Raw genomic sequence first — 57,671 nt, 5'->3', positions numbered from 1 at the left:
TGACGAACGTAAAAGCGGTTTGACGATCGAGCCAACCGGTTTGACGACGCGGGTCGCGCGGACGCGGCGGCGGGGCGGCGGTGGGGTCCTCGGCGCGGGACCGACCCCGCGCGCGCCCTACGCTTGCCCGATGGCCCACCTGCTCGGCGGCGAAGCGCTGCACCTGTCCTTCCCGACCAAGAACGTCTTCGACTCGGTGACCGTGGGCCTCAACGAGGGCGACCGGGTGGGGATCGTCGGCCGCAACGGCGACGGCAAGTCCTCCCTGCTCGCGCTGCTGGCCGGCCGGCTGACCCCCGACTCCGGGCGCGTGACCGTCCGCGGCGGCGTGCGGATCGGCGTGCTCGACCAGACCGACACCCTCGACCCCGCGCTCACCGTCGGGGCCTCGGTCGTCGGCGACCGCGCCGAGCACGAGTGGGCCGGCGACCCGAAGGTCCGGGACGTCGTCTCCGGCCTGGTCGGCGACCTGCCGTGGGACAAGCTCGTCGGCGACCTGTCGGGCGGGCAGCGCCGCCGGGTCGCGCTCGCCGCGCTGCTGGCCGGCGACGACGACGTGCTCATGCTCGACGAGCCGACCAACCACCTCGACGTCGAGGCGGTCACCTGGCTCGCCCGGCACCTGAACCGCCGCTGGTCGTCCAACGCCGGCGGCCTGCTGGTCGTCACCCACGACCGCTGGTTCCTCGACGAGGTGTGCACCGCGACCTGGGAGGTGCACGACGGGATCGTCGAGCCGTTCGAGGGCGGGTACGCGGCGTACGTGCTGCAGCGCGTCGAGCGGGACCGGATGGCCGCGGCGACGGAGGCGAAGCGGCAGAACCTCATGCGCAAGGAGCTCGCCTGGCTGCGCCGCGGCGCCCCGGCCCGCACCTCGAAGCCGAAGTTCCGCATCGAGGCGGCGAACCAGCTGATCGAGGACGTGCCGCCGCCGCGCAACTCCGTCGAGCTGTCCCAGATGGCCACCGCGCGGCTCGGCAAGGACGTCGTCGACCTCGAGGACGTGTCGGTGTCCTACGGCGACCACCAGGTGCTGCGTGACGTGACCTGGCGGATCGCGCCGGGCGAGCGCACCGGCGTGCTCGGCGTGAACGGCGCCGGCAAGTCGACGCTGCTCGGCCTCGTGACGGGCGCCGTCGCGCCGACGACCGGGCGGGTCAAGCGCGGCAAGACGATCCGCGTCGCGACGCTGACCCAGGAGCTGGCCGAGCTCGCCGACATCGCCGAGACCCGGGTCAACGACGTCATCGCCCGCTATCGCACCTCCTACGTCGCCGGCGGCAAGGAGATGACCCCGGGGCAGCTGCTGGAGCGGCTCGGGTTCACCGCGGTCCAGCTGCAGACGCCGGTCAAGGACCTGTCCGGCGGGCAGCGGCGCCGGCTGCAGCTGCTGCTGATCCTGCTCGACGAGCCGAACGTCCTCGTGCTGGACGAGCCGTCGAACGACCTGGACACCGACATGCTCGCGGCGATGGAGGACCTGCTCGACACCTGGCCGGGCACCCTGCTGGTCGTGTCGCACGACCGGTACCTGCTGGAGCGGGTCACCGACCAGCAGTACGCGGTGCTCGACGGCCACTTCCGGCACGTGCCGGGCGGCGTCGACGAGTACCTGCGCCTGCTGGAGCGGTCGCGCTCGGGGGCCGGCGCGGTCGCGACCGGGGCGCCCACCGAGGCGTCGGGCGCCGTGGGCGGCGAGGTCGCGCCGTCGGGGCTGGACGGGGCGGAGCTGCGGGCCGCCAAGAAGGAGCTCGGCGCGCTCGACCGGCGGATCTCCAAGCTGACCGGCCAGATCGAGGCGCTGGAGAAGAAGATGGCGGAGCACGACCCCGCCGACTACGTCGGGCTGACGGCGCTCGGGAAGGACAAGGCGGCGCTCGAGGCCGAGATCGGCGAGGTCGAGGAGAAGTGGATGGCGCTGGCGGAGGCCGTGGAGGGCTGACCGCCGGGCACGGGCGGTCGCAGCACCGCGGTGACGCCAGGGATCGCGCCGTGAGCGGGTGCCGAGTCCTCCACAAGCACGGGGAGGCGTGTCGTCCCCAGGACGGCCGCACGGGCACGGAGCGCGGACGCGCGGGCCGTCCTAGCGTCGGCCGCATGACGGGGACCGGCTGGCTCGGCGCGCTGTCGCTCCTGGGCCCGGTGGCCACGGGGGCGGCGGCGATGGTGGCGCTCGTCGTGGGGATCGCGACCGTGCGGCAGCGCGACCGGGCGGACCGGCGGGAGCAGTGGTGGCGGCGGGCGGAGTGGGCGCTGGGTCTGACGCTGTCCACGCACCGCGCGCACGTGACCCGCGGGCTCGCGGTCCTGGACCACCTGGCCCGCAGCGACCTCGCGACCCGGGACGAGCGCCGGCTGCTGCGGGCACTCACCGAAGCGGGGTTGAGCAGGGCCGTCGAGCCACCGCAGGATGGTGACGTGCCCGGGGGCCGCGACGACGAGGAAGAGGTGTCCGGTGGACCGGTTCGAGCAGGAGATCGAAGAGCAGCGGCTCCGCCGGGCGGCGGTGCTCCGCGACCCCGAGGTGCAGCGGGCCGCGGCCCGGCTCCGGGTGACCCTGGACGAGAGCCTCGGTGACGAGACCCCCCAGTGGATCCGCGACCTCGCGGAGCAGCCGCTCCTGCCTGACGGACGCTGACGCGCGCGTCACCCGATCGGGGGTACGGTCCCGCCCACCCCCGAGACGGAAGGACGCCCGTGCCCGAGCCCACCGCACCGGCCGCCACCGACGCCGCACCGCACGCCCCCGAGGACCACCTCCAGCGCGGCCTCAGCAATCGGCACATCCAGCTCATCGCGATCGGCGGCGCCATCGGCACCGGCCTGTTCCTGGGCTCCGGCCGCACGATCTCGCTGGCGGGCCCGTCCGTCCTGCTGGTCTACGCGGTCATCGGCTTCATGCTGTTCTTCGTCATGCGCGCCATGGGCGAGATGCTGCTGTCGAACCTGGAGTACAAGTCGTTCCGGGACATGGCGGCGGACGTCCTGGGGCCGTGGGCCGGCTTCCTCACCGGGTGGACGTACTGGTTCTGCTGGATCGTCACCGGCATCGCCGACGTCGTCGCGGTGTCCGGGTACGTGGCGTTCTGGGCGCCCGACCTGCCGCGCTGGCTGCCCGCGCTGGCCCTGGTCGTGCTGCTGCTCGCGCTCAACCTGGTGGCGGTGCGGCTGTTCGGCGAGCTGGAGTTCTGGTTCGCGATCGTCAAGATCGTCGCCATCGTCGGGCTGATCGCGGTCGGCGTCGTGCTGATCTCGATCGGCTTCCGGGGCGCCGACGGCGTCACCGCGTCGCTGAGCCACCTGTACAGCGACGGCGGGTTCTTCCCGCACGGGTTCACCGGGTTCCTCGCGGGGTTCCAGATCGCGATCTTCGCGTTCGTCGGGATCGAGCTGGTGGGCACCACCGCCGCCGAGACCCGCGACCCCGCCCGCACGCTCCCGCGCGCGATCAACGCGATCCCCGTGCGCGTGCTGCTGTTCTACCTGGGCGCGCTCGTGGTGATCATGGCGGTGACCCCGTGGCGGAGCATCGACCCGGGCGAGAGCCCGTTCGTGGCGATGTTCGCCCTCGCCGGGCTGCCGGCTGCGGCGGGCGTCATCAACCTCGTGGTGCTGACCTCGGCCGCGTCGTCGGCGAACAGCGGGATCTTCTCGACGTCCCGGATGCTCTACGGCCTCGCGGAGGACAGGGAGGCGCCGCGTGCGTTCGGCCGGCTGTCGGCCCGGCACGTCCCGGCGCGCGGGCTCGCGTTCTCCTGCGCCTGCCTGCTGCCGGGCGTGGTGCTGCTGTACGCCGGGCGGTCGGTGATCGAGGCGTTCACGCTCGTGACGACGGTCGCGACGCTGCTGTTCATCGTCGTGTGGACCGTCATCCTCGTCTCGTACCTGGTGTACCGGCGCCGGTCGCCCGAGCTGCACGCCGCGTCGGCGTTCCGGATGCCCGGCGGCCGGGTCATGTGCTGGGTCGTGCTGGCGTTCTTCGCGGCGATGGTGGTCGTCCTGGCGCTGGACCCCGACACCCGGGCGGCGCTGCTCGTGATGCCGGTGTGGTTCGGGGTGCTCGCGGTGGCGTGGGTCGTGCTGCGCCGCCGGGGCGTCGTCGGGCCGGCTGCCCTCCCCGCGCGGTCGGCCGGCGCCCTCGCGGACGACGCCGGCGACGACACGGGCGACGACACCGACGACGACGCGGCCGGTGAGACCGGTCGCGAGCCCGCCCGCGCGGCTCACTAGGATCGACGCCATGTCCCGCATCCTCAGCGCTGTCGCCTGGCCCTACGCCAACGGCCCGCGCCACATCGGCCACGTCGCCGGCTTCGGCGTCCCCTCCGACGTGTTCAGCCGCTACATGCGCATGGCGGGGCACGACGTCCTCATGGTGTCCGGCACCGACGAGCACGGGACCCCGATCCTCGTGCAGGCCGAGCAGGAGGGTGTCAGCCCGCAGGAGCTCGCCGACCGGTACAACCGCGTCATCGTCGAGGACCTCACCCAGCTCGGCCTGTCGTACGACCTGTTCACCCGCACCACGACCCGCAACCACTACGCGGTGGTGCAGGAGATGTTCCGCACGGTGCACAAGAACGGGTACATGGTCGAGCAGACGACCATGAACGCGATCAGCCCGTCGACCGGCCGCACGCTGCCGGACCGGTACATCGAGGGCACCTGCCCGATCTGCGGCTACGACGGCGCGCGCGGCGACCAGTGCGACAACTGCGGCAACCAGCTCGACGCGATCGACCTGAAGAACCCGCGGAGCCGCATCAACGGCGAGACCCCGAAGTTCGTCGAGTCGAACCACTTCTTCCTGGACCTGCCGGCGTTCGTCGACGCGCTCGGCGACTGGCTGCGCACCCGCACCGAGTGGCGCCCGAACGTCCTCAAGTTCTCGCTGAACCTGCTGGACGACGTGCGCCCCCGCGCCATGTCGCGCGACATCGACTGGGGCATCCCGATCCCGCTCGAGGGCTGGGAGGACAACCCGTCCAAGCGGCTCTACGTGTGGTTCGACGCCGTGATCGGCTACCTGTCCGCGTCGATCGAGTGGGCCCGCCGGTCGGGCGACCCGGAGGCCTGGCGGCAGTTCTGGACGGACCCCGAGTCGCTGTCCTACTACTTCATGGGCAAGGACAACATCACCTTCCACTCGCAGATCTGGCCGGCCGAGCTGCTCGGCTACGCCGGGGGCGGGTCGAAGGGCGGCGAGCCGGGCGTCTACGGGAAGCTCAACCTGCCGACCGAGGTCGTGTCGTCGGAGTTCCTCACGATGGAGGGCAAGCAGTTCTCCTCCTCGCGCGGCGTGGTCATCTACGTCCGCGACATGCTGAGCCGGTACCAGCCCGACGCGCTGCGGTACTACATCTCGACCGCGGGCCCGGAGAGCCAGGACGCCGACTTCACCTGGGCCGACTTCAAGCGCCGCACCAACGACGAGCTGGTCGCGGGCTGGGGCAACCTGGTCAACCGCACGGCGAGCATGATCCACAGAGGAGTCGGCGCGATCCCGGAGCCCGGCCCGCGCACGACCGTCGACGAGGACCTGCTCGCGACCACCACGACCGCGTTCGGCCGGGTCGGCGAGCTCATCGGCACGCACCGGCACCGCGCGGCGATCGGCGAGGCCATGCGGGTGGTCGGCGAGGCCAACCGGTACATCTCCGAGACCGAGCCGTGGAAGCTGAAGAACGACCCGGAGCGCCTGGGCACCGTGCTGCACACCGCGGCGCAGGCCGTGAGCGACTGCAACACCCTGCTGTCGCCGTTCCTGCCGCACTCGGCGCAGGCGGTGCACGAGGCCCTGGGCGGCACCGGCACGTTCTCCCCGCTCCCCCGGATCGACGAGGTCACCGACCTCGACGACGCGTCGCGGCACTACCCGGTCATCACCGGCGACTACCGGCTCGGCGAGACCCTGCCCGCGTGGCGGCCGCGCGCCGTCGTGCCGGGCACGCCCGTCGGCAAGCCGACGCCGGTGTTCACCAAGCTCGACGACGACGTCGTCGAGGCCGAGCTCGACCGGCTGCGCCAGGGCTGAGGTGGCGCGCAGCCGCAACCGGCCCACCGGCTGGGCCCCGTCGCCGGAGCCGCTGCCCGTCGCCGTCGTCGACGACCACACCCACCTCGAGTCGGTGCTGGGCGTCGTGGCGGCGGCGGGCGCGGACGCGGGCGACGAGCCGGCGCCGGCCACGCTGGACGACCACCTGGACCGGGCCGCCGCGGTCGGCGTGCCGCGGATGGTGCAGGTCGGCTGCGACCTGGACGCCGTCGCGTGGACCGACGCGGTGCTGCGCGTCGACGCCGACCCCGCCGCGGACCCGGCGACCGCCCCGGCGCCGCTGCGCCCCGGCCGGCGCGCGCTGCTCGGCGCCGTCGCGATCCACCCCAACGAGGCCGTGCTGCACGCCGGCGTGCGCGAGATCGCACCCGACGGCCTGGAGCCGGACCCGCAGCCGCGGCACGACGCGTCCCTCGACGAGGCGCTCGCCCGGGTGGCCGCGGTCGCCCGTGCCAACGACCGGGTGCGGGCCATCGGCGAGACCGGGCTGGACTTCTTCCGTGCCGGGCCCCGCGGCCGGGAGGTGCAGCGGGAGGCGTTCCGCGCGCACGTCGCGCTCGCCAAGGAGCTCGGCCTCGCGCTGCAGATCCACGACCGCGACGCGCACGACGACGTCGTGGACGTGCTGCTCCGCGACGGCGCCCCGGAGCGGACGGTGTTCCACTGCTTCTCCGGCGGCCCGGCCCTCGCCGAGGTGTGCGCCCGCGAGGGGTGGTACGCGTCGGTCGCCGGTCCGGTGACGTACGGGGCGAACGACGACCTGCGCGCCGCGGTGCGCGCGCTGCCGCTCGATCTGCTGCTCGTGGAGACCGACGCGCCGTACCTCACCGCGCACCCGCTGCGCGGCCGCCCGAACGCCCCGTACCTGGTCCCGCACACCGTCCGGCGCCTGGCGGCCGAGCGCGGCCTCGACCTCGCCGACGCGTGCGCGGCGCTGGCGGCGACCGCGGAGCGCGTCTACGGCACCTGGTGACCCTCCCCGCGACCCCCGCCCGGAGGGGTGATCGCGCGGATCTCGGGTTCCCCTCACGGTCACGAATCGGTTACGGTCGGGAGGCTGTACCGGCGTGAGTCCCTCCCTCCCGCCGACCCGACCCGCTGGAGCCCCCGCGTGCCTGCGCCCGAGACCCCCGTCGTCCCCTCGTCGAGCAAGCCCCGCCGCACCGACCGCCGCTCGCGCGCGCTTCGGTACGGCGCCCAGGGCCTCGCGCTCGCGCTGGTGGCCGGCGCGACGACCGCGTTCGTCGGGCTGCACAAGACCGTGACGGTCGAGGTGGACGGCACCGCCGTCGAGGTCAGCGCGTTCGGCCGCACCGTGGGCCAGGTGCTCGCCGCCGGCGACATCGAGGTGGGCGACCGCGACCTCGTGGCCCCGGGCCTCGGCGAGCCCGTCGGCGACGGCGCGCAGATCGTCGTCCGGCACGGCCGGGAGATCGACGTCCAGGTCGACGGCCAGGACCGCACCGTCTGGACCACCGCGCTCACGGTCGGCGAGGCCGTCGAGGGGCTCGGCCTCCGCGACGACGAGACGCTGCTGTCCGCGTCCCGGTCGGCAGGCCTGGAGCGCGGCGACGTCCTGCGGGTCTCGACGCAGAAGACCATCCACCTGGCCGTCGACGGCCAGGTCATCGACGGGCTGACCAGCGGCGGGACCGTCCGGGACGCGCTGCGCGACATCGGCCTGGTGCTGAACGAGGGCGACCGGGTGTCCGTCCCCCTGGACGCGACCGCGACGGACGGCCTCGTGGTCATGGTGACCCGCGCGGCGACGTCCGGCGAGACCGTCACCGAGGCCGTGCCGTTCGAGGAGCAGGAGGTCGAGGACCCCACGCTCGCGAAGGGCACCCGCAAGGTCGCGACCGCCGGCCGCGCCGGCGTGCGCACCACCACCTACAGCACCGCGAGCGTCGGCGGCGCGGTGGTCGACCGCCAGGTCGTCGCGTCGACCGTCACCGTCGAGCCGGTGACCCAGGTGGTCAAGGTCGGCACGATGGAGGTCGCGACCGGGGTCGACATCACCGTCTCTCCCGGCAGCGCCCAGGAGATCGGCAAGCAGCTCGCCGCCGCGCGCGGGTGGGGCGACGACCAGTTCGCCTGCCTGCTGCAGCTCTGGAACAAGGAGAGCGGCTGGCGGGTGAACGCCGAGAACCGGTCCTCCGGCGCCTACGGCATCCCGCAGGCCCTGCCGGGCTCGAAGATGGCGACCGTCGCCGCCGACTGGCGCACCAACCCCGCGACGCAGATCACCTGGGGCCTGAACTACATCGGCGGCCGCTACTCCACCCCGTGCGGCGCGTGGTCGGCGTCGCAGGCCAAGGGCTGGTACTGAGCCCTCGCGCGGCCCTCTCCCGCCCGGCGGGTCCGTCGGTCCGGCACGCCCGCTGAGCGTCGGCTGAGCACCCGCTGAGCGTCGCGGCCGGCGTGGCGCCCACCTGCGTCGACGCGGCGACCACTTGGCACATGGTCACGAATGGGTTACGGTCGCGTGTCGCTCGTGACAGACCGGGGCCCTCCCCCCGCGAGCGCACCCGCGCAGCAGTGCGCGGGGCATGACCGCCGGATCGGGGATCCGGGACCGCCGGGTGCGACACCTCCCTCCAGGTGCCGCCGCCGCCGCGGGGCCGTCACGGCCCGGGGCACCGGCGGGCGACGCCCACGTGCGCCGCGCCCGCCCCTCGTGCCCGGGACCGCCGTCGTCTGGAACCACGTGACCTCCCTCTTCCGTCGCGCCCGCGCGCGCCTCGCCGCCACGCCCGCCGCCCTCCGCGCCCGCGTCGTCCACAACACGGACCCCGGGTCCGCCGGCACCGAGCCCGACGGCGACCGCCGGTCGCGCCGGGGTCGCGTGCGCCTCATCGGTGCCGCGACCGCCGTGGTCGTGCTCGCCACCGGCGGCGTCGCCGTCGCGGACGCCCACAAGACCGTGACCCTCGACGTCGACGGGGTCACCACGACCGTGTCGACGTTCTCCGGCAGCGTCGACGGCCTGCTGGCCGAGCAGAAGCTCGAGCTCGGCTCCCGCGACTCCGTCACCCCGTCGGGCGCGCTCCAGGACGGCGTCGACGTCGTCGTCCGGCACGCCCACCAGGTGACGATCAGCGCCGACGGCGCCGAGCAGACGGTCTGGACGACCGCGCTCACCGCCGACGAGGCGCTCACCATGCTCGCGACCCGCGGCGACGACGTCCGCCTGGTCGCGTCCCGCTCCGCCGCCGGCGGCCGCCCGGACCTGTCCCTCGACCTCACCCTCGACGGCGCCGCCGCGGTGCAGATCGACGGTGCGACGCACCCCGTCCCCGACGGCAGCACCACCGTGGCGGAGGCGCTCGACGCCCTCGGCGTGACGCTGCAGCCGCTCGACCGGGTCAGCGTGCAGCGCGCCGGCAGCACCGTGACCGTCGTCGTCAACCGCGTCGTGATCCAGGACGTCACCACCACGCACGAGGTGCCGTTCAACGCCGTCGAGCAGAACGACGCGTCGCTGTACGTCGGCGACTCGAAGGTCACCACGGCCGGCGTCGTCGGCGTCCGGACCGTCGTCGACCGCGTCACCACCGTCGACGGCCAGGAGACCGGCCGCGAGACGCTGTCCGACGCGGTGACCCAGGCGCCCGTCGACCAGGTGACCAACATCGGCACCAAGAAGAAGCCGGTCGCCACCACGCCGAAGGCGTCGTCCTCCGCTCCCTCCGCCGGCACCCCGGCGGTCGGCGGCGGCGACGCGGCCGGCCTCAACTGGGCCGCCCTGGCCGCGTGCGAGTCGGGCGGCAACCCGTCGATCGTCTCGGCGTCCGGCAAGTACCACGGGCTGTACCAGTTCTCGGTCGCCACGTGGAACGCCGTCGGCGGCTCCGGCCTGCCCTCGCAGGCCTCGGCCGACGAGCAGACCGCCCGCGCGCAGATGCTCTACAACCGCTCCGGCGCCGGCCAGTGGCCGGTCTGCGGGTCGCGCCTGTTCGGCTGACGCCGCACCCGCGGGCAGCCGGGTAGGCTCGCCCGCATGTCCTCCAGCACCGGCCCCGTCGCACCCGCGGCGGGGCCGTTGCTCGGTCCGGCCGAGATCCGCGCCCTCGCCGAGCGCGCCGGCATCCGCCCCACCAAGACGCTCGGGCAGAACTTCGTGCTCGACGGCGGCACCGTCCGCAAGATCGTCCGGCAGGCCGACGTCGTCGCCGGCGAACGGGTCGTCGAGGTCGGCCCGGGGCTCGGCTCGCTGACACTCGGGCTGCTCGAGGCGGGCGCGGACGTCGTGGCGGTCGAGATCGACCCGGTGCTCGCGGGGCTGCTGCCGGACACCGTGCGCCGGCACGTCCCGGGCGCGGTGGTCGACACCGTCGACCTGCCGGACGTGCCCGTGCGCGCCGCCGGCGGGCCCGACCCCGGTCCCCCGCCGCACCCCTCGCTCACCGTCGTCCGCGGCGACGCGCTCGACGTGCGCGCGCTGCCCGGGCGCGCGCCGACCGCGCTGGTCGCGAACCTCCCGTACAACGTGTCGGTGCCCGTGCTGCTCACGTTCCTCGAGCACTTCCCGACGCTCGAGCGGGTCCTCGTCATGGTGCAGGCCGAGGTCGCCGACCGCGTCGCCGCCCCGCCCGGGAGCCGCACCTACGGCGTCCCGTCGGTCAAGGCCGCCTGGTACGCCTCCGCCCGCCGCACCGCGACCGTCGGCCGGTCCGTGTTCTGGCCGGTGCCGAACGTCGACTCCGCCCTGGTCCGCCTCGACCGGCGCGAGCCCCCCGCCACCACGGCGACCCGCGAGCAGGTGTTCGCGGTCGTGGACGCGGCGTTCGCGCAGCGGCGGAAGATGCTCCGCTCCGCCCTGGCGGCCCTCGCCGGCGGCAGCGAGGCGGCCACCCGCGCCATCGAGGCCGCCGGGGTCGACCCGCAGGCTCGCGGCGAGGCGCTCGACGTCCTCGCGCTCGCCCGCGTCGCCGAGCAGCTGCACGCGCCCGCGGCGGGCTGACCTCGCCCGACGCCGTCGGCGGTCCGCGCCGCCGTCGCGCGACGGCCCGTCGCCGCCGGGACGCGCCGGACGCGCCCGGACCTGGCACAGTGGTCCCCGTGACCGACCTGCGCCTCGCCCCCCGCACCGGCCGTGAGGTCCGCGTCCGGGCGCCCGGCAAGGTCAACCTGTCGCTCCGCGTCGGCCCGCGCCGCCCCGACGGGTACCACCCGCTGGCGACCGTGTTCCAGGCCGTGTCGGTGTACGAGGACGTCGTGGCCTCCGCGTCGCCGGACCTGCGCGTCACGGTCTCCGGCCCCCAGGCCGACCTGGTCCCCACCGACGCGAGCAACCTCGCCCTCCGCGCCGCCCGCGCGCTCGCCGCCCGCACCGGCATCGACGAGGGCGTGCACCTGCACCTGCACAAGGGCGTCCCGGTCGCGGGGGGCATGGCAGGGGGCTCCGCCGACGCCGCCGCCGCGCTGCTCGCCTGCGACGCGTTCTGGGGCACGGCGCTGAGCCGCGAGGAGCTGCACGAGGTCGCGGCCGAGCTCGGCTCCGACGTGCCGTTCCTGCTGATGGGCCAGACCGCCGTCGGCTCCGGCCGCGGCGACCTGCTCACGGCCGCGCTGAGCCGCGGCGAGTACCACTGGGCGTTCGGCGTGCGCGACGAGGGACTGTCGACGCCCCGGGTCTACGAGGAGTTCGACCAGCTCGCCGCCGGCCGCGACGGGCTGGACTCCGACGGGGACGTCGCGCTGCTGCAGGCGCTCCGGGCCGGCGACGCCCCCGCGCTCGGCGCGCTCCTGCACAACGACCTGCAGGACGCGGCGGTCGAGCTCGCACCCGGCCTGGTCGAGACGCTGGCGGTCGCCGAGGACGCCGGCGCGCTCGGCGTGGTCGTCTCCGGCTCGGGGCCGACCGTGGCCGCGCTGGCCCGCAGCCGGCAGCACGCGCTGGTGATCGCCGCCGCGATGACCGCCGCGGGCGTGGCCGACTCCGTGCTCACCGCGTCGGGGCCGGTGCCGGGTGCGCGGCTCGTCGCGGGGTCGGACGTCCTCTAGGGCGCGGTGACCGAGCGCTCGCCGGCGGCCGGAGCGATCCGCCGCAGGTGCAGCAGCGGGTAGGGTCTGCCGTCATCGTCGAGGGCGGAGCGACCCACCTCGACGAAGCCGCGCCGCGCGTAGAAGGCCCGCGCCCCGGGGTTCTGCTCGTTGACGTCGAGCTCCACCACCGGCCGACCCGCCGTCGCGTGGCGCAGGAGCGCCGACCCGACCCCGCTGCCGTGCACGTCCGGGTCGACGAACAGCATCTCGACGCGAGCGCCGTCGCCGGCGACGGCGACGGCGACGAACCCGAGCACCCGACCCTGCCGCTCGGCGAGCGTCACCGTCAGGTCCGGGAGCCCGGCACGGACGACGGCCTCGTAGCGGCCGACGTCCTCCGGTGCGAGGAAGTCGTGCGTCGCGAGCACCGCCCGGCGCCACACGGCCACGAGCGCCGCCGCGTCGTCCGGCCCCGCCGTGCGCAGGGCGGGCTCGTCCGCGCACAGGGCCGGCTCGCCCGTGAGCAGGGTCGGCTCGTCCGGCCGGACGGCGGGCTCGTCCGCGCGCACGGCCGGCTCGTCCTCGCTCCTGCCCTGCCCGACCGCGCTCACGCCAGGTCCACGTAGACGTCCAGCCCGCCGACCTCGGCGAAGCCCAGCCGGGTGTACAGCCGCGCGGCGCCGTCCGTGTCCGGCTCGGTGTGGGCGACGCCCGCGCCGGCGTCGACCGCGCCCGCGAGCACCCACGAGCTGACGGCCGCCGCGACGCCGCGACGCCGGGCGGCGGGCACCACCCCGACGCCGCCCAGCCCCACGGCGGGACCCGCCTCGCCGTCCGAGCGCACGACGTAGGCCGTTCCCACGGGGGCCCCGTCCAGCTCGGCCAGCGCGACCGTCACCACCGGCGACCCCAGCAGCGGGTCCAGCCAGGCGCGCGACGCGGCCGGCTCCCCGCCGAACGCCGCGAGGTCGACCGCCAGCACCGCGTCCAGGTCCGCGGCGGTCGCGCGGCGGATCCCCAGCCCGGGCACCGGCGGCTGCGTCACCAGCGCACGGGCGTCGAGCAGCATGAGCCGCTTCCGGAACAGGTGGCGACCGTGCGGCCAGGTCACCCCGGCGGGGACCCGCACGCCCCACGGCACACCACGCCGCGCGTACCAGTCGCGGACCTCCCCGAGCTCCACCCGGTCCGGGTCCGTGACGTCGCCGTTGTTCCACCACGGGTGCGCGAGGCCGCTGGCCATCAGCCGGATCCCCGGCAGGTCCGCGACCGCGCCGCCACGGCCCGCGCGGATGCGCCCGTGCGTCTGCCAGGTCTCGGCATGGGCAGCACGCGCGAGCGCGTCCCGGTCGGGTGCACCGAGCGCCGCGTCGAGCACCAGCTCCGGCCGGGCCCACAGCAGCGAGCCACCCGCGCCCGGCACCACCCGCCGTACCGCGCCGGGTACGCGAGCCGTCAGCATTCGCGCGCGATCGGGCGAGTGCCCGCGGTCGTGCTCCCCGACCACCACCGTGGTCGGCACGGCGACGGCCGACAGGTCGACGTGCCAGGGCCGCATCGCCAGCAGCGTGTCCTGCACGTACGCCGCGCCCTGACCGGCGAAGCCCTCGACCAGCGCCGCCCGCCAGCGCGCGAGGAACGCGGGGCGCTCGTAGACGGCCCGGTCGACGGCCTCAGCGCCGTTCCGCACCATCGCCTCCATCTCGGCCGGACCGAGCCGCCCGAGGACGGCCCGAGCGGCCTCCGGATCTGCCCGCGCGAGGTCGGCGAGCTCGCGCGCGTGCGGCGGCAGGAGCGGCGCCACGTCCGGGTGCGCGACCTCGTCCGCAGGCGAGACCAGCACGAGCCGGGAGGCGGCGCCCGCGGCGGCGAGCGCGAGCCCGAACACCGACCCCTGGGAGTTCGTGACCACCGGCAGCGGCTCCGGATGCCCCACCGCCGCGGCGAAGGCGATGTGGTCCCGTGCCGTCGAAGCCGCCGTGCGGCCCGGGTCGGGTGTCGATCCCCCCATCCCGGCGCGGTCCACCGTGATCAGCCGCACGCCGCGCGGCTCGAGGAGGTCCTCGCCGAAGCCCATGGCGGAGCCCGTGGCCGCGCCGCCGACGAGCAGCACGGCCCTGCCGTCCGCGGGGCCTCGCGTGCGGCCCGTCAGCACGCGGCCGTTCGGCAGCGTGACGGAGTGCCGCTCGGCCGCGTCGGTCGACGTGGTGGTCATGGGGTCGGGCTCCTTCCGCCTCGTCGGACGCTAGCGGCGCCAGGTCCCGGTACGCCCGCTGATATCCGCGTCGCCTCGCGCCCGTCGCGCGCGCCGGCCCCGGGCGCTGGCGGGGGTCAGTACGGCGGGGGGTCGTCGTCCGAGGCGTGCGGTGCGGGTGGGCGCGGTGCGGGTGAGCGCGGGGCGGGCGGCCGCGGTGCGGGCGTGTGTGGGGCCGCTGCGCCCCGCGGCGCCCCGGACGTGGAGCTGTCCGACGGGACCCCGGACGGGGGTGTGTCGGGCGAGATCGCGGGCGCGGGTGGGTCGGGCGGGGTGTCGGGTGGGGGTGTGCGCAGGCGTCGGGGTCCGGTGAGGTGCTGGGTGGGGTGGTCGGTCCCGGGGCGGGTGCGGTAGGTGTGGCCGGTGGGGTCGGTCCAGTCGTGGGTGCCGGGCTCGGGTTGCTGCAGGGTGAACCGCGCGTGGTGCTTGGCGCGGTGGTGGCGGGGGCAGGTGGGGCCGAGGTTGGTGTGGCTGGTGGTGCCCGGGGGGTGGGGGTCGTCGGGCGCGGGTGCCCAGTCCTCGGTGTGGTCGAGGTCGCAGTGGTGGGCGGGCACGGGGCAGCCGGGGAAGGTGCAGGTGCGGTCGCGGTGCCGGACGTGGTCGGCGAGCGCGGCCGGTGGCCGGTAGGTGGTGCGTCCGACGTCCAGGACGGTGCCGGACAGGTCGTCGGTGACCAGCCGCCGCCAGACCCCGCCCTGGGCCAGGGCGCGGGCGGTGGTGGCGTCGATCGGGCCGAACCCGGCGAGGTCGGCGGGGCTGTCGTCCCGGCCGATCAGGGTCGACAGCGGCACGGTGACCAGGACGTGGGTGCGCGGGTCGCGCGTCCCGGCCCGGCCTACACCGGACGGGGTCGAGGTCGGAGCGTCGGCACCCGACGCCGCCTCGCTCGGCGGCGCCTCGGTGTCGCGTGGGCCGGGCAGGTAGCCCGGGGTGGCGGCGGGCGAGGCGCCGGCAGCGGCTAGGGCGGTCGCGGGGGTGCCGGTCAGGACGCAGTCGACGAGGGTGTCGGTGCGCAGCTGGTCCAGGGTGCGGGGGTCCCCGGCGGCGCGCGCGGAGCGGGCCGCACCGTGCAGGGCGGTGTCGATGCCGATCGCGTGCTCGGCGGGCAGCACGAGGTGCATCTCGGCCATCTGGTCCGGCAGCGCCCGCGGGTGGGTCACGCGCCGCGCGGCCCGGGCGGTGTCCCGGCGGTCCTGGGCGTGCTCGGGGTCGACCCGCAGCAGCGCCCGCTCCAGGTCCACCCTGACCTGGGCCACGGTCGAGTGCGGCGCCCTCGGCAGCACGTAGTCCTGCACCGGCCCGGACACCCACGCGACCTGGTCCCCCAGCCGGGCGGCGATCACCCGGGCCGCCGGCACGCTGATCCGCCCCTGCCGCAACGCGGCGCCGGTCTCGGCCAGGGCGCCGGCGAAGTCCGCGCCCTCGCGGATCAGCGCGGCGGTGTCCTGCGGCGACCGCTTGAGCCGCGCCGACAACGTCATCGCCGCGACCCGCTGCGAGGTCAGCCCCGAACCCCGGCCCCTCGGGGCGCGCGGGTCGAGCCGCGGGCCCATCCCCTGACGGCGCGCGAGCTCGACCGCCACCGCCGCCAGCCCCGCGTGCGCCCACCCCGACATCCGGGTGAACCCCGCGGCGACCTCGGCCAGGTCGAAGTCGTCCAACGACCGCGGGTCCAGCGCCCCCAGCAACCGGGCCAGCGGCACCCCCGTCGGGGTGCGGTCCAGGGCCTCGGTCAACCGCTCCGAACGCGGCAGACCCGGGTCCAGGAACTCCGCCACCACCGCGCGATCGGCGGCACCCGCCTCGGCGCCGGATGCGCCCGCCGCCGGGTCAGGGGCGCCCGCTGCCGGGTCAGGGGCGCCCGCTGCGAGGTCCCCGCGAGACGCAGACCCGCCCCCGGCGCAGGTGCACCCGCACCCGCACGCCAGCACCCCCGCACCCGGCGCAGGGCCGGGCTCGGGAGCGGGTTCGCGCAGGTCAGCGGGCATGTCACCACCCTAGGGACACCCCCTGACACACCCCAGCCCCGACGACCGCCAGCCTGGGGACCACGCACGCACCGCCGCTTGTGGAGGACTCGGCACCCGCTCGTACCGCGCCGGACGCCGCCCGACCCCGGCCCCGCGCCCGAGACGCGGTCAGTCCTCCCGCGACACCTCGCCCGACCCCTCGATGCGCTGCGTGACCTCGGGATCGCCGGCGTACGACACGGACCCGGAGCCCTCGATCGACACCGCCAGCCGCCGGGTCGCGTGCACCTCGACGTCGCCGGAGCCCTCGATCGACACGTCGACCTCGTCGGCGCGCAGCCGGTCCGCGTCGATGCCGCCCGAGCCCTCGATCCCGATGGCGAGCGACCCCGTGCGGCCGTCGAGCTCCACGTCGCCGGACCCGGCGACCCGCAGCGCGACCGACTCGGCGTCCAGCCCCGTCAGGTCGACCGAGCCGGAGCCCTCGACCGACAGCCGCAGCACCTCGCCGGTGACGTCGTCCGCGGTCACGTCGCCCGAGCCGGAGACCACCAGCTCGGCGACCTCGCCGACGACGAGCTCGTACGACACGTCGCCCCAGGAGCCCACGCCGAACGAGCCCCGGGAGTCGAGCACCAGGACGCCGTCCCGCACCTCGGACACCAGCCGGTCCTGGGTGCCCTCGCGCGCGGTGACCGTGAGGGACGGGGTGGTCCCGCGGCGGATCGTCAGGTCGCCCGAGGTCGCGAGCTGCACCGCGGTCACGTCCTCGATGTCGACGTCCCGGGTCACGACCGGGCCGCGCGGGGCACCGGCGCACGCGGCGAGGCCGAGCACCAGCGCCGCCCCCACGGCCGCCGCCGTCGTCGCCCGGGCCGCCGTCGTCCTGGTGCCTCGCATGGTCCGTCCCCTCGTGCCGCCGCGGCCGCGAGGAGGTCCCGCGCGCCGTCACGTCCGAGGCTCCCAGGTCGGGGCGCGGCGGCGGCATCCGGTACGCCCCTGAGCCGACCCTGAACGGACCCTGGGGACGCGTGGGGCTCGCGAGCGCAGGGCTCACCCCAGCCGGGTCAGCCCCTTGCGCAGCCCGCGCACCGCCTGGCCGATCCGCTGCTCGTTCTCGATCAGCGCGAACCGCACGTGCCCGTCGCCGCCCGGCCCGAACCCCACGCCCGGCGAGACCGCCACGTCGCAGTCCCGCACCAGCATCTCGGCGAACTCGATGGACCCCAGCTCCCGGTACGGCTCGGGGATCCGCGCCCAGGCGAACATCGTCCCCTTCGGCCGCAGGATGTCCCAGCCGATCCGGGACAGCCCGTCCACCAGCGCGTTCCGCCGGCTCTCGTAGACCGCGGAGAGCTCCGCCGGGTAGTCCGTCGCCTCGTTCAGGGTCACCGTCGCGGCGATCTGGATCGGCTGGAATGTCCCGTAGTCGAGGTACGACTTGAGCTTCGCCAGCGCGCCGACGACGTCCTTCCGGCCGACGAGGAACGCCACCCGCCAGCCGGCCATCGAGTACGACTTGGTCATCGAGTACAGCTCGACGGCGACCTCGGTCGCGCCGGTGCACTGCATGATCGACGGCGGGGTCCAGCCGTCGAAGCACATGTCGGCGTACGCCAGGTCGTGCACGAGCACGACGTCGCGCTCCCGCGCCCAGTCGACGAGCCGCTGCAGGTCGTGCAGCTCGACGGTGGTGGTCGTCGGGTTGTGCGGGAACGACAGCACGATGACGCGCGGCTTCGGCCACCCGAGGTCCCACGCCTCCATGACCCGGTCGACGTAGCCGGCCCCGTCGGTGCCGTCGCCGATCGGCACCTGCCGGGCGTCCGCCCCCGCGAAGTACGGGCCCCAGATGTGGATCGGGTACGACGGCGTCGGCACCAGCGCCGCGTCGCCGGGCTGGAGCAGCACCCACATGAGGTGGCTGAACCCCTCCTTCGCCCCGATCGTCGAGATGATCTCGGTGTCCGGGTCGAGGGTGACGCCGAACCGACGAAGGTAGTGGTCGGCGACCGCCTGGCGGAGCTTCGGGATGCCGCGCGACGCGGAGTACCGGTGGTTCCGGGTGTTGTGCGCCGCCTCGGCCAGCTTCTCGACGGCGACCTGCGGGCTGGGCAGGTCGGGGTTGCCGAAGCCGAGGTCGACCACGTCGCGGCCGGCGCGCCGCGCCTCGACCTTGAGCGTGTCGATGATCGTGAACACGTAGGGCGGCAGGCCCGGGATGCGACGGAACTCCATGGCCCGACGCTAGTGCGCCCGGCGGTGCGGGGGTACGCGCCGCGCGCGGCGAACCGGCATGATGCAGTGTCCGGCGGAGCGTCCGGCCGAGGAGGATCCCACCCATGACCAGCACCGCGGCGCCCGCGCCGACCCCGGTGACCGTGCGCGGCACGGTGATCGGCACCGGCCGGCCCAAGGTCGTCGTGCCCCTCACCGGCGGCACCGTCGACGAGCTGCTCGCCCAGGCCGTCGCCGTGGTCGCCGCCGGGCCCGACGTCGTCGAGTGGCGGGTGGACCACCTCGACGGCGGCCGCGCGACGCCGGAAGCGGCCGCGGCGGCCGGGAGCGCGCTGCGCGCGGTGCTCGGGGACCTGCCGCTGCTCGTCACGATCCGCACGGCGCACGAGGGCGGGCTCGCGGACGTCACCGACGAGGCCTACGCCGCGGCCTACCGGGCGGTGCTCGCGACCGGCGTGGTCGACCTGCTCGACGTCGAGGTGATGCGGGACCCGGGCACCGTGCGGGCGCTGGTCGACCTCGCGCACGCCGCCGGTGCCGTCGTCGTCGCGTCCAACCACGACTTCGACGCCACGCCCGCTCGGGAGGAGATCGTCCGCCGGCTGCTGCACATGGCCGAGCAGGGCGCCGACGTGCTCAAGATCGCCGTCATGCCGCGCGACCCCGGCGACGTGCTGACGCTGCTGGCCGCGACCTGGGAGACGGCGCAGCGCACCGACCGGCCGCTCATCACGATGTCGATGGCGGGCACGGGCGTGGCGTCGCGCGTCGCGGGCGGCGTGTTCGGCTCGGCGGCGACCTTCGGGACGGTCGGTCCGGCGTCGGCGCCGGGGCAGGTCGAGCTCGGGGCGCTGCGCGCGGCGCTCGGCGTGGTGCACGGAGGCTGACCGGCGGGAGCGTGAGAGCAGGCACGCGCCCCGCGTCAGCGTCCGGCGCGCGCCGCCAGCGCCGCGGCGTACAGGTCCCGCTTCGGGATGCCCGCGACCTGGGCGACCTCGGCCACGGCGTCCTTGAGCCGCTCCCCGCCGTCCGCCCGGGCGAGCACCTCCGCGACGAGGTCCGCCTCCGAGGCCACCTCGCGCGCGGGGGCGCCGGCCACGACGACCGCGATCTCGCCGCGCACCTCGCCCGCCGCGGCCCACGCCGCCAGCGCGCCCAGCCCGTCGCGGACGACCTCCTCGTAGGTCTTGGTCAGCTCCCGGCACACGGCCGCGGGCCGGTCCGCGCCGAACGCGGTCGCCATGTCCGCGAGCGTCGCCGCGAGCCGGTGCGGGGCCTCGAAGAACACCATCGTCCGCGGCTCGCGCTCCAGGGCGGTCAGCGCGCGGGCGCGCTCCCCCGGCTTGCGCGGCGGGAAGCCCTCGAAGCAGAACCGGTCGGTCGGCAGCCCGGACAGCGCGAGCGCGGTCAGCACGGCGCTCGGCCCGGGCGCGGCCGTCACGGTCAGCCCCGCCTCGACCGCGGCGGCCACCACGCGGAACCCCGGGTCGGACACCGCGGGCATGCCGGCGTCCGTCACCACGACGACCGTCCCGCCGCCGCGCACGACGTCGAGCAGCTCCGGCGTCGTCAGCGCCTCGTTGTGCTCGTGGTGGCTGACCACCCGCCCGCCGACCGTCACGCCCATGCGCGTCGCGAGCGCCCGCAGCCGCCGGGTGTCCTCCGCCGCGACGACGTCGGCCTCCTCGAGCAGCCGGCGCAGCCGGGGCGAGGCGTCCTCCACGTCGCCGATCGGGGTCGCCGCGAGCACGAGCCGGCCGGTGCCGGGAGCCTGGGGGGTCACGCGGGCCAGCCTGCCACCTCCGCGGCGGTCCCCGCGCCGCGGACGCGCGTCCGCGCCACGCGCCCGCCGCCCCGTCGACGACGCGACCCCGCAGGTCCCGCCCAGGCGGCGCCCCTACGATGGCGACCGTGCCGCAGCCCGACCCCGTGCCCGACGAGCCGGGTCCCCGCGACCCCTCCGACGCGCCGGACAGCAGCGGCCTCGGCCGCGACGCCCCGGAGGCGGCCGAGCGGCGGTTCCCGCCCGTCGTCCCGCCCGGCCCCGACGACACCCCCACGGCGTCGCCCACCACCGGCACCGTCACGACGCACTCCGCCCCGCCCGGCGACGCCACCCCCGGCGGCGCCGCCGCACCCGAGGGCACCGGCCGGCACGGCCACGCGGTCCCCACCCCGGCGGCGGGGACGCTCGTCATCCGCGCCGGCGAGGACCCCGACCGCGAGGACGACCCCGGCCTGTCGACACACGACCGGCTGCTCGTCTCGCTCCTGGGCGCCCGCACGCTCCTGCTCGGCGCGACCCGCCGCGCCCGGGTCACCGGGTGGCTGTGGCCGCTCGCGGTGACGCTGCTCGGCGGCGTGCTGCGGTTCTGGAACCTCGGCCGCCCGCACGAGCTGGTCTTCGACGAGACCTACTACGTCAAGCAGGCGTACTCGCTGCTGCGGCTCGGCTACGAGGGGTCCTGGGGCGACGACGCCAACGCGCTGTTCGCGCAGGGGGACGGCTCCGCGCTCGGCACGTCGCCGGAGTACGTCGTGCACCCGCCGGTCGGGAAGTGGCTGATCGCGCTGGGCATCCAGCTCGGCGGCGGGATCGGTTCGGCGACCGCCTGGCGGCTCGCGTCGGCGGTCGTCGGGACGCTCGCCGTCCTCATGGTCGCCCGGATCGCGCGCCGGCTGTTCGCGTCCACCGCGCTCGGCACGGTCGCGGGGCTGCTCATGGCCGTCGACGGCGAGGCGATCGTGCACTCCCGCACGGGGCTGCTGGACAACTTCGTGATGTTCTTCGCGCTCGCCGCGTTCGGGGCGCTGCTGCTCGACCGGGACCAGGCCCGCCGCCGGCTGGCCGCGCGGACGGCGTCGGTCCTCGACTCCGGGGCGGAGCTGGGCCTCGGCCCGCGGCTCGGCTGGCGGTGGTGGCGGTTCGCCGCGGCCGTGCTGCTGGGCCTGTGCATCGGCACCAAGTGGTCGGGCCTGTACGTCCTGGCCGTGTTCGGGCTGCTGTCGGTGGCCTGGGACGCCTCCGCGCGCCGGTCGGTCGGGGTCCGCGCGTGGGTGCCGGCGACGCTGTGGCGGGACGCGATCCCGGCGGGGTTCATCGTGGTGCTCACCGCCGCCGGCACGTACCTCGGCACCTGGGCGTCCTGGTTCGCGCACCCCGGTTCGTACCTGCGGCAGTGGGCCGTCGAGAACCCCGGCGAGGGCGTGACCTGGCTGCCGCCCGCGCTGCGCTCGCTGTGGCACTTCCACACCCAGATGTGGGATTTCCACACCCACCTCACCGCCGAGCACGCATACGCCGCGCACCCGCTGGGCTGGATCATCCAGTGGCGGCCGACGTCGTTCTACTACCCCACCGAGGTCTCCGGCCTGACGGGGTCCGCCGCGCGCGAGCTGTGCGGGGCCGACGCCTGCTCGCAGGCGATCACCTCGCTCGGCAACCCGGTGATCTGGTGGCTCGGCGCGCTGGCGCTGCTGGTCGCCCTGTACCGGCTGCTCGTCCGCCGGGACTGGCGCGCGGGCGCGGTGCTGTCCGGCATCGCCGCCGGCTGGCTGCCCTGGTTCCAGTACACCGAGCGGACGATCTTCACGTTCTACTCGATCGCGTTCACGCCCTGGGTGGTGCTGACGCTGACCTACGTGCTGGCGCTGCTGGTGCAGGGCCGGGACGAGCGCCAGCGCCGCCGGGGGCTGGTGGCCACCACGGCGGTGCTGGTCGTCGTCCTCGCGGTCAGCGCGTTCTTCTACCCGATCTGGACCGCGTGGGTCGTGCCGTACGACTTCTGGCACGTCCACATGTGGCTGCGGTCCTGGATCTGAGGACCGCCGTCAGCCGAGCTCGACGGCCCAGTCGACCTGCGGGCTCGGGTACCAGGCGTACCCCTCGGCGTCCCAGTACGGCCCGTGCGCGGCGACCCGGGTCGCGAAGTCGTCCCAGTCCCGGCGGTCGGCCGGCGTCCACGCGACCTCGGCGACCGCCGCGAGCCGGGGCAGCAGCATCGTCATGAGGTCGTCGAGGCTGCGCAGCGTCTCGGTCCACACCGTCGCCTCGACCCCGATCACGGAGCCCTCCGGCAGGCCGGGCACCAGCGCGGTCGGCTCCCAGGCGTAGGCGTCGCGCAGCTCGATGTGCCCGGCCCACTCCAGCCCGAGCGCCGTGTCCCCGTCGTACTTCATGTCGAGGTAGGCCTTCGAGCCCGGCGACATCAGCAGCCGCGCCCCCGCCTGCGCCGCGGCGACGATCGGCGCGGGGTCCATCCGGGTGTCCCAGTACTGCACGACCGTGCCCGGCTCGAGCGGCGTGGTGGCGATCTCCTGCCAGCCGACCACCTGCTTGCCCGCGGCGCGCACGGCGTCGGAGGCCATCCGCACGAGTCGCGCGTACTCGTCGCGCTCCATCGTGTGCACCTCGTCGCCGCCGATGTGCACGTACTCCCCCGGTGTCACGGCCGCGACGTCGCCGAACACGTCCCGCAGGAACGGCTCGGTCGTCGGCAGGTCGGCTGTGAGCCGGCTGAAGCCGACCTCGATGCCGGTGTACGCCTCGGCCGGCTCGCCCGACGGCGTCAGCTCGCCGTACGCGTGCAGCGCCGCGTTCACGTGGCCCGGCACATCGATCTCCGGCACCACCCGCACGCCGCGCGCGGCCGCGTACGCGACCAGCGCCTGGAACTCCTCGGTCGTGAAGTAGCCGCCGGGGTCGCCGTCGACGGCCGTGCCGCCCGAGCGCGCCGCCAGGTCCGGCCGGGACGGCAGGTCGAGCCGCCAGCCCTGGTCGTCCGACAGGTGCAGGTGCAGCACGTTGAGCTTGTACGCGGCCATCAGGTCGACGACGACCCGCAGGTCGTCCGGCCCGAAGAAGTGCCGCGCCACGTCAACGGACAGGCCGCGCCAGCCGTGCACCGGCTCGTCCTCGACGTGCACCGGCCAGGCGGCGAAGGTGCCGTCGTGCGGCCGCAGCACCTGGTGCAGCGTCGCCAGCCCGCGCATGAGGCCCTCGGCGGTGCCCGCGGCGACCCGGACCAGGTCCGACGCGACGTCCAGCCGGTACTGCTCGCCGGACAGGTGCTCCGGGTCGAGCACGAACGCGACGTCGCCCGGCTGCGTGGGCTCCGCGACGTCGCGGTAGCGCACCTCGACGGTGCTGCCGGAGATGCGGCTGAGCTGCTCGGCGGCGAGCACGCCCAGCGCGACCTCCGCCGGGCTGACGCCCGTGGTGACGGTGGTCGCGGCGGAGACGACGAACGGCGCACCCTCGGCCTCGCGCACCAGCCTCGGTGCCGGGACGAGACGCAGGGGTGTGGTCGGAGCGGGCACGACGGTCCTTCCGGGCGACGGGACTGAACACGGGCGCACGACGGCCCGGCCCCCGCGCACCAGTGTGCCCGGTTCGTCCGGTCCCGTGGGGCGACGCGCGGGACGGGTTGCGGCGGCGCGGTCGACCGGGGCGGCCGGGCGTCAGGCCCGCGCGACCACCGGGTCGGGCTCGGGGTCCGTCGCCGCGAGCCGGCGCGCCAGCACCGCGCAAGTCGCGAGCTGCAGCTGGTGGAACACGATCACGGGCAGCGCGACGCCCGCCGCCGCGACCGGGCCGAACAGCACGCTCGCCATCGGCAGGCCCGTCGCCAGGCTCTTCTTGGACCCGCACATGAGCAGCGCGATCCGGTCGCCGCGGGACAGCCGCAGCGCGCGCCCACCGCTCCACGTGATCACCAGCATCGCCGCCAGCAGCACGGCGCAGACCACGACCAGCGCGACCAGCACGCCGACCGTCAGGTCGTCCCAGACGCCCGACGACTCGGCCTCCGACACCGACCCGTACGCGACGAGCAGGATCGTGCCGCGGTCGGTGATGAGCGTGACCGGCTTGTGCGCGCGGACCCACGCGCCGATCTTCGGCTGCAGGAGCTGGCCCACGACGAACGGGAGCAGCAGCTGCAGCAGCGTCGCCCCGGCCGAGCCGCCGACCGGACCGCCCGCCCGGGACATGAGGATCCCGACCAGCAGCGGGGTCAGCACGATGCCGAGCACGTTCGACACGGTCGCGCCGGTGATCGCGCCCGCGACGTTGCCGCGCGCGATCGAGGTGAACACGACGGACGACTGGATCGTCGACGGCAGCAGCGACAGGTACAGCAGGCCGGTCTTGAGGTCGGCCGGCAGCACCGAGTCGGGCAGCACCTGCACGGCGAGCCCGAGCACCGGGAACAGCAGGTACGTCGACGCGAGCATCCCGCCCTGCAGGCGCCAGTTCTTCAGGCCGTCCCAGACCTCGCTGGTGGCCATGCGGGCGCCGTAGAGGAAGAACAGCAGGACGACGGCGGCGGTGGTGACGTGGTCCAGGCCGGTCGCGAAGCCGCCGGAGGCGGGGGCGAAGAGCCCGAGGAGGAACACCGCGACGATCATGACGACGAGCGGGTCCACCCACGTCTTGGTCGCGGACCAGGCCCGGGACCACCGGCCCGGTCGGGACGGGATCGCTTCAGGCACCGGGTCATTCTGCCACCGCGTCACGGAGCGCCCGGCCGCGGTCCGCGCTCGGGCGGCTCGCCGGGACGTCGTCAGGAGGGCGGCAGCACGTCGTACGTCAGGTGCGCGAACTGGTCGAACCGCTCGGCCGACCGCAGCCGCAGCCGGTCCGGCCCGACCCGCCGCGGCAGCACCGGCGCCCCACCGGTGAGGGCGGCGGGCGCCACGCTGACCTGCACCTCGTCGAGCGCCCCGGCGTCGAGGAACTGGCCCGCGAGGTCGCCGCCACCGATGACCCACGCGTCGCCCACGCCGGCCGCCTCGCGGATCGCCGGCAGCGCCTCCGCCACCGACCCGCGGACGAACCGCACGTCGGCGCCCTCGGGCACGGGCAGGTCGCGGCTCGTGAACACGTAGTACGGGCGCGCGCCGTAGTACGCCGGCCACTTCTCGGGGTGGGCCACGAGGTCCTCCTCGCGCAGCACCCACTTGTAGGTCGTCGAGCCGGACACCAGCACCCCGATGCCGGCCAGGAACGCCTCGTGGTCGGGCTGGGTCGCGGAGTCGACCGCGAACAGCCAGGCGAGCGAGTTGTCCTCGTCCGCGATGAACCCGCTGAGCGACGTCGCCGTGTTGTAGATCACCCGCATGGCACCGACGGTATCGGCGACCACCGACACGCCCGCCGGGAACGACGAAGGCCCGGGATCGAGGATCCCGGGCCTTGCCTTCAGGTGGGCCTTGCATCCTGCTATGCGAACCCGTTGGGGTACTTGCATCCGCTCGTCCTCGAGGCGGCCGCTCAACCCGTCACCCCGCTAGAACGGGTGATCCGTGCACGATCTGCGCAGCGTCACATCACCGGCAGCGAAGCTGAAGCGGTCGTCGCCGGCTACCGCGCAGGCAAGTCGGTGTACGAGCTCGCTGCCGAGTACTCGTGTCACCGCACCACGATTAGCGGCATCTTAAAGCGGAGCGGTGTGCCCATGCGACGCAAGCCCGCCCGCGAAGCACAGGTTCGCGAGATGGTTCGGCTCTACGAGTCCGGGCTCTCCCTCGTCAGGGTCGGCGAACGAGTGGGCTTCTCTGACAAGACCGTGCATCGCTACCTGCGGGACCGAGGCGTACGGATGCGTGAAGGCTACGGTGGGCCGGCTCGCCGTACGTGATCGATCTAGTCTTGGCGAAGCTGACGAGCTTCTTCGCTCATCCATCGCTGAAACGCCTGCTCTGCTTTCCTGCTGAGCTCGGGCGCACACTTGGCGAGTTGCCCCCACTGCGACTCGAACGCCGCGCGTTCACGGTCGCTTTGTACAGTGGAGTAGGCGCCGCCGAGGAAGTAGGTTGCGGGCGTCATCCATGACTCGTGCGGTGGTCTCGATGGAGTGATCCCGGTGTAGGCAATCACGGCACTCGGCGGATACCCGTAGAGAACCCCGGTTTCAACTAAGCTGAGTACGTCGCCACGAAATGCGAAGTACTCCGTCATAGTCGGACTTCCGGACACGATCAGATACCCGAGATTGGTTGTAGCGACGTGCAACCCGAGCGACTCGATCGCAGCTCGCTTAGCCTCAGTGTCTTCGACATCACAGATCCATTGCTGCTGCAGTGCTATTCGAGCGAGGTGCACGCGTTCGGCAACCGAGAGCACTTCAAGGCAAGCAAGGCGCCCAAACCATCCTGAATCGACGTCGATCCAGCGTGCAGCTGAGTTGAACGAGGCAGCGTCGGTTGGAGCCATACAAGAACTACTATGCCTCAGTGTAGCTGTGAATTCAATACCTTAATCACCGACTACCCCACCATGCCACAATTGTTTGCTCGGTCATAGCAATGCCTGCCACTCTTGCACTCGGGGCAAACACACCGACAAGTGCCGTAGCCTTGAGGGGCTACCGCGGTCAGGGTCGATTCAATCGCGGACATGGCACATATCCTCCCGCTCGATGTGCGCAACCTACCACTTCGCACAGCCTGCCGTGAAGATCCCGGTGGCACAGTCGAGGCAGCCACCTCGGCGCATCGAGTCGTGATGCCTCCGAGATTCAGTGTCCTCAACAGTCGGACCATACTTGCTGCCGGATCGTCCGCATCGGCGACAGGGGAACCGACGCACATCAGCGGTGGGTCGCGAGGGTCAGCGCGCGCTCGCTGCGGGCGTAAGTAAGTGCGCGCGGCGTCGTAGCCTCCGCTCGGAGCACGATCAACGAGGGCCGGGCACGTCGCGAGATGCGGCTCGGCGTGTCTCTTCTCAAACCATCCCGCGCAACGCCAGACAGCCCTAGCACGACCGCGTGGACCGAGTGCCCTAGGTTAGCCCCGTGACCTCGCTCGTACGCACCCCCCGGTACACGCCACTCACCCTTGACGAGCTTGGAACCCAGCCGCGCACGTCCGGGTCACTCCACTCGCGGCGCGCAAGGTTCCACCAGTCTTGGTACCGCGCAGCCCGCCTTGGACTGCCGAATTGGGGACAGACTTCCAGCGGTCGGCCGCTCGGGAGCATCCTCGACGAAAAAGCTGCCGCTGCCGGCATGAACTTCTCAAGCGAGCCCGCACGCCGACTATTTGAAACGCGTCGGGCCCAGGGGTGGGGAATCGACCCGCGCACGTCCAGCCACATGACGTCGAGTCAAACTCTTCTTCTGAACCTCTTTGGCCCTCTATCCCAAGACCATGACTGGCTACTGGCAACCCTAGGCGGCGTTCTCGGCAGAGCGGACCTTTACTCAGTGATCCAATGCGACATCGAGTTTGCACCGCCAGACCGAGGCCGATACATGAACGACATGACGCGAGTAGACGCCTTCTTTCAGCTGGAGTCCAGTCGTGGCGTGGAAGCAGTCGTTCTGGAACTGAAGTACACGGACCGATTTAGCACTCGGCGCGTCAATATCTCACAGAACCCCAAGTACCTGAGCCTTGCGCACTCTTCTCAACTTTGGCGCGATCCCGAAGAGGTCTTTTCAGATCCGTCGACGAATCAACTCACGCGGAGCCACGCGCTCGGAGCTTGCGTCAGCCAAGTGAAACTAGGCGCACCAATCACCACCACACTGCTCCTGGTAAGTCATCCACTCGATCCGACGTCCGACGCCATCTTCGAGCAATACTCCCATCAACTAGCCGACCCGTCGCTCGCGATCCATGCCACGCTTGAACAATTCCTCGGGTCCATGCTCACCAATGCGGACGATGACGCTTCGCGCTCCGCCACTCGCGAAATCGAACTCCGCTACCTCGATCACACGGAAAGCGAGACTCTCTGGGAGAGCTTCCGAGGCCGCAAGACGCAGACCCGCCGACACGCGGCCGTATAGACCCCTGCCGTCAAGCAGAAAGAACCTCTCGAAGCCAGTCCCTGACCGCTATGAAGTTGCTCGGGAGAAAAGGCAGCGCGCCGATCCCGACTTCAGCAATTGAATCTGCAAGGCCGTGACCATTGACCACCTCCTCCTTAGAAAGCGGAAATAGAGCTACCCCGGTTTCAACCACCGGTCGGCGCTCCCCATCCTCTTTCGGCCGAATCGCGTCGCGGTAGCGATGTAGAGCGTTTACAGCATCGACGGGCGCTCCCGGGCCCCCGAACTGCTCGATGTAGCGCGGCGACGCGTCCAGGCGATATTTCGCATCAAATACGTGGAAGCCCCTGCGGACTCCTGGTCCTTCGACCTCCAGCACTATGTCCGGACGTTGCACACCAGTGGGCATACGATATTCCGGATTGTAGGTTAACGTCGCGACGCGCGCGTCCCATCGGATCCTTACAGCGCTCCGGGAACCCTTGACTAGACCGACCCGCAAACCGTCCTCCCTTATCGACAAGACCTCCGTCAGATCTACACTCGCGCCCGTAATCTCGGCTGCTAATTGCACCAACTTAACGAAGCACCACATCTCATAGAGTTCGTTGAGATCCGACAGCGAGTACGCGCTCGAGTCTTCAGTGAAATTCAAGGCGGCATCGAGAGAGCTCAGAATGCGGTAACCTTCACCGTAACCGATCGCAGAGAGCAGCTGAATTGAACTCAGCGAGGCCGCAACATCCGCGGTGGCGGCGCGGATCACGGGCAACTCAGTGAGTCTCTCCACGCTGGTCAATAAAGAACGCACCTCATCGGCCTCAGCGATGAGCCTGGGCGGGACGTGTATGGATCGAGCTCTTACAGTGGCGATCCGATCTTCGAGCACGTTTATCAACGCACGAAGTCGGAGACATACGCTAAGAAGCCGCGACCGCAGCCAACGATGCTCAAATGTGTCCAACGTGCGCCGAGGGCGTGCCACGTGCAGACGAGAGCGGACCGGTCCCACCCCGGGGATGTCCACGTACTCGCCGCTTCCCTCTCCGCGCCCTATCGCCCGAATCGCGCTTGGGGTGACTCGACGCACACTATGCAGAGCCGTCCACTGCTGCACCGTCTCCAGACCATAGTGCGGGAGTTGATTCACCTGATGGAGCGCGCGGGAGAGCGCTTCAATGTCGCTACGCAGGATCGCAGCCCAGTCCAGAGTGCTTCCCGCGCCAGAGTTATCGAGAGACCCAACCCGGTAGGTGCCCCGAAAGTACTCCAACACGAGCGTGCGATTGACGTTGGCCACTTCGTCGACTAGGGCCTCATAATCCTCGACGTAGTCGAGCTTTGCAGGGAACACCTCGATAGTAATCAATAGTTCCTGGTCGTCGACGCGAAAGCGCCAGTCGGAAAGCCCGACCTGCCGACGATAAACGACCGTGGCCGCTGAGATGCCGGTATCAGGGACATCGCGGCGGCGTGAAATCAAGTTCGGATCACGTTGAAGAATCTCGGGACGCGCCCCGTGGCGCTTACTGCGCACCACGAACCAGTACTCAACTTCCTCGAAGAATCGAGCGTATTTTCCTGCGGCGCCTTCACCTTCATCTTGGGACGCGATGCTGTACACGCCGTCGGACGACTCAATCGCGAGGATCGGAGGCCTCAAGGCAAGGTTCAACCTGCCTACGGCCTCGGGAACGGACGCGGTGGCTTGTATCTCTAGAGTGAGGTAATCCGTTTCGACCCGAAGCAACGTTGCCATATCAGAGCCAGTAGTTGGTAAAGCCGGTCTTCGTGAGGCGATCCCGCATGAGTTCGATGCGCTCGGCCGAAACCGGAAATCCCCTAGATCCCGCGCCGACTGGCGAAGCCCAGGCACTCAACATCTCCAACAGCCGTCCCACGGCGGAGCCGGATCCCTGAATACGCGGTAGGACCTTCATTGAGATTGCTAGGTCGAGCGCGTCGATCTGGCCGCCGTCCGCGGTTTGGAAACTGGCCTCGGACTCCTGCGCCGCCAAGCAAAATAACGCGATCTCATCGCGAACCCGGTATCCAAAGTGCAACTGACTCTCGGCGAGCATCTCGTTGATCTCGACTAGTGTCGAAATCACTTGCCCGACTAGGGCCTCGTGTCGCGCTGGGTGCTCGGCAAGTGTTGAAGCGTCTCGAGCCCACTGGCCGGCGTTCCAGGTCATCGCTGGTGTCGGAGCAATCTCAACCGCGTCGCCGATTCTACTCAAGTCGACATCAGAGAACTCGATCACGAACGCCCGGTCTAGGATCTTCCGCGAAAAACCGAAGGTGGTTTCGTCCATATTCACAGATCCGACAAGGGTCAGGTTCGGAGGAAGGACCACGGCGTCCCACCCCAGTCCCCCGCGGACTTCACCAGAAGCGTCCGGCCGGAGCGGATTTCCAGTACCGCCCGGAAGCAGGGCGCCCGTCTCTTCTATTCGACTCAGCACCTCGGCGAGATAATACTCTGGACGCGCGATATTCATCTCGTCGAGCAAGAAAAAGAACTGCTCCGTCGGTCGCAGTTGAGCGTCCGCCGCGACACGCAGTAAGCTCCCCGGACGGAACGTCCCGTCGAGACCTTGATAGCCCAGGAGATCACTGCTGTCGCTCCAGTCGGGCCGGACAGGCACGGCATGAATCACTCCCCCGGTCGCCTGGGCCACGAGCCGCGGAAGTGCACTCTTGCCAGTGCCCGATACGCCAGCGAGGATCACGAAAGGCTTGGTGCGCACAGCCGTCACATATGCGGCTACCTGCCACGGGTCAAAGCTGAAACCGCGCGACGCGATGAAGCGCTGCACCTCGGAAATATCGCCACTCACGCCGCCCGCGCTACTTGCACCGTTCGGCTCCAGATCCCGAGGTGTATGACCGGCAGCGCGCGGCGGGGCCGGCAAATAGTCTCTCGGGTCGGCCGGCGTGGGGACAGTTGGAATCGGCATCTATTTACTCGCCCTCGCTCAAGGCCGGCTGTTCGCCGACCGTGATGAAGAGCGCCCGGATTTCATCGCCGCTGAGTCCGGTTTCGCGGATCAGCACATCAACGAGTTTTTGTGGTTCGTCCGCCGAGCTGATCCCTAACGTCTCAAGGTCTCGACTTCGGAGCCACCAGATCGCCAAGTCGATGAGAAACGGGCGATGATCGATACCGGGTTCGTCGAGTTCGGCGCGCAAGAAGTGGCGTGCCAGATCTTCGGATGAGATTGTTGCCAAGGAGTACCTCTTTGGGCTACTGCTGCCCTTGACGTGGACCACGGGTGTAGGGTCCAGTGCGCTTTGCCAGCCGCCCCAGGTGTTGTCCGGCCCGTTGGATTCGTACTTCTTCGTACGGTATCCGCCAGTCTTTGTGCTGGTCGGCTCGAACGGATTGAAGTAAGCAGTGGCGTCCTCGTCACGTCCCGAACGAGTCCACTCCATGAGCGCTTGCTGGTACTTATCGGAGCGCGTCCCGCTGGTCACCTCAGCTCCTGAGCCCCCCGACAGTTGTAGGGCCCGCTTGAACACCAGGTAATCCACGAGTCGCGGCTGTGCGCGAGACTTCGCCAGGCGTACCTGCGCCTGCTTGATCAACTCAGCGGGCAGGTACAGGGCCACTACTCCTCCAGGTCGTCGCGCTCCTTGATCGCCTTGAGCCTATCAGCCGCGATGTCGCAGTACTCGGCACTGATGTCGATCCCGATGGAGCGATAGCCGTGCCGGCGGGCGAAGGCCATGGTCGTTCCAGAACCGTTGAAGGGGTCCAGCACTACACCGCCGGGCGGCGTCGTTGCGGACACCGGGATTCGAACGAGGTCTTCCGAGAAGGCCGCCCGATGCCCAGAACGGCCTCGCGCAGGGTTTGTGAACCAGGTGTCCAGCGGAGGCAAGAGACGCCCCGACGGCATCTTGCGGCCAACCGAGTGTCGGTCGTAGTAATACCAACGGTTCTTTGTCAGGTGGAATACGTACTCATGCGAAACCGACGACCGGTCACGCACTTGGTCCGGGATGGGATTCGGCTTAACCCAGACGTTGTCGTTACGCACGAGCCATCCGTCATCCTGGAGCGCGATTGCGAGACGATGCGGAATCAGCAGCAACTGCTTGGGTCTTGCCCACAGCCCATCTCCGGGCCTGTCCTGCGGTCGAATCCCGAAGCGGCGGGCGCCCTGTTTCACCTCACCGCTCTTGTGCGCGCCCTTACCGCTCCAGTACGTGTCCCCGATGTTAATCCAGAGGGAACCCGTGTCTTTGAGGACTTCCCGGCAGAGGGCGAACACCTCCACCAATCGGTCCACGAACTGCTGCGGATGCTCTTCAAGGCCCAGTTGGCCGTTCTCGCCGTAGTCCCGCTGCCCGTAATAGGGAGGGGATGTGACGATAGAGTCAACGCGAATTCCGGACTCAACTAGTCGCTTGAGTTCCGTTACGACATCGCCTTTGAGGATCATAGAGCGCTCATCGGCGTAGTGCGCGCTTTCGAAAAGCCCACCCTCGGTAAAATACGTCTGCGGCGTCGGCTCGGGGTTTAGGGCGCGATTTGCGGCCGTCGGCTTCAACTTTCCCCCAACGACTGACGCGCTGCCCGGGGGAAGTGGTACGACCCTCGCGAGGGATGACATCCGAAAGGATCTCCGTTCAGGACCGGCTCGACACCGCGTTCGGCGCTCGCCCCAGACACTACCTCCACACCGGAGCCGAGGACGGCGGCGCGCCCAGGGGTGACCAGCCTTGAGGCACAGTCGCCGCTGACCGCCGCCCTCGCCGGGGCGTGCTCGGGTAGCTGCCGAGGCACCTCTGGTGTTCGGGGTCTCCCGCCCGCTCGCCGGCGCCTGCAGGAGGCCGAATGCTCCGGTGTTGCGGAGAGTACCATCGGCTGTCAGTGGGTAATGTACGCGAACAGTGGATCGAGTGGGGCGAACGCGTCCACCCCCGTCTTCAGATTCGTCGCCGCGGCATGGTCCCAGAAGACGGCCGTCGTCTTGATCCCGCGGTCTGCAAGTCGGCGCACCACGGGGAGGAAATCTTGATCCCCCGAGACTAGGACAAGTCTGTCGCCTCGCTCGCTCCTCATATGCTGGTATGAGTCATCTAGAATCTGCGCCCCCATTTCCATATCGACCCCCTTTTCCTTATTGAAGGCATTTCGATCGAAGACCGTCACCTCGAATCCCCGTTCGCGCGCAACTCTCCAGATCGAGTCGTCCTCTGGAGGTCGTGATCCAAACAAGCTTGACCGTCCGATCTGCGAGTCCTCGGGACAGACAGCGCTGTACAGCCGCCCGAAGTCCAGGCGCCAGGTCTGATCGGTGATGCGATCGCGCATCGCTTCACCAGTCGATGGCGCTAGACCCTTCTTCACCGCACTGACGCGCATCCCTTCGATCCAGACATTCGAGTAGTCGACGTAAACGAACAAGACCACGGTCACCCCTCGGGTCGGCCTTCGAGCGCGAGAATCACGACCGGTCCACCGTAGGCGGGACGGGCTAGTTTGCGTGGGCTGTTGAGCGGGCAGTCCCCGCAAGTCACCCGGTTGAGCGGTTGACGCGCGCGGGCTGGCGGTGTGTCAGCCTGGTCGGTGAGCCCCGCAGATCGCCTGGGCCCGCGTCATCGCTACGCTCGAACGCGACGGCGCGTTCACCGACAGAGCCGTCTCCGTGGAGTTGATGCGCTTCGGCCGCCGCTTGTACAGCATCGGGAGGTGTTCCTCTGCGGTTCGCGGCCAGCCCCAACACCCTCCATCGGGACTCGGTGCGAGACAGACAGGCCCCCGTCGTCATCCCCGGTGAGGTCCGTAGGCGCTCCACCCGTTCATGTGCGGGGCTATCTCCTCGTGGCTGCACGCCGTGACCTTCACGACGTGCAGCGCTCCGTGGATCGGGTCGGTGCGCTCGGCGTGCTCGCGGATCCAGACCGCCCACTCCCGTGCAACCTGCGCGCTGTCCGGGCCGAGCGACGCTGCTTGGGCGTCGACTTCCCCGGCGTACTCACGCATCGCCGCAGCCGCCTCTCGCCGCGCGAGCTCGTCTCGGAGCCGGGCCGCGTTGCGCTCGTAAGACAACTTCGTGAACGCCTCGCGCTTCACCTCTTCCCAGCGGACCTGGCGGATCTCCGCCCGCCGTTCGCCCTCCTGCCGAGCCCAGACGGCTTCCGCCTCGGCGATCTCCAGTTGGCGGATGAAGGTCGGCAGTTGTTCTTCAAGCGTCGCGCCGCTGGTGTCCCGGAGCGTCAGGACGGCTTGCTGCTCCCACGCCTTCTCGACGGTGACCTCGAGCCGCCCGGTGGCGAGGAACTGCTTGTTCGCGCTCGTCCGGGACGTTCGGGGGTAGTAGTCGGGGGTCGTGGTGAATGCCGACACCTGCCGGCCTCGTTGGTCGAGCTCACGCATCGTCACGATCAGCTCGCGCGACGGCACCCGGAGCGACAGGTCCGGGCGCACCTCATCACGACCCGTGGACATGTTCGGGACCTTCGCCGACACCTTCCACCCCATCGAGACCGCCGCGTCGGCGAGCCCCTGCAGGAACCGGGCCGCACGAGGGATCTGGGTCTTGGAGACCAGCGCTCGCTTCTCCTGGAATGCGACGATCGCAGGGTGGGGGCCACGAAGCTGGCGCGGCACGGTGAACGCGCGCACCGGCGTCCGTGCGGCGAAGTCCGGCTCAAGGTACGCCGTCACGCCCAGGCTCGGGTCCATCCGCGTCGGCTCGTGGGTCAGTCGCTCCCCCGCAGGCACCAAGTGCTCGCGAAGGAGAACGCCCTCGATGCGCGTCATCTCGCGTTCGTCAACATCGCTGCCCAGCTCGAGCCGTCCGCCTGCAGCCACTACACGTTCGAGGACCTCCACGGCCCGCTCCCGCAGCTGCTGTGCCGCGCGCTCCTGCTCAGCGCGCGCCCGCTCCTCACGCCGGAGTCGTTCGCGCTCTGCCTCGACTCGTTTGGCCTCATCCTGCAGACGCCGCACCCCCTCCGGGGTGACCGCCGCGGTCCAGGTCGCACCGCGCCCCTCGATCCTGATCAGGCTGCGGTTGTGCAGCGCTCGTGCCGAGACGCGGTGCGAGGTCCCGTCGTACACGCCGTCCAGGCAGCCGTCCGCGACCCAGCGAAGTAGATCGAACTGGGCCACGCTCAGGTAGCTCGGGCTACGACCCATCAGTGCTGACTGGGCGGACATCGGCAGCCATGGACCCATTGGACCACTCCTCGGATGCGCCGGGGGGCGATTCAGGTCGCTGGTGAGCTGTGTTTCACGCGGGTCGAGGCGGCCTGCGAACCTGATGCTCCGAAGTGACCACGCGTCGTTCGGTTCTCGTGTAGACACGACCGCATGGGAGAGGACACCGCCTCGGTGATGGCCGGTCTGTTCGATGGCTTCGAGGGCCACCGGGCGCCCGGCGACGCTGAACTCACCGACGCGCTCGACACCGCGCTGGTCTCGCTGGACGCCAACGTGCTCTTGGGCTTCTACCGGTATCCGGAGGAGTTCGGCACTGCGCTCATCGACGAACTGAGTCACTACGGCGATCGCGTCTTCGTGTCTCACCAAGCGCTCGCCGAGTTCTGGCGTAACCGCACGTCCGCCCTGGCTGACCGAGCTCGTGCGAAGAGCGAGGCCGAGAAGCAGCTCTCCTCGAATGAGAGGTCCACGAGCAACGCGATCGAGCAGTGGGGCAAGAAGGTCGCCCTTGAGGATGCTGATCTCGACCAAGCGCGAGCCATCGTCGCCCGGCAGTTCGAGCTCTTGACCAAGCTCGTCGAGGACGCCCACGCAGACGACCGCGAGATCTATCCCTCTACCGACCAGGACCCCATCGTGAAGTCGCTCGAGCGTCTGCTGTCCGGGCGTGTGGGTGCGCCGCTGAGCGACGACGAGTGGCGAGACGCGGTCGACGAGGGCAAGCGCCGCCACCGCGAGCAGATCCCACCTGGTTACAAGGAGAAGCCCGACGAGAAGGAGCGTCTCGCCGAAGGCGTCTCGGGCGACTACCTCGTCTGGCTCCAATCGATCCAGGCTGCATCCGTCCGAGGGCTGGACCTGCTGATCCTGACGTCAGACGTCAAGGAAGACTGGTATGCCCGCTTCCGTGACGACATCATCGGGCCGCGCCAAGAACTCGCGAAGGAGTACTGGGACCTGTCCGGAAAGCGCCTCTTCTTGATGCGGCCCTCCGACCTCATTCAGAGAGCTGCAGCTAGAGGAGGGCACATTGGCGCTGACGCGCTCGATGAGGCAGCGCGCCAGCTTGAGGGCGAGACTGACACACGCGATCGCGAGCCCGACCCGGTTCGCGCCGCGCCGTGGACACAGACCAACGTCACGAAGCTACTGGCGCTGCTCGACCAGCAGGCACACGTTCAAGCCGACGTCATCCGTGCCGCGGCACGCAACGGGGGCCGAGTCGAACGCGATGAGGTCTATCAGATCGGTGGGTACTCGCCTGATCGGATGCTCCGCGGCTTCACGCGCCCCGTTCGCCGGCTGTCGCGTGTCCTTCAAGAGGCCGGCGAGCTCGACGTCCGAGCACCTGAGATGCTAACGCCGCGATACGACTACAGCGTTGAGGCCAACGCGTTTCAGATCCCCGACCAAGTGGTAGCGATCCTGCGCGGAGAGGCGTAGGCGGTCACTCTTGGGCCATCCGCGCTGAACCGTCCTTGAGAGCGCACCCTGCAAAGCGCCTTCGAAGTGACTTAGGCTCCCGCCCTGCCCCGTGCCAGAATCGATCCGTGCCCAGACCGTTGAAGTACGCGCCGCTTGCGCGCCATCTCTCCGACCTCGCTGCGCGAGGTAGAGCCGCCCACGAAATGTCCTTCGAACAGGTCGGCGAGCTTGTCGGCGGGCTCCCGCCGAGCGCAGGCGCCCTCCGAGTCTGGTGGAGCAACGACTCCAAGTCCCAGGCTCGCGCCTGGAGGGCGGCCGGTTGGCATGTCGAATCGGTCTCGCTCGAGCGAGAGCGCGTGCGGTTCGCACTCGGGACTGTCGGCGGCTCGCGCGATGCACGCCCGCCTCAGCGGTCCAGAGACCTCTGACATAGACTGGCTTCGCAATGCGAGGTCCACAACGTTCGGACTGGGCGCGTCGATCGTCCTTCGCGGCGTAGGGGAAGCGGCTCGCTCGTCACTCGACGCCGCAGGAGTGCTGCCGCTGGTGACAGAGCTCAGGTAGGCGTCGGCGAGAGGTCGTGGTGTGTCACACTCGGCCGTGCTCACTTCTCACAACGCGCGGGTACTGCTCGTAGAGGACGATCCCGGCGACCGCCTCCTCATCGAAGAGGTGTTCGACGAGAACGGCACCTCCGGCAACCTCACCGCTGTCGAAGACGGGGAACTTGCGCTGGACTACCTGCACCGGCGAGGGCAGTTCGCGCAGGCCTTGCGGCCCGACCTGATACTCCTCGACCTCAATTTGCCGAAGGTCAACGGCCGCGAGGTCCTGGCCGACATCAAGAGCGACCCCGACCTGACCCCGATTCCCGTCATTGTCCTGACGACCTCCGACGCGGAGGAGGACGTGATCCGCGCCTACGCGGCGCAGGCGAGCGCCTACGTGACCAAGCCCCTGAACTGGGACGACCTGAGCGTCGCCGTCAAGCGGATCGGGGTCTTCTACCTCGATATCGCGACGCTGCCGACCCGCGAGCGCACCTGAAGCTCTGCTTCGCGGCGGGGCGGCTAAGCGGGGACCGAGGCGCCAGGGAGGACGCCCACGTTGCGGATCTTCTCGGCGACCACTTGGGCCAGCGCATCGACGGCGAGCAGCGCGTCACGATCCCAGGGGTCCAACGCCTCCGCGTAAAGGTTGAGCGCGACCGTCGTGTCGTTGTCGATGACCGCGGGGAGCGCCGCGGCCGACCGGAAGCCGGCGTCCAGTGCGACGGTGCGCCATGCCGGCCAGCGCTCATCGGCTGCGATGTCGAGCACCAGCTCTCCGCGGAGCTGCTGGATCGCGGTGACACACGGACCCTCACCGACAAGGACTTCGGTCTGGTCGCACCGCGGCGCGCAAACTGCTGCTGGCGACGTACCTGAGCAGATGGTGCTGACGAAGGATGAGGCTGCACTCCGTCGGGGTGTCCAGCAGGTCGGCCGCCTGGACCGCGAAGGCGTCGAGAAACGTGAACGCGTCGTCTCGGTCGAGAATTTCAGTCACGGCGCCCCCTAGTCGAAGCACAAAGTCTCGCACGCGAAACCGAGGCGGCCGGTGGACCTTGTGCCCTCGCCTCAAGGCTTCGATTTGGCCTAGATGATGCGAGCGCGGTGCCGGGTCTGTCCTGCCGCGTCGTGATCACTTGTCCAAGAGCCGTGAACTCGTCTACCCAGGGAGCGAAGGCTAGGACGTGCGAGCTCGCTCAGCGTGTTTGGGAAGGGTGGTTCGAGTACGTGCTCGCGGGCGACAACGGCTCCGGAGATGTTCACCAGACTCAGACGCCAGGAGGTGTGCCCCTCGGGAGCAGGCTGGGGCGCGTGGAGCACGACGATGCAGATGGTTCGAGCCACGGACGGGCTCAAGTCAGCGATGCGCGGCGGGCCGGTGGCCAAGACGAGGCTCCTTTCCAGACGAGGCGCCTTCGATTGTTGTCCTGTCAGGAGACACCCGTGAGGTCCTCGCGGGTGAAATCACCCGGCCCCGCCGACTGTCGCCGACCCGTTCACGCCTCCCGGGCGTGCTCCTCGGTGATCTTCGTCCTCACCACCGCGATCAGGATCGAGCTCGAGGACTCTCTGACGACGGCGCAGTACCGCTCCCGGCTCATCGCAGTCAGTTACCGGCCGCCGCGAAGCCGCTCGATGAGCGCGCGGGATGCGGCCTCGCTCCGCGCACCTGCGACATGTGCGTCGAGGATCTACCGGTGTTCGTCCGCACGCGAGCTCCACGACCGAGCGGGCCCTCTCGCGTGAGGCACATCCGAGCCTCGCCTGACCCGATACCCCCGCCTCAGACCCGCAAGCCGCCTCGGATCTGCCACTCGCGTGCGCGTCGACCCGCCGGCCGCTTCGAGGTGAGGTGCCATGCACCGCAGCGTTGGCACGGATGCACAGCGACCGGACCACGGCGCCCGAGCGCCTTCATCCGCGGTCGGATAAACGCCAGTGCACGGGCAGCGGCGCGGGGCGTGGGGTACGGGATCTTGTTGCAGGGCACAGAGCCGCTCGCGAACGTGCGGGGCGCGCGCCGGCTTGCTACCGGTCCGCACCTGGGCCTGCCTCATATGCGCGGCGCCTCGGATGGGCTCGTGGCCTCGAATGTCGCGAGCATAGTGGCGGCCGTGTCTCGCTGTCACGATGCTTCTGCATCACCTTGCGGTTGGAGCCCCCTCGCCGTTGTCGAGGAACGGGATCCGGTACAGGCGCGCGAGCGCTATGTCGAGCTCGCGGGACCACGCGTGAACGGCCTCGACCTAGGCGGAGCGGCGGGCCGCGAGGGATCGGTCACCCACGAGGTCGACCAACCGCAGGCCGAGGATTCGGCTGAGAGCCCAGTGCACCCGCCTGAGCAGGATCTCCGAGGTGCCACGCTGGGGCTCATCGCGCAGTCGGCGGATGCCGATGGGGTACGAGAAGTAACGTCGGATCGAGAGGTACGTGATGCGCCCGAGCCGTCTCCTGACCGTCTGCGCTGTGACCCTTGGGGTCGCCGCGTGCGGGGCCGAACAGGACGCCAGACAGATGCCAGACGTGACCGGACAGCAGCTCGACGCAGCGCTATCCGCGATCGAGAGTGCCGGATTCACCGACGATGTCGACGTCGAGGGTGGCGGCGTGTTCGGCGTCGTGGACACGTCGAACTGGCAGGTGTGCGAGCAATTCCCCGCAGCCCGAGAGCCCTTTACCGGCTCGCCGCGCCTGACCGTCGACCGCAGCTGCGACGACGGGACCGACGCGTCGCCCACACCCGACGACGAGACCTCCGAGCCCGCGGTGGAGGCGGCAACGTCGGCACCATCCGTGGTCACCGCAGCAGCGGACCCAGCCTTCGCCGCCATCCTGGTCGAGGGCGACTACTGCAGCGACGCGATCGCTCAGTTCGCCGACGAGCGCGCGGGCCAGACGATCGAGTTCGATGGCAGCCTCGTCGCGATCAACAACCACGACGGCTACACCACCCGGTACGACATTCTCATCGCTGCCGGCGACTACAACGAGACCTCCCAGCCGGGGCCCGCCTTCCAGTTCTCCGACGTGAACACCACCTCCGACATGCACTGGGCCAACGACAACATCACGAGCACCGTCGGCGTAGGCGACAACCTGCACCTCGTCGCCACGATCGACACGTTCGAAGCGGACAGCTGCCTGTTGAGGATCAGGCCGGTGGCAACCTCATTCCGGTAGCGTCGTACCGCGTCAGGTGCTCGCAACGCGTCGGGCAACTCCCGCTGGGCTGGATGCGGCACCTCAGCACATCCCCTGGCCGCGCTCGGATGCCCGCTCGGAGTAGAAGTCAGCCGTTCGCAGCTCGGTACTGCTCGATGACCGTGCCCGGGATGCGTCCACGCTCCGGCACATCGATCTTGTTGTCCACAGCCCACGCCCGCACAACCTTCGGGTTGTAGTCACGCCCGACACCGCGCCGCGGTGCGGTGCGCGACGACGCCGAGACGCGTCGGCCTGCCGTCTGGAAGGAGGAAATCGCCTCGCGCAGCGCCTTCGCGTTCTTCTCGTTGAGGTCGATCTCGTAGTTCACGCCGTCCAACGCGAAGCTGACCGTCTCCGCCGCCTCACCACCGTCGACGTCGTCGGTGAGCTGGACAATAACCTTCTGAGTCACGGGATCTCCTCCGAATCTGTGCGCGGATCGGCGCAGAATCACAGCATAGACGGAACTGGACCCACCGCCCGTCCTCAGAGCATGCAACCGGGCGATCGGCGCTAATCAGAAATCGTCGGGGCGAGGCCGTGCTCGCTGACGCCAGAAGCACCCGCGGCGGATTGCGAGGGCTGGCCCAAGGGGCGACATAACTCGCGCCGGGCACGTCTCTGGCCCGGAACATGAGCGACCAGGTAAGAGTACTAGGCAGGTGCGGCGGGCCGCGCCATGATTGGTGGGCTGGGGGTGCGTCCCCTGCGCCGCGCCCCCAGCTGCCACACATGCGCCGTGCGCGAAGCACGGCGAAGTCGAGCCGTCGCGGGATGTCCACCCCGGCCTCAACGCTACTGACTCGGGGGTCTTCACCTATTCGAGTGGTCCCAGGTTTTCCTGATGCGTCAGGCCCAAGATGTGGGCATGGAGTGGCGCACCCGCGGTGAGACCTCGATCGGACACGCTTCCGGCGTGCGGTACGTCGTCTCTCAGGACGTCCTGGGCTGGTACTTCTCTTGGGAGTTCGATCCGTCGAGCCTGGGCGCGCCGGGGACCGTCACGTGCCGCTTCGACACCCTCGAGCTCGCGCGGGACGCCGCTGGGGAGCACTGGCTTACCCACTAACGCGTCACTAGTCGCCCAGCACCAGTTGCTCAGGCAACGGAGCACCAGCTGTTCAGCTACGGAGCGTGTCACGGCACGATCGCGAGGCCCGTGGCGGTGTGCGGTCGATGCGCCCTGCGACGGGTGTCCAGACCACGAGACCGCGGCCGGTTCTCGAGAGGGCAGTGCCACGCCCTCTTGTCGAGACAGGTTCCGATCGAGTTGGCTAGTCGAGACGGGCGCCGAGCTATCACAAGAGGAGTGGCCGTGGGACCGTCAGACCCCTCCCGACGCTCACCGGAGATCGACCAACTGGGCGACACAGTGTTCGGTGGTGCACGAGTCGCCATGCTCCACTGCGACCGGGTCGACGACGCCCACGCCGTGTGGGCGCTGACCCTCTTGGAGTTCGACGGCTCGCCGGTGGCGCGACGGGAATTCCATATGGCTGCCGATGGCCGGGCTCCCATCACGGACGCGGAGGCCTACCTACTCAGCATGGGCGCAGTCGTCGCAGGTGGGTGGATGTCGAGTCCGGATCTCGCTTGGCCACGGCGCTATGCAAGAGTCACCGTTCCTGGGCGACTGGAGTAGCGCGTTCTTCATCGCGACGTCATTCCGCTGGACCGAGGATTTCGACACCTTCGACGCAACAACGCCGGCCGTCGTCCTGACCGCCTGGGTCGTGTAGTCGCGCGTACTAGAGACAGCCCTTAGTTATGGATTGCAGCCGCCGACGTCCGCGGTGGCAACTGACAGGTGAAGATCTCCGCCGTTCGCGAGCGCACAACCCGTCCCGCCCTCACGACCCATCGCGATGACCGCCGGCGTCTGCAAGGCTGCGACGACCGCGTCAGCATCCGCCTCAGGGACAACGATGGAGACCGTGATGTTGCTGTTCATGTCGAGTCTGACCACGCCCGTTTCTCCGATCGCCAGCTCGTCGGAGTCGCCCGCGCCACCTTGCGGCACGGTCGACAGGGTGCACCACTGGTCTGCGCCGTGTGCGGGGTCGTTCGACCCGAGGCCCTGCCGCACCAAATAAAACCCGACCGCGCAGACCGGGCTGTCCACGGGCCACAGCGGCTCGACCGCGAACCTGGGATACGGCGCGTTGCGTTCGGGCGTTGCGTTGGTCGCGTCAGCCCTCACGTGCCACTTCCAGGAGATCAGCGCCTCACCAGGCTTCGCGTTGGCAACGTCCTTGCTCGCCTCGACCTTTGCTTGCGTGATCGCAACCTCGTACTGGTATCCGTCTCCGTCTGCCCAGGAGTCAGTCAGGATGACCGGCTGTGCCGGCTGAGTGGAAGTGACCACCTCAGGCTCTGCAGAGACGGTCTCAGACGGCGACTCCGCAGAAGACGTCCAGTCGTCGACGGGTTCCTGTGGCGGCGCCGAACTGCACGCCGCAAGTAGCGCGACGCTGAGAACACCAACTGTCACCCTGCGGATCGCTCGCAGCATCTCTGCTCCTTCTGTTAGCGCGTGTCTTCCATATGCGTGGCCGTGCGGCTGCCGGGGTTCTAGACGCATACCGGGGCGCCCAGATCGAGGCTTTCTCCATCGACGGTGATCGACCCGCTCGCGCAGAGCCGCGTCTGCGGCGTCTGCCGCACTATGAGTGTCGTGTAGGCGCTCTGCGCGTCGGGTTCGGTGGTGTCCTGCCGATCGTCGGCGTCTGGCGCGATCTGTCGGTAGACGCTGGCGGACACGGTGTTGCCCGCAGACGCGTCGTCGTAGCGGGTGATCCGCGCCCAGGCGGCGTGGCACGCCTCGGAGTAGATGAGCTGCAGCTGGGTGTCGCGCTCCCGCGTCTCGCTCGCGACGACCGCGGCGTCATCAACGCACGGTGTCGTCGCCGGATCCGTTCCGTTCTCGACAGCGAACTGCGGTGCGGTCGCGTCCACCTCGACCGGGCGCCATGCAACCCATGCCCCGCCGAGTGTCAGGACGGCGGAGAGGACCGCGCTGGAAAGAGCCAGCCAGATCGCCGTACGCCGGCGCACTGTCACGGGACGCCTCGGGTCGGGGCGACGCTCCGCGCGCAGCGTCGGATCAAGGCGCCGCCTTCGTTCGATCCACGCCCCTACATCCGCATCGAGGGCGTACGCGAGCCCTTCGATCGTGCGCTCCGTGGGTAGCGCCTTGCCGTTCAGAGCATCCGAGAGGACGGACTTCGAGATTCCACTCTTTCGGTCAAGGGCGGCCAGCGTCGGGTTGCCCGCACGGCGACGAAGCTCGCGCAGATCGGACGCGAACTGCTCAAGCGTGTCGTCCGCATCCAGGGTGGACGCACCTTGATCCTCACGAGCGGTCTGCTGCGTCACTGGTCTCCTCGGAGCTCCCGGGTCGGCGTCGAAAGCGGCGCCGCGCCAAGAAGTACCAGATCACAGCGCTCCGAAGTGTCCGTTCGGGCTCGGACGGCACCAGAACGCCGACGACTGCCGTCACCGTGGTCGGCGACGAGCCCGCCCATCGGACCAAAGGCCCCCAATGCGACCCACCGCTGCCCTCCGGCACCGAGCGACCGAGTCCGTCGAATTGCGGAGCGCAGCCCGCATCCGATTCGAGGTCGACCCCGCGTGAAGCGGTACGAGACCCTGCTAACGACCCGCCCTCATGTCGGGCGGGTCAGGCGGGATGAGCTCCCCGACTGTGGTGTCGAGGACCTGGGCGAGCGCGATGAGGTTCTGGATGGTCGGGTTCGCGACGCGCCCCGTCCTCGAGGCACCTTGCTCGAGTTGCTGGTAGTAGCCACGCGTGAGGCCGGCAGCGTTCGCCAGGCGCTCTTGGGACAGGCCGACCTCGTGGCGGCGCCGGTTCAGCGCGATCCCGAGGCGGCGGGCATAGTCCGCCCACTCGTCGGTCTTCGCTCCGGTCACCGATCAACCGTGACCTCTACGAACACTAGGAGTTGCACGCTATAGCGTGCATACTCTGGCACGCACGCGTCGCCCGTGCACGTCAGGCGACGGGTCCTGCTTGAGATCCGCGCCGGTGACACCGTCGCCCGCGCAGAAAAGGGGAAGCCATGCCACTGCCTAACGGAACCCTGTATGCCCGCCCGAACCGAGGTGACCGGGCGAGAACAACAGCCGCCGTCGCGCTCGCTTCGATCAGCCTGCTTACGGCCTGTACCTCACCGGCCGCTCCTTCGGACTCTGGCGCCGCACCGGCGCCTGCCGAGACCACTGCTGGCGGGCTGAGTGCTCTTGATGCGCAGGTGACCTGCCTCGAGTACATGTCGCTTGGGCCGGTGGAGCAGATGAATACGGTTGCGTCCGTCGCGGGTCAACCCGAGGTCGACCAGGTCCAGGCGAACGCGGTCGCGGGCGTCTGCCGGCGGGGCGAAGCTGACACGCTCGCCACGGCCGTCCCCACGGGTCTTGATGAACTCGCTCGGTTCCATCAGCTCGCGCCGAGCCTGACCCGCGAGAGCCGGTCGACCACGCGCGAGGTCGACGGGTACAGCCAGACCCTCACGCTTGAGCTCGGCCCAGTGATTCCGGGCGACGAAGTCTCCCTCACGTCGCTCTCGTGGGCCGACGTCGGCGGGACAGGCGAGTTCCCCTGCCAGGACTTCGAGAACGTCGACATCGGGCACATCACGGCGGAGACCGCCGGCTACGCCTTCGGGACAGTGACGGTCACCAACGACACCCCGGACTTCCCCGCCCGCGAAGAGATCTACCAGTTCTCGCGGGCCGGCACCGCCATCGGGTACGGCTTCAGCGACGGTGCCGTCTGCCGCAGCGCCGCAGGAGGAGGCGACTTCCTCAAGCCGAACTGGAGCGACGAGACGTGGGGCCCGGTCCCGGTGGTGGTCGCGATAGAGGGCTATCGCTCCCCCGACCACCCCGAAGGCGACGCGGAACTCCTCACCAGGCCCTTCGGAATCTTCCTCTCAGACCTCGCCCTGCCCCTGCGCGCCTGGAACCAAGACTGATCAGCTTTCAGCGACGCCTCGTGCGAGAACGACCCGCTTCGCTCGCATCGCCATCCGCCGATCTCCAAGCACACCACCCACCAAGGACCCCCATGCGGCGACAGAACCCGTCAGTAACGAACACCCCCGTGCAACTCGCGAGGCCTGGCCGTGCCGCCCCGAGGGCCAGGGCACTCGGAGTCGCGGCGGTCGCCCTTGTGCTCCAACTCCCACTCGCGGCCTGCTCTGAGCCTGCTTCGATCCCTGAAGCTGGTCACATCCCGACTACTGTTGCGGCCGCACCCATCTCGACCCCGAGCTTCGCGAGTCCGGACGAGAGGATAGTCGAGCCACCCATCGACGCGGGTGACTCGATCGCCCAGTTCACCTACGTGGACAGCGCCGGCGTCGAGTGGGAACTGCGCCCCACCTTCTACTGGCAGGGCGAGTGGGAGGTCTTCGAGAACGGTGGCACGTCCCGCGCCTACAGCGCAGCCCTCGAAGTCACCAATCTGTCGGACATCGAGGGAGATTTCGAACGAGTCTCGAAAGACGCGATGGTCCTCTTCGGACCGGTCTACCGATACGACCCCGCACAGCCGGGGCTCTGCAGCGAACCGGCCGCCAGCATCATGCTCACAGGGCCTGACAGGAGCGAGTTCACCGGGAACTGCATGATCCAAGCCGGCCTGAACACCGCCGAGTTCAGTCGCCAAAACCCCCGAGGGATGTCGGCAGTGGCTCCCGGCGAGCTCGTAGTCATCTACATTGAGGACAGCGTGGCGTTCCGGGACGTCGCGTCGACCGCGATCCTCGCGCCCGACAATCTCGCAACCGAGATCGCAGCAGTCGTCCCCGACGCAGGTTGGGTGAGCACCTGCCACGAGAGCAAGTTCGGCCACCAGATCTTCTACTCCCAGACCCCACTGTCAGGGTGCGTGGACCCCGACGCAAAGTAGGGCGGACCTCCGATCGCTCACGATCTCCGGGATCGCCTCTGGATCTCAGACCGCAGGAGTACACCGCAGCACCGAACTCGACGGCGCTCACGGCGGATGGGCCGCCCTCTCCCCCGAACAGGATCCAGATCCCAGCGCTCGGCACCGATACCGAGGTCGATGAGCACACCGACGAGATCGTCGCTGCAGCCGACGGGTGGGTGAATGCGCCTCACCGGGATGTCGTCGCGCGGTGGTGAGGCGGAGGCGCGCCGGCAGAGCCTGCGGATCACACCGTCTACCTCTACGGCCACGTGTCCCGGCTCGAGGCGGTGTTCAACGCGCTCGCTCAAGCAGTAGCAGGGGACGAAGTCCAGGTAACGACTCAGGCGGGGACGCTGCGGTATCAGGTCATAGAGGCCCTGCCGCCTGTCCTTAAGGAAGACCTCCCTAGCACTCCCGAGGTGGCAGACGCCGTTCCGGGCCGGCTAGTGCTGATCGGGCGCCACCGAGACGAGGACTAAGGCGCGCGCCCGACCGCTATCAACACGGTGATCATCGCTGAAGCCAGGGGCACTTGATCGGTAGCACCTAGTACTGGATTCTTCGCTCAGCAGATAGCCTGCGCTCGGGACAACCCGAAGCCGGGTGGGGATCCACCCCGAACCGGGCGGCAGCCCGGACGTGCATCAACACGGGGCGATGGAGCACAGCGAGGGGGTCGAGCATGCCACCGCGACCATACCGATGGTTCGCCGAGCGAGCTCAAATAGCGAACCGCACTCTGCTGCGCGCTCAGGATCACACCGGAGGATGGGGGCTGACACTGACGCAGGCTTCGTCTATTGTGAATACCTCGGAGGTCCTCCAGGTATTCGCACTGACCGGAGTGCCGTGTGACGACCGGGTGATGCGCGCAATCCGCTACATCAACAATAATGTTCGCGACCACACCAGACTTCGCCAAGACGGCGGACGCGGGCGAAACGCACGATTTCCCATATTTGCCCTCTCGGGGATTTCGCAGTACGCCCAATCGCTGGTAGATCCGGCTTCGGTTGACACAATCGAGTGGTGCATGGACTGGCTCGAAGCGAATCGTGTTCGTGATGGTTGGCCCGAGCTGCAGGGCGGCGGCGATACCTCGATCCACCAAACCGCCAACGGTCTGAGCGCGATTTCAGTTACCTACAGGCGGATCAACGAGATGACCGCCACCATCGGCGAGGCGCGCGCGAAAAGACTAAGGCACCAACTAGCCGAGATCGCTCAGTTCGCAGCGAAGGGTCTTCTCAGACACAGACGGCCGGACGGCCTTTGGCCCCCCTCTACGTTCGCATCACATGGGGCGAGCCCCGCAAAGACTGCACTCTCAATCCTTGCTCTGCGGTCACTCCAAGACGCTGGACTTGACTTCATCCTCGAACCGCGCTTGCGCGAGACGCTACCGCAACTCGTCGAACAAAGCGCCATCCGACTGACGCAAGACCATTCCCGGTGGGAACACTACGTCGAAAGCGATCCGGAAGTGCCCGGAACCGTCTGGCAACACCCGTCGTACGCGATGTGCCTAGCGGCAACTTGTAGCGCAGGCGTCCACCCGGGTCACCGGTCGCTGAGCGCAGCCTGGCGCGAATTGGACAAAGGATGGTCGAATTCCGCTCGCATGTGGGTTGAACCGGGCGGTAATGCAACGATTCGCGCGGCTTTCCACGCGACCCGCGCTTATTTCCAGGTTCGCGAGGCGCCACTAGATGGCGGAGCCGTTGAGGGTGCCTTGAAGCCCCTCGTATTTCAGAGCGCGCTCGAGCCACCGTCTACCGTGACCATCGCGACAGGCGGCCACCGATTCGAGGCACACCTCTCCCCGAAGATGTTTCAGCTTGCGGAGACACTCGTCAACGCGCCTCTCGGGCTGCAGAGCCGCGAAGTCGCTTCGGTCTTGCTCATATCGCAAGGCGGGGTTTCTCGGTACATTGGCCGCCTAAACGATGCGATTGGTGAGCAAACCAACTCACTCGTTACGAAGTTCGTGGAGTTCGATCAGAAGAGCGGTCGCTATCGCGTCGCATCCGGGTGATGGCGAAGCGCGTACGTCGCGACCGACCTGACCTGATCGAATGTCTGCAGTTCACTGAGTTCTGAGATGCTGAAGAACCTGGCAGCATGGACCTCGGAAATCTGGGGCACTACCTCGTCGCGACGTTCGGCGCGCCTTCGGACGTAGTAGAATTGCACGATCGTAGGAACAGCGAACCCCTCGAGCTCCAGGTCCGTATAGAACGGCAATGGCAACGCGCAGGCGTTACTGTCGGCCGGATGGATCTCGGATCCCGCGCCAACGACGTCGACGTAGATTCCCGTTTCCTCCTGGAACTCGCGCTCTGCGGCCTCAGCGAACGTCTCGCCCGCCTCGATATGCCCGCCAGGCGGCACCCACTTGTCGAAACGATTGTGATGCACCAGTAGCACTTTCTCATCTTCGACCATGTAGCCAGAGCAGACGAGATTAAACCCAAAGTCTGCCCCCGCGACTGCGATTCTACTTCTCATGTCGTTATTCTATCTCAATTGCGGGTCACCGTGCAATAGGCTGACATGTCAGGCCTGATGTCAGCGGGACTGTCATCCACTGTTCTCCGTGTCGGTACTGCACGCTGGTTTGACCAGTTCAGTACGAATCGGAGGATCACATGGCGATTGACTACGGCATGCTCGAAGGCGCGGTCGGGTCCGGCTTCGCACCCGATCCGAACTTTGATCCGGTCTACTCACGGTTCGCCGAGGCGACCAACCTCGACGCCGCGGAACCGCTCTCACCCGACGGGAGCTCAGTGGATGTCGCTCCGTCCGGTGGAGATGTATGTAGCGCAAGCACTACTAGCAGGGAGTCGTGACTTGAAATGGTCGATTCCGGAGACCTTGTGCCGTTCCAGCGCCCTTCTTCAGCGCTGACTCGTCGGGTCCAGCAGCAGTTGGCCCATCTCATGGCCGAGACCGGCCTATCCCAAGCTCGCGTGCAGTCCCGGGCCGAGATCGAGGCCGCCCGCGCCTCCGCGGTCGCGCAGGTCGGCCAGCGGGCGATGACCGAAATCGCGATGCTGACCAAGCTCGAGCGAGACTTGGCGGAGACCGTCCCGGCTGCCCAGGCCCGCCTGGTGGCGATCGGGGACCTGACGCAGATCGCGCTCGGGTCGGTCGTGATGAACGCTGCCCGTCGGCTCGGGAGCTGAGCCCCATGGGGACGATCATCGTCGTCGCCGGCATCGCCCTGCTGATCGGGCTCGTCATGGGAGCCCTGTGCCGACCAGCGGAGCGTACAGACCCGGAGGCGCTCCGCATCCTGGTCGAGCAGCGGATCGCGGACTGGCGCATGCAGCAGATCACGGCTCAAGCCCGTGAGGCGATGCGCAGGGCTGCAGAGAAGCCGTAGGCCATCGGCCGCAGCCGGCCTCGACAGCCGGCTGCGGCCGTGTCCCGGGGATCTCCTGCGACACCGATCCCGGTTCCTGTCGTCGATCTGACAACACCGCCTTTTGGCACACCGGGTCGGTTCGTGCTGCCCTCGCGGCCCGGTGTCGCATCGACGGCCGAAGGGCCCGTCACTGGGGTGTTATTCCTGACGCCAACGGTGCTAAATAGGGCTCAGACGGCACCGCTCGGCGTCGTCGCTTTTCTACCACTTCATGTTCGAAGGAGAACTCTGCCATGACCGAACACGATCACCACAACCACCCCGACAAGACCCCGCTTCCGGGGACATTCACCGCCATCTACGCCGATCCACCGTGGTCGGTTGCCCAGATCGGGGAGCAGGGCGCAATCAAGCACTACGACCTCATGACCAACCGCCAGATCCTGGAGATGGGTCCGGCCGTCCGCGAACTCGCTGCCGATAACGCCTTCTGCTTCCTATGGGTGACCACGGCCACCGTCCCGCTCGGGATCGAGGTCCTGGAAGCCTGGGGCTTTCGCTACACGTCGTTCTACTTCTGGGCCAAGCCGCGCTTCACGCTCGGCAACACCTTCCGCAACGCCGGCGAGCTGCTGCTCCTCGGCGTGCGAGGCAAGGGCACGAGGGTCGCGTTCCGATCTCAGCCGAACTGGGGCTTCCACGCCCTGCAGCAGCATTCTCACAAGCCCGAAGAGATCCACCAGATCATTGAGCGCATGGTCGGCGGTGACGGGCCGTTCCTGGAGCTGTTCGCCCGCCGCAACGCGCCCACGGACAAGCACTGGGACATCTGGGGCAACGAGTGCGACGCGACCGTCTCCCTGGCGCGCTGGGGCTACCCCGTGCCCGCCGACATGTCGCCAGACGCGGCGAGCATCACCGCCTCGAGCACAAGACCCGCGGTGAGGGCCGCCCGATGAGAGGGGTGAAGCATGCCGGACGGTTCGCCGCCGAGCTCATGGACGACGCGGCTGCTGAGGGCGAGTACGCAGTTGCTGCTCGCCGTCGTCGTCCTCGTCATCGCCATCGAGCTGCTCGCCCGGATCTGGGTCGCCCTGCTCGCGATCGCGGTCACCGGGGCCGCCGTCGCGATGGGCGGCTGGTGGTGGCGTCGACGGCAGTGGTGACGCGTGCCGGCCGTCGTGAAGGAGGCCCGCGATGAGCCCGCACCGGCGCCCAACGCCGCGGACGTCGCGCCACCGGATCGTGCCGGTCTGGCGCGAGGAGATCGACCGCGAGGCCTTCGCTCGCGCCCTCCTGATTCTCGTGATGCATCTTGACGAAAAGGAGAAAGTCGCTCATAAACAATTGGAGAAAAACAAACACCGAGAGGGGGAATCCGATGAAACAGGGTAGTCAGAACATGCAGTGGCGGGAAGTCGTGTGGCAAACCGCACTCCCCCGGCAGGCTGCGGCTGACGCCCTAGAGCAGTTGGCCGCCTCCCCCGAACTCGGAACGATCGCTCTCGAACTACGAGCGGTCGCAGACGGCGCCCGCTGGCTCATCGGAGCGGTGCCGGCACAGCTCGACGCGGTCAGTGCGCTCGTCACCGATCATCTGCCTGCACGCACGCACGTCCCGCGCCGAGTTCGTCGGGCGGTCGAACAGACGGGACGCCTTCGACTCACCGGCGCCCACCTCGCGTTGTCACCGGACCGGGTCGCCGCCGCCGTCCGCGGTCTCTTCGGCGCGCTGACCCGCCTTGAAGACCGCGAAGAGGTGGTCGTGCAGCTACTCCTCGGACGCCGCCACAGCGGCCCCCTCCATCGTGAACCTTCATCACGGGCGTGGCTCGACCTTGTCCTCGGATCACCGACAGCCGGACCGAAGGGACTCAACGGCTCCAACACACGTCACGACGGGTTGCACGGGTTCTCGGCAAACGTCCGTGTTGGCGTCAGCGGCGCCACCGCGTCAAAGGCTCGGCATCTCGCGCACCAAGTGCTCGGGGCACTTCGGGTCTTGGAGACCGCCACGTCGCGCCTTCGCCTGGACCAGGAAACCCCGTCCTACCTCGACCATGCACGCCGCCCATGGCGGTGGCCGCTCACACTGTCCTCAGCCGAGCTCGTCGGCCTGACCGGCTGGCCGGTCGGAGAACCGCCTCTGCCGCTGCTCGGGCCGGCGCACCCGCGCCAGGCTGTTCCGCAGGTTCCGCTCGTCGCAATGGACCGAGTCTTTGGGCATACCGCAGCCGCAGGGCACCCCTCCCAGCCGGTAGGGCTGCCCATCCGCGACGCGGCCTTTCACACGCATCTGCTCGGACCAACAGGCTCCGCGAAATCCACGGTCATGCTCTCGATGATCACCGCGGACATGGCAGCAGGGCGGGGAGTGCTCGTCCTTGACCCCAAGGGCGACCTCGCGACGGATGTCCTCGCCCGAGTACCAGCGGCGCGTCGAGACGACGTCGTCGTGCTCGACCCGACCAACGTCGCGCCCGTCGGGTTCAACCCGCTGCGTGGCCCCGCGCGTCAGGAGGCCGTCACCGCCGACACTTTGCTGTCAACGTTCCAGTCGTTGTTCGCTCAGCACTGGGGAATCCGCTCCGCTGACATCTTGACCGCAGCGTTCCTGACGCTCGCCCGCGTGCCCGGCGCCAACCTGCTGTGGTTGCCACCTCTGCTGACCGACCCGGCCTTCCGCCGCCGTGTCCTCAGCCAGGTTGTTGACCCGCTCGGGGTGGGGGCGTTCTGGGATCGCTACGAGGCCAAGAGGCCAGACCAGCAGGCCGAGGAGATAGCGCCCGTCCTGAACAAGCTGCGTCAGCTAATCCTGCGGCCGGGTCTGCGCGCCGTGCTCGGTCAGTCCGAGCCGACGTTCGACGTCGGCGAGCTCTTCACCAAGTGCCGCATCGTGATCGTGAACCTCAACCGGGGACTCCTCGGAGCCGATGCCGCACGCCTGCTGGGCACACTCCTGCTCGGACAACTGTGGTCACGGATCCTGGCTCGCCAAGCCTCACCGCTGACCCACCGGCACATCGTCGGCATCTACATCGACGAGGTCCACGACTTCCTCGACGGGCTTCCCGGCGATCTGTCCGACGCGTTCGCCCAGGCCCGATCACTGGGTGCCTCGTTCACCGTGGCAAACCAGTACCTAGCCCAGTTGACACCCGCGATGCGCCAGTCCCTCGAGACCAACGCCCGTTCCAAGATCTACTTCGGCCTGGGTGGCACCGACGCCGCGACGGCGGCCCGCAACGCGCCCGGGCTCGAAGCCCAGGACTTCATGCTCCTGCCACCGTTTCACGCCTACGCCCACCTTATTCAGGCCGGGCGCCCGACCGGATGGTTCCTGACCGCCACCCATCAGGCGCCACCTGCGACCGGCGATGGCGCCGACCTCTATGCCGCTTCCCACCAGCGCTACGGCGTGCCTGCGAGCCAGACCGAGCAGGCGATCCTCGACCTCATCAACCCCGTCTCCGCGAACCCGGAGCCTCTGGAGGACGACGCACCGATCGGGAGAGTCCGCCGATGATCCGCCGCACTGGGGAGCAGACGACGAGACGTACCGACAGACGCATCGCCGCGCTCACGATCCGGCGTTCTGCCCGGTCACGCGACGGTCCGCAGCGAAAGAGGGAAGCGACTGACCCCACCACGTGGAGTCACCGCCAGCCGGCTGCCACCCCAGGAGCCGAGTCATGACCGCACCGTCACTTCCGGATCGCCTCGGGGACGATCTCTCTCATCCGATCCATGCCGAACTCCTGACGCTGGTCGGCCGGTTCCGGTTCGCTACCACTCGACAGTTGGCGCGCGTCACTCGACCCGCCTACCGCAGCAGCCGCTCCGCGTTGCGCCAGACAGCACGACACCTCGTGTCCCTGAACCGAGCCGGACTCGTCTCCCACCTCGAACGCCGGGTCGGCGGTTGGCAGGGCGGCTCACAGGCCGCCGTCTGGGCACTGACGACCCGCGGGCACCGCACCCTGACCGGGTCCCGTTCTCGGCAACGCCCCCAGCTGACGTCGACGACGTTCCTGGCACACCTACTCGCCGTCACCGAGACCCAGGTCCTGATCACCGAGACCGTCCGGGACCTGCCGGACACGACCGCCCAGGTCACCGGCGAGCCCCACTCCTGGCGCCGGTTCCTCGGCCCGCACGGCCAGCCCGTGTCGGTGCGCCCCGACCTGCACCTCACCGTCAAGTCCGAGCAGTACCGCGATGACTACTTCCTCGAGATCGACCGCGCCACCGAGAATCCCGCTCGAGTGATCGCGACTTGCTGGACCTATCAGCGCTACCAGCGAACCGGCACCGAACAACAGACATCAGGTGCGTTCCCGGTCGTCGTCTGGCTCGTGCCCTCCACCCGCCGCCGCGAGCAACTGCGCCGGCACCTCGGCGCGGAGCCCCACCTGCGGGCCGACCTCTTCCTCGTCATCACGCCCGACGAGCTCCCCGAGCTGCTCCGCTCCGGACCACCCACCACTACCTGACCCCCTGAAAGGAGGACCCCATGGAGCACCTTCACTCCCACGACTCCGGGCCGCGACACCGCGCGCCCGAACACCCACCCACATCCACCGCGACCGACGCGGCCGAACTCGTCAACCGCGCGATCGACCGCGCTACGAGTGAGACGGCCCGCCGTCGCCTGGTCAAGTTGTATGCCGAACACGGCCCACCGTTTGCGGCGTTCACCACACTGCCCGACGTCGACGTGAACGCGGAGACACTCGAGCTCGACTTCCTCGACAGCCACCACGGCTCGTTCGCCACCCCGGAAGCGCTCGTCGCCGAGCACCTGGACGCCATGGGCTGGACTGAAGCGCTCGCCGCTTTCCGGCGCACCTGGGCCATCCCCGACGGCTTGCTCACCTGGGACCAGACCGCGGCCTTCCGGGGGATCACCACGCACCTGTACGACGTCGTGGAGGCCGGAGGTCTCATCCATGCCTTCGCCCGATGACCTCAACCACCGTGGAGCACCTGTGGATAAACGTGCTGGTCAGAGCGATTTCGCACTGGACTCTTCGGGAGAAGAGAGCATGAATGGAGACATGCCCTTCACAACAACCACCCCCACACCACCTGGCGCCGCCGTCGACCCGCTGGCCGCGCTGACCTCGCAGTTCACGATCAAGCGTGCCGTGTCCTACCTGCGGGTCTCCACCCGCGAACAAGCCGAACGCGGCGGCCGCGAAGAAGGCTTCTCGATCCCCGCCCAGCGAGAGGCGAACAAGAAGAAGGCCACCGCCATGGGCGCGAAGGTCGTCAAGGAGTTCGTCGAACGCGGCGCCTCCGGCACCACGACCCGCCGCCCGGCACTGCAGGAGATGCTGCGCTACCTCGACGAGGAAGGCGAGGGGATCGACTACGTCATCGTGCACAAGCTCGACCGGCTCGCCCGCAACCGCGCCGACGACGTCGCCCTGAACCAGCGCTTCGACGCCCACGGAATCCGCCTGGTCTCCACCAGCGAGAACATCGACCAGACCCCCGGCGGGATCCTGCTGCACGGCATCATGTCCTCCATCGCGGAGTTCTACTCCCGCAACCTCGCCGGCGAGGTCATCAAGGGCATGAGCCAGAAGGCCGCCAGCGGCGGCGTCATCACCCGCGCACCCCTCGGCTACCTCAACACCCGCCGCATCACCAACGGCCGCGAAGAACGCACCGCCTCCCTCGACGAGCAACGCGCGCCACTGATCCGGTACGCGTTCCAGGCCTACTCCAGCGGGGACTGGTCCCTGAAGACCCTGACCCGCGAGCTCAACGAGCGCGGCCTGACCACCCTCGCGACCGCCCGGACCGCCTCAGCACCGGTGCAGGTCCGCACCGTCCACGGGATCCTGACCAACCCCTTCTACACCGGCGTGATCACCTACCGCGGGGTGACCTACCCCGGCCAGCACACCCCGCTGGTCGACCCCGGCACCTTCGAGACCGTCCAGACCATCCTGCACGGCAAGCTCGCCGGGGAACGGGTGATCACCCACGACCACTATCTGAAGTCCACCCTGTTCTGTGGGCAGTGCGGGTTCCGGATGATCGTGCAGATCACCACCAACCGCCACGGCACCACCTACCCCTACTACGCATGCCTCGGCCGGCACTCCAAGCGCACCACCTGCACCCTGCGCTCCATCCAGATCGACCACGTCGAAGACCTGATCACCGATCTGTATCAGCGCATCGCCCTCACCGCCGAGTTCCGCGACGCCTTGGAAGACCTGCTCCGCGCGGGCCTGAAGCTCCTGCGGAAGGACACCGACGCCGAACGTGAGCACCTGCACCAGGCGAAGCTGTCGATCCAGCGTCGGCAGCGCAAGCTCCTCGAGGCCCACTACAACGACGCCATCGGCATCGACATGCTCCGCACTGAGCAGCAGCAGCTCACCACCGAGCTCAACGCCACCACTCGCCGCCTGGACGCCCTCTCAGCGGACTACACCGAAGCCGACCGGCTCATCACCCAGGCCCTCGACCTCGCGCAGCACTGCGCGAAGCTTTACCGCGTCGCACCCGAACACGTCCGCCGCATGCTCAACCAGACGCTCTTCGAGCGTCTCGACGTGATCGAGGACACACACGGCACCCACCGTATCGAGGTCACCTACAACGAGCCCTACGGGATCTTCTTCAGCGCCAGCACCCGCGACCTCGTCGCACAGACCCGCTCCGCCATCCCCCAGACACACGAAGAGCCCGCCGTTGCCGGCGGGCTCTCCCTGAACTTGCTATCTGATGAGCTACTTACTCGTCTGTCGGGTTCGAGTAAGAGCGTCGTGGTGGAGCTGAGGGGATTCGAACCCCTGACCTTCTCATTGCGAACGAGACGCGCTACCAACTGCGCCACAGCCCCTTGAAGCGGTGATTAGCCTAGCACCCGTTCGAGGGTGCTCACGACACGGCTGGTCGCGGTCCTACGCGCCGGCCGCGCGGCGGCGGGCGAGGACGGCGTTGAGGTCGATCGAGCCGGTCGGCTCCTCGGTCGCCGGGGCGGTGACGCCCCCACGGGCCGGGGCCGCGTCGGAGGGCGCGGGCGCGCCGGCGGGGGTCCCGTCCGCGGGTGCGGCCGACGGGGTCGTGGACGCCGGGGCGCCGTCCGTCCCCGTCGCCGTGACCGCGGTCTGCGCGGCCGCGGGGACGGCCGCCTCGTCGGGGGTCGCCGTCGTGCGGCGCACGGGCGCGGCGTGCGTCGAGCCCTCGACCTCGCCCAGCGGGGCCGGCTCGCGGCGCGGCGCGGGGGCCTTGGTGGCGTAGGTGGGCCGGGGCACGGCGACCGGCGTCCAGGTGTCGCCCTCGCGGCCGCCGTCCCGCACCCGGGTCGAGGTCCGGACGGGGGCGTCGGCGCGCACCCGCTCGATCGCCTGGGTCTCGGTGAGCGACGGGCGCACGGCACGCCCGGCTGCGCCCTTGCGGCCCGGGCGGGCGGCCCGCTCGCGCAGCGGCGCGGTCGCCTCGTGGATCCGGCGCTGCCACTCGTCCTCGGCGAGGCGGCCCTGCACGACGGCGCGGCGGCCGAGGCCGAGCACCCCGGCGAGCAGCACCGTGGGCACCACGCCGGCGAGCACGCCGAGCGCGGTCACGCCCGCGACGACCCACCCGACGACCGTGGCGGCGAGCAGCACGCCCGCGAGGGCACCGCGCCGGCGCGCGGCGGCGCCACGGCGGGCGGTCGCGGCGGCGTGGGCGGCCTGCAGCTGC

At 70.0% G+C, this 57,671-nt stretch carries 50 protein-coding genes, 1 tRNA gene and 2 pseudogenes (1 of these 53 running past the window's edge); 28 read left to right on the top strand and 25 right to left on the bottom strand.

Translation table 11 applies throughout. The annotated features are described in order from the left end of the window. The first annotated feature begins 130 nt into the window (after positions 1–130). The 9 genes from J5O08_RS00985 to J5O08_RS00945 all read left to right on the top strand — a co-directional run bounded on the left by J5O08_RS00985 (position 131) and on the right by J5O08_RS00945 (position 12,061). Complete coding sequence (locus J5O08_RS00985; RefSeq protein ID WP_218704973.1) at positions 131–1,942, top strand: ABC-F family ATP-binding cassette domain-containing protein; 1,812 nt, start codon at positions 131–133, stop codon at positions 1,940–1,942. A gap of 513 nt (positions 1,943–2,455) precedes the next feature. Then, a complete protein-coding gene (locus J5O08_RS00980) occupies positions 2,456–2,638 on the top strand; it encodes a hypothetical protein (RefSeq protein WP_147795719.1) in 183 nt (60 codons plus the stop codon). A gap of 59 nt (positions 2,639–2,697) precedes the next feature. Beyond that, positions 2,698–4,230 carry a D-serine/D-alanine/glycine transporter gene (gene cycA, locus J5O08_RS00975; RefSeq protein WP_218704972.1) on the top strand — a complete coding sequence of 511 codons (1,533 nt, stop codon included), beginning with the start codon at positions 2,698–2,700 and terminating at the stop codon, positions 4,228–4,230. 10 nt (positions 4,231–4,240) lie between these two features. After that, positions 4,241–6,034, top strand: a complete 1,794-nt coding sequence (gene metG / locus J5O08_RS00970) for a methionine--tRNA ligase (RefSeq protein ID WP_218704971.1) — start codon at positions 4,241–4,243, stop codon at positions 6,032–6,034. 1 nt (position 6,035) lies between these two features. Continuing rightward, complete coding sequence (locus J5O08_RS00965) at positions 6,036–7,028, top strand: TatD family hydrolase (protein ID WP_218704970.1); 993 nt, start codon at positions 6,036–6,038, stop codon at positions 7,026–7,028. Positions 7,029–7,166: 138 nt separating this feature from the next. After that, positions 7,167–8,384 carry a ubiquitin-like domain-containing protein gene (locus tag J5O08_RS00960; RefSeq protein WP_218704969.1) on the top strand — a complete coding sequence of 406 codons (1,218 nt, stop codon included), beginning with the start codon at positions 7,167–7,169 and terminating at the stop codon, positions 8,382–8,384. A gap of 378 nt (positions 8,385–8,762) precedes the next feature. After that, complete coding sequence (locus J5O08_RS00955) at positions 8,763–10,019, top strand: ubiquitin-like domain-containing protein (RefSeq protein WP_308281215.1); 1,257 nt, start codon at positions 8,763–8,765, stop codon at positions 10,017–10,019. A 36-nt stretch (positions 10,020–10,055) separates the two neighbouring features. Beyond that, positions 10,056–11,018, top strand: coding sequence for an rRNA adenine dimethyltransferase family protein (locus tag J5O08_RS00950; RefSeq protein ID WP_218704967.1), 963 nt, complete (start codon positions 10,056–10,058; stop codon positions 11,016–11,018). A gap of 98 nt (positions 11,019–11,116) precedes the next feature. Further along, entirely contained in the window at positions 11,117–12,061 is a 945-nt protein-coding gene (locus J5O08_RS00945) for a 4-(cytidine 5'-diphospho)-2-C-methyl-D-erythritol kinase (protein ID WP_147795713.1), read from the top strand. On the opposite strand, the gene J5O08_RS21465 is transcribed toward J5O08_RS00945, so the two are convergent. The 5 genes from J5O08_RS21465 to J5O08_RS00920 all read right to left on the bottom strand — a co-directional run bounded on the left by J5O08_RS21465 (position 12,058) and on the right by J5O08_RS00920 (position 18,505). Next, on the bottom strand, positions 12,058–12,654 hold the full coding sequence (locus J5O08_RS21465; protein WP_308281214.1) for a GNAT family N-acetyltransferase: 597 nt from the start codon (positions 12,652–12,654) through the stop codon (positions 12,058–12,060). The genes J5O08_RS00945 and J5O08_RS21465 overlap by 4 nt on opposite strands. Further along, positions 12,651–14,258: an alpha/beta fold hydrolase gene (locus tag J5O08_RS00935; RefSeq protein WP_218704966.1), complete on the bottom strand. Its 1,608-nt coding sequence runs from the start codon at positions 14,256–14,258 to the stop codon at positions 12,651–12,653. The genes J5O08_RS21465 and J5O08_RS00935 overlap by 4 nt, the downstream gene beginning before the upstream one ends. A 116-nt stretch (positions 14,259–14,374) precedes the next feature. Beyond that, positions 14,375–16,075: an HNH endonuclease signature motif containing protein gene (locus tag J5O08_RS21315; RefSeq protein WP_218704965.1), complete on the bottom strand. Its 1,701-nt coding sequence runs from the start codon at positions 16,073–16,075 to the stop codon at positions 14,375–14,377. Between the two features lie 360 nt (positions 16,076–16,435). After that, positions 16,436–17,167 carry a head GIN domain-containing protein gene (locus J5O08_RS00925; protein ID WP_218704964.1) on the bottom strand — a complete coding sequence of 244 codons (732 nt, stop codon included), beginning with the start codon at positions 17,165–17,167 and terminating at the stop codon, positions 16,436–16,438. A gap of 153 nt (positions 17,168–17,320) precedes the next feature. Next, entirely contained in the window at positions 17,321–18,505 is a 1,185-nt protein-coding gene (locus J5O08_RS00920) for an aminotransferase class I/II-fold pyridoxal phosphate-dependent enzyme (protein WP_218704963.1), read from the bottom strand. A gap of 104 nt (positions 18,506–18,609) precedes the next feature. Between J5O08_RS00920 and aroD the strand changes: the two genes are divergently transcribed. After that, the gene (gene aroD, locus J5O08_RS00915; RefSeq protein ID WP_218704962.1) at positions 18,610–19,392 is read left to right on the top strand and encodes a type I 3-dehydroquinate dehydratase; all 783 of its coding nucleotides are present in this window, start codon (positions 18,610–18,612) and stop codon (positions 19,390–19,392) included. A 35-nt stretch (positions 19,393–19,427) separates the two neighbouring features. Here the strand turns inward: aroD and rsmI are convergent, their stop codons facing one another. Then, entirely contained in the window at positions 19,428–20,297 is an 870-nt protein-coding gene (rsmI, locus tag J5O08_RS00910; RefSeq protein ID WP_218705025.1) for a 16S rRNA (cytidine(1402)-2'-O)-methyltransferase, read from the bottom strand. Between the two features lie 119 nt (positions 20,298–20,416). Here rsmI and J5O08_RS00905 point away from each other — a divergent pair, with 119 nt between their 5' ends. Next, entirely contained in the window at positions 20,417–22,327 is a 1,911-nt protein-coding gene (locus J5O08_RS00905; RefSeq protein ID WP_308281211.1) for a phospholipid carrier-dependent glycosyltransferase, read from the top strand. Positions 22,328–22,336: 9 nt separating this feature from the next. On the opposite strand, the gene J5O08_RS00900 is transcribed toward J5O08_RS00905, so the two are convergent. From J5O08_RS00900 to J5O08_RS00885, 4 genes are all read right to left on the bottom strand, one after another. Beyond that, complete coding sequence (locus tag J5O08_RS00900) at positions 22,337–23,824, bottom strand: family 20 glycosylhydrolase (RefSeq protein WP_218704960.1); 1,488 nt, start codon at positions 23,822–23,824, stop codon at positions 22,337–22,339. Positions 23,825–23,965: 141 nt separating this feature from the next. Further along, positions 23,966–24,997, bottom strand: coding sequence for a bile acid:sodium symporter family protein (locus tag J5O08_RS00895; RefSeq protein ID WP_308160952.1), 1,032 nt, complete (start codon positions 24,995–24,997; stop codon positions 23,966–23,968). 71 nt (positions 24,998–25,068) lie between these two features. Further along, entirely contained in the window at positions 25,069–25,626 is a 558-nt protein-coding gene (locus J5O08_RS00890) for a dihydrofolate reductase family protein (RefSeq protein ID WP_218704959.1), read from the bottom strand. A 524-nt stretch (positions 25,627–26,150) separates the two neighbouring features. Further along, positions 26,151–26,720 carry a hypothetical protein gene (locus tag J5O08_RS00885; RefSeq protein ID WP_218704958.1) on the bottom strand — a complete coding sequence of 190 codons (570 nt, stop codon included), beginning with the start codon at positions 26,718–26,720 and terminating at the stop codon, positions 26,151–26,153. A 580-nt stretch (positions 26,721–27,300) separates the two neighbouring features. Between J5O08_RS00885 and J5O08_RS21835 the strand changes: the two genes are divergently transcribed. Further along, entirely contained in the window at positions 27,301–28,299 is a 999-nt protein-coding gene (locus J5O08_RS21835) for a hypothetical protein (protein WP_374225897.1), read from the top strand. Between the two features lie 10 nt (positions 28,300–28,309). Here the strand turns inward: J5O08_RS21835 and J5O08_RS00875 are convergent, their stop codons facing one another. The 6 genes from J5O08_RS00875 to J5O08_RS00850 all read right to left on the bottom strand — a co-directional run bounded on the left by J5O08_RS00875 (position 28,310) and on the right by J5O08_RS00850 (position 35,407). Beyond that, complete coding sequence (locus J5O08_RS00875) at positions 28,310–29,905, bottom strand: DUF2357 domain-containing protein (protein WP_218704956.1); 1,596 nt, start codon at positions 29,903–29,905, stop codon at positions 28,310–28,312. A 136-nt stretch (positions 29,906–30,041) separates the two neighbouring features. Continuing rightward, positions 30,042–31,100 (bottom strand): AAA family ATPase, encoded by a 1,059-nt coding sequence (locus J5O08_RS00870; protein ID WP_218704955.1) that lies wholly within the window; start codon positions 31,098–31,100, stop codon positions 30,042–30,044. A 145-nt stretch (positions 31,101–31,245) separates the two neighbouring features. Next, a complete protein-coding gene (locus tag J5O08_RS00865) occupies positions 31,246–31,893 on the bottom strand; it encodes a hypothetical protein (protein ID WP_218704954.1) in 648 nt (215 codons plus the stop codon). Continuing rightward, positions 31,893–32,729, bottom strand: coding sequence for a site-specific DNA-methyltransferase (locus J5O08_RS00860; protein ID WP_218704953.1), 837 nt, complete (start codon positions 32,727–32,729; stop codon positions 31,893–31,895). The genes J5O08_RS00865 and J5O08_RS00860 overlap by 1 nt, the downstream gene beginning before the upstream one ends. Before the next feature lie 428 nt (positions 32,730–33,157). Further along, positions 33,158–33,703, bottom strand: a complete 546-nt coding sequence (locus J5O08_RS00855) for an NYN domain-containing protein (RefSeq protein ID WP_218704952.1) — start codon at positions 33,701–33,703, stop codon at positions 33,158–33,160. Between the two features lie 354 nt (positions 33,704–34,057). Then, positions 34,058–35,407: a hypothetical protein gene (locus J5O08_RS00850; protein WP_218704951.1), complete on the bottom strand. Its 1,350-nt coding sequence runs from the start codon at positions 35,405–35,407 to the stop codon at positions 34,058–34,060. A 201-nt stretch (positions 35,408–35,608) separates the two neighbouring features. On the opposite strand from J5O08_RS00850, the gene J5O08_RS00845 reads away from it, so the two are divergent. Together J5O08_RS00845 and J5O08_RS00840 are read left to right on the top strand one after the other, a co-directional pair. Further along, positions 35,609–36,901 (top strand): PIN-like domain-containing protein, encoded by a 1,293-nt coding sequence (locus tag J5O08_RS00845; RefSeq protein ID WP_218704950.1) that lies wholly within the window; start codon positions 35,609–35,611, stop codon positions 36,899–36,901. Between the two features lie 582 nt (positions 36,902–37,483). Next, positions 37,484–37,930: a response regulator gene (locus tag J5O08_RS00840; RefSeq protein ID WP_218704949.1), complete on the top strand. Its 447-nt coding sequence runs from the start codon at positions 37,484–37,486 to the stop codon at positions 37,928–37,930. Positions 37,931–37,953: 23 nt separating this feature from the next. Here J5O08_RS00840 and J5O08_RS00835 read toward each other — a convergent pair whose 3' ends face one another. Next, complete coding sequence (locus J5O08_RS00835; protein WP_308281223.1) at positions 37,954–38,316, bottom strand: GAF domain-containing protein; 363 nt, start codon at positions 38,314–38,316, stop codon at positions 37,954–37,956. 1,641 nt (positions 38,317–39,957) lie between these two features. Between J5O08_RS00835 and J5O08_RS00830 the strand changes: the two genes are divergently transcribed. Beyond that, on the top strand, positions 39,958–40,614 hold the full coding sequence (locus J5O08_RS00830; RefSeq protein ID WP_218704948.1) for a DUF4839 domain-containing protein: 657 nt from the start codon (positions 39,958–39,960) through the stop codon (positions 40,612–40,614). Between the two features lie 109 nt (positions 40,615–40,723). Here the strand turns inward: J5O08_RS00830 and J5O08_RS00825 are convergent, their stop codons facing one another. From J5O08_RS00825 to J5O08_RS00810, 4 genes are all read right to left on the bottom strand, one after another. Continuing rightward, a complete protein-coding gene (locus tag J5O08_RS00825; protein WP_218704947.1) occupies positions 40,724–41,050 on the bottom strand; it encodes an Lsr2 family protein in 327 nt (108 codons plus the stop codon). Positions 41,051–42,403: 1,353 nt separating this feature from the next. Then, positions 42,404–43,150: a hypothetical protein gene (locus J5O08_RS00820; protein ID WP_218704946.1), complete on the bottom strand. Its 747-nt coding sequence runs from the start codon at positions 43,148–43,150 to the stop codon at positions 42,404–42,406. Between the two features lie 59 nt (positions 43,151–43,209). Continuing rightward, the gene (locus J5O08_RS00815) at positions 43,210–44,013 is read right to left on the bottom strand and encodes a DUF2690 domain-containing protein (protein WP_218704945.1); all 804 of its coding nucleotides are present in this window, start codon (positions 44,011–44,013) and stop codon (positions 43,210–43,212) included. Positions 44,014–44,289: 276 nt separating this feature from the next. After that, a complete protein-coding gene (locus tag J5O08_RS00810) occupies positions 44,290–44,568 on the bottom strand; it encodes a helix-turn-helix domain-containing protein (RefSeq protein ID WP_218704944.1) in 279 nt (92 codons plus the stop codon). A 341-nt stretch (positions 44,569–44,909) separates the two neighbouring features. Between J5O08_RS00810 and J5O08_RS00805 the strand changes: the two genes are divergently transcribed. The 4 genes and pseudogenes from J5O08_RS00805 to J5O08_RS00790 all read left to right on the top strand — a co-directional run bounded on the left by J5O08_RS00805 (position 44,910) and on the right by J5O08_RS00790 (position 48,629). Beyond that, complete coding sequence (locus J5O08_RS00805) at positions 44,910–45,632, top strand: hypothetical protein (protein WP_218704943.1); 723 nt, start codon at positions 44,910–44,912, stop codon at positions 45,630–45,632. Between the two features lie 92 nt (positions 45,633–45,724). After that, positions 45,725–46,570, top strand: coding sequence for a hypothetical protein (locus tag J5O08_RS00800; RefSeq protein ID WP_218704942.1), 846 nt, complete (start codon positions 45,725–45,727; stop codon positions 46,568–46,570). A 278-nt stretch (positions 46,571–46,848) separates the two neighbouring features. Then, positions 46,849–47,073 (top strand): annotated as a pseudogene (locus tag J5O08_RS21830) (class F sortase); the annotation flags it as partial. Between the two features lie 323 nt (positions 47,074–47,396). Further along, a complete protein-coding gene (locus J5O08_RS00790) occupies positions 47,397–48,629 on the top strand; it encodes a hypothetical protein (RefSeq protein ID WP_218704940.1) in 1,233 nt (410 codons plus the stop codon). Here the strand turns inward: J5O08_RS00790 and J5O08_RS00785 are convergent. Further along, entirely contained in the window at positions 48,608–49,102 is a 495-nt protein-coding gene (locus J5O08_RS00785) for an NUDIX domain-containing protein (RefSeq protein ID WP_218704939.1), read from the bottom strand. The genes J5O08_RS00790 and J5O08_RS00785 overlap by 22 nt on opposite strands. Positions 49,103–49,566: 464 nt before the next feature. On the opposite strand from J5O08_RS00785, the gene J5O08_RS00780 reads away from it, so the two are divergent. The 9 genes and pseudogenes from J5O08_RS00780 to J5O08_RS21825 form a co-directional block, all read left to right on the top strand. Then, positions 49,567–49,782 carry a hypothetical protein gene (locus J5O08_RS00780; RefSeq protein WP_218704938.1) on the top strand — a complete coding sequence of 72 codons (216 nt, stop codon included), beginning with the start codon at positions 49,567–49,569 and terminating at the stop codon, positions 49,780–49,782. A 5-nt stretch (positions 49,783–49,787) separates the two neighbouring features. Beyond that, the gene (locus J5O08_RS00775) at positions 49,788–49,982 is read left to right on the top strand and encodes a hypothetical protein (RefSeq protein WP_218704937.1); all 195 of its coding nucleotides are present in this window, start codon (positions 49,788–49,790) and stop codon (positions 49,980–49,982) included. A 275-nt stretch (positions 49,983–50,257) separates the two neighbouring features. Beyond that, entirely contained in the window at positions 50,258–50,923 is a 666-nt protein-coding gene (locus J5O08_RS00770) for an MT-A70 family methyltransferase (protein ID WP_218704936.1), read from the top strand. Positions 50,924–50,995: 72 nt separating this feature from the next. Beyond that, the gene (locus tag J5O08_RS20645) at positions 50,996–51,130 is read left to right on the top strand and encodes a hypothetical protein (RefSeq protein WP_255589024.1); all 135 of its coding nucleotides are present in this window, start codon (positions 50,996–50,998) and stop codon (positions 51,128–51,130) included. A gap of 31 nt (positions 51,131–51,161) precedes the next feature. Next, complete coding sequence (locus tag J5O08_RS00765) at positions 51,162–51,359, top strand: hypothetical protein (RefSeq protein WP_218704935.1); 198 nt, start codon at positions 51,162–51,164, stop codon at positions 51,357–51,359. Further along, positions 51,346–53,490 carry a type IV secretory system conjugative DNA transfer family protein gene (locus J5O08_RS00760; RefSeq protein WP_218704934.1) on the top strand — a complete coding sequence of 715 codons (2,145 nt, stop codon included), beginning with the start codon at positions 51,346–51,348 and terminating at the stop codon, positions 53,488–53,490. The genes J5O08_RS00765 and J5O08_RS00760 overlap by 14 nt, the downstream gene beginning before the upstream one ends. A 166-nt stretch (positions 53,491–53,656) precedes the next feature. After that, positions 53,657–54,457: a replication-relaxation family protein gene (locus J5O08_RS00755; RefSeq protein WP_218704933.1), complete on the top strand. Its 801-nt coding sequence runs from the start codon at positions 53,657–53,659 to the stop codon at positions 54,455–54,457. Positions 54,458–54,477: 20 nt separating this feature from the next. Next, entirely contained in the window at positions 54,478–54,930 is a 453-nt protein-coding gene (locus J5O08_RS00750) for a hypothetical protein (protein ID WP_218704932.1), read from the top strand. Beyond that, positions 54,914–56,086, top strand: a pseudogene (locus J5O08_RS21825) (recombinase family protein); the annotation flags it as partial. The gene J5O08_RS00750 and the pseudogene J5O08_RS21825, both read left to right, overlap by 17 nt. A 315-nt stretch (positions 56,087–56,401) precedes the next feature. Here the strand turns inward: J5O08_RS21825 and J5O08_RS00730 are convergent. The 3 genes from J5O08_RS00730 to J5O08_RS00720 form a co-directional block, all read right to left on the bottom strand. Further along, positions 56,402–56,554, bottom strand: a complete 153-nt coding sequence (locus tag J5O08_RS00730) for a hypothetical protein (protein ID WP_218704930.1) — start codon at positions 56,552–56,554, stop codon at positions 56,402–56,404. A gap of 196 nt (positions 56,555–56,750) precedes the next feature. Beyond that, positions 56,751–56,826 (bottom strand) — tRNA-Ala (locus tag J5O08_RS00725). A gap of 61 nt (positions 56,827–56,887) precedes the next feature. Beyond that, positions 56,888–57,671, bottom strand: the 3' portion of a protein-coding gene (locus tag J5O08_RS00720; RefSeq protein ID WP_218704929.1) for a hypothetical protein. It continues 353 nt past the right edge of the window; only the last 784 of its 1,137 coding nucleotides appear in the window; the start codon falls outside the window, past its right edge; its stop codon occupies positions 56,888–56,890.

It is taken from the genome of Cellulomonas sp. PS-H5, from assembly GCF_019265565.1.
Taxonomy (GTDB): Bacteria; Actinomycetota; Actinomycetes; order Actinomycetales; family Cellulomonadaceae; genus Cellulomonas.
The sequence above is the reverse complement of the archived record's forward strand: the minus strand, read 5'-3'. Positions and strand labels throughout refer to the sequence as shown.

What these genes read in the sequence shown, in the direction of transcription:
- J5O08_RS00985 (WP_218704973.1), top strand. Translation starts at nt 131, where the DNA reads ATGGCCCACCTGCTCGGCGGCGAAGCGCTGCACCTGTCCTTCCCGACC.
- J5O08_RS00820 (WP_218704946.1), bottom strand. Translation starts at nt 43,150, where the DNA reads ATGCTGCGAGCGATCCGCAGGGTGACAGTTGGTGTTCTCAGCGTCGCG.
- J5O08_RS00785 (WP_218704939.1), bottom strand. Translation starts at nt 49,102, where the DNA reads ATGAGAAGTAGAATCGCAGTCGCGGGGGCAGACTTTGGGTTTAATCTC.
- J5O08_RS00890 (WP_218704959.1), bottom strand. Translation starts at nt 25,626, where the DNA reads ATGCGGGTGATCTACAACACGGCGACGTCGCTCAGCGGGTTCATCGCG.
- J5O08_RS00845 (WP_218704950.1), top strand. Translation starts at nt 35,609, where the DNA reads ATGGGAGAGGACACCGCCTCGGTGATGGCCGGTCTGTTCGATGGCTTC.
- metG (WP_218704971.1), top strand. Translation starts at nt 4,241, where the DNA reads ATGTCCCGCATCCTCAGCGCTGTCGCCTGGCCCTACGCCAACGGCCCG.
- J5O08_RS00755 (WP_218704933.1), top strand. Translation starts at nt 53,657, where the DNA reads ATGACCGCACCGTCACTTCCGGATCGCCTCGGGGACGATCTCTCTCAT.
- J5O08_RS00935 (WP_218704966.1), bottom strand. Translation starts at nt 14,258, where the DNA reads ATGACCACCACGTCGACCGACGCGGCCGAGCGGCACTCCGTCACGCTG.
- J5O08_RS00800 (WP_218704942.1), top strand. Translation starts at nt 45,725, where the DNA reads ATGCGGCGACAGAACCCGTCAGTAACGAACACCCCCGTGCAACTCGCG.
- J5O08_RS00885 (WP_218704958.1), bottom strand. Translation starts at nt 26,720, where the DNA reads ATGGCTCCAACCGACGCTGCCTCGTTCAACTCAGCTGCACGCTGGATC.
- J5O08_RS00950 (WP_218704967.1), top strand. Translation starts at nt 10,056, where the DNA reads ATGTCCTCCAGCACCGGCCCCGTCGCACCCGCGGCGGGGCCGTTGCTC.
- J5O08_RS00775 (WP_218704937.1), top strand. Translation starts at nt 49,788, where the DNA reads ATGGGGACGATCATCGTCGTCGCCGGCATCGCCCTGCTGATCGGGCTC.
- aroD (WP_218704962.1), top strand. Translation starts at nt 18,610, where the DNA reads ATGACCAGCACCGCGGCGCCCGCGCCGACCCCGGTGACCGTGCGCGGC.
- J5O08_RS00760 (WP_218704934.1), top strand. Translation starts at nt 51,346, where the DNA reads ATGAAACAGGGTAGTCAGAACATGCAGTGGCGGGAAGTCGTGTGGCAA.
- J5O08_RS00765 (WP_218704935.1), top strand. Translation starts at nt 51,162, where the DNA reads ATGAGCCCGCACCGGCGCCCAACGCCGCGGACGTCGCGCCACCGGATC.
- J5O08_RS00750 (WP_218704932.1), top strand. Translation starts at nt 54,478, where the DNA reads ATGGAGCACCTTCACTCCCACGACTCCGGGCCGCGACACCGCGCGCCC.
- J5O08_RS00925 (WP_218704964.1), bottom strand. Translation starts at nt 17,167, where the DNA reads ATGCGAGGCACCAGGACGACGGCGGCCCGGGCGACGACGGCGGCGGCC.
- J5O08_RS00860 (WP_218704953.1), bottom strand. Translation starts at nt 32,729, where the DNA reads ATGATCCTCAAAGGCGATGTCGTAACGGAACTCAAGCGACTAGTTGAG.
- J5O08_RS00920 (WP_218704963.1), bottom strand. Translation starts at nt 18,505, where the DNA reads ATGGAGTTCCGTCGCATCCCGGGCCTGCCGCCCTACGTGTTCACGATC.
- J5O08_RS00770 (WP_218704936.1), top strand. Translation starts at nt 50,258, where the DNA reads ATGACCGAACACGATCACCACAACCACCCCGACAAGACCCCGCTTCCG.